52 protein-coding genes (2 of these 52 running past the window's edge) are annotated in these 56337 nt (G+C 69.9%); 16 read left to right on the plus strand and 36 right to left on the minus strand.

Going from position 1 to position 56337, the window contains the following annotated elements; all coding sequences use genetic code 11:
• From QHF83_RS03865 to QHF83_RS03920, 12 genes are all read right to left on the minus strand, one after another.
• Positions 1 to 156, minus strand: partial view of a non-ribosomal peptide synthetase/type I polyketide synthase gene (locus QHF83_RS03865; protein ID WP_282416392.1) — the 5' portion only. Its footprint begins 8403 nt before the window's first position; the window shows 156 of its 8559 coding nt (coding positions 1–156); it begins with the start codon at positions 154 to 156; the stop codon falls past the left edge of the window.
• 591 nt (positions 157 to 747) lie between these two features.
• Complete coding sequence (locus tag QHF83_RS03870; RefSeq protein ID WP_282416393.1) at positions 748 to 3612, minus strand: response regulator; 2865 nt, start codon at positions 3610 to 3612, stop codon at positions 748 to 750.
• Complete coding sequence (locus tag QHF83_RS03875; protein WP_282416394.1) at positions 3612 to 4418, minus strand: alpha/beta hydrolase; 807 nt, start codon at positions 4416 to 4418, stop codon at positions 3612 to 3614. The genes QHF83_RS03870 and QHF83_RS03875 overlap by 1 nt, the downstream gene beginning before the upstream one ends.
• Positions 4419 to 4518: 100 nt before the next feature.
• Positions 4519 to 5157 carry a hypothetical protein gene (locus QHF83_RS03880; protein ID WP_282416395.1) on the minus strand — a complete coding sequence of 213 codons (639 nt, stop codon included), beginning with the start codon at positions 5155 to 5157 and terminating at the stop codon, positions 4519 to 4521.
• Between the two features lie 74 nt (positions 5158 to 5231).
• Complete coding sequence (locus tag QHF83_RS03885; RefSeq protein WP_282416396.1) at positions 5232 to 6485, minus strand: metallophosphoesterase; 1254 nt, start codon at positions 6483 to 6485, stop codon at positions 5232 to 5234.
• Positions 6486 to 6506: 21 nt separating this feature from the next.
• Positions 6507 to 7220 carry a hypothetical protein gene (locus QHF83_RS03890; protein WP_282416397.1) on the minus strand — a complete coding sequence of 238 codons (714 nt, stop codon included), beginning with the start codon at positions 7218 to 7220 and terminating at the stop codon, positions 6507 to 6509.
• Between the two features lie 65 nt (positions 7221 to 7285).
• On the minus strand, positions 7286 to 8761 hold the full coding sequence (locus QHF83_RS03895) for an NADH:flavin oxidoreductase (RefSeq protein WP_282416398.1): 1476 nt from the start codon (positions 8759 to 8761) through the stop codon (positions 7286 to 7288).
• 362 nt (positions 8762 to 9123) lie between these two features.
• Entirely contained in the window at positions 9124 to 10293 is a 1170-nt protein-coding gene (locus QHF83_RS03900) for an acyl-CoA dehydrogenase family protein (protein ID WP_282416399.1), read from the minus strand.
• Positions 10290 to 11144: an enoyl-CoA hydratase family protein gene (locus tag QHF83_RS03905; RefSeq protein WP_282416400.1), complete on the minus strand. Its 855-nt coding sequence runs from the start codon at positions 11142 to 11144 to the stop codon at positions 10290 to 10292. Before QHF83_RS03905 ends, QHF83_RS03900 begins: the two co-directional genes overlap by 4 nt.
• A complete protein-coding gene (locus QHF83_RS03910) occupies positions 11141 to 11692 on the minus strand; it encodes a MarR family transcriptional regulator (RefSeq protein ID WP_282416401.1) in 552 nt (183 codons plus the stop codon). The genes QHF83_RS03905 and QHF83_RS03910 overlap by 4 nt, the downstream gene beginning before the upstream one ends.
• Positions 11693 to 11718: 26 nt before the next feature.
• Positions 11719 to 12138 (minus strand): RidA family protein, encoded by a 420-nt coding sequence (locus QHF83_RS03915; RefSeq protein ID WP_282416402.1) that lies wholly within the window; start codon positions 12136 to 12138, stop codon positions 11719 to 11721.
• 45 nt (positions 12139 to 12183) lie between these two features.
• Positions 12184 to 12942, minus strand: coding sequence for an SDR family NAD(P)-dependent oxidoreductase (locus QHF83_RS03920; protein ID WP_282416403.1), 759 nt, complete (start codon positions 12940 to 12942; stop codon positions 12184 to 12186).
• Between the two features lie 241 nt (positions 12943 to 13183).
• Between QHF83_RS03920 and QHF83_RS03925 the strand changes: the two genes are divergently transcribed.
• Both QHF83_RS03925 and QHF83_RS03930 read left to right on the plus strand, forming a co-directional pair.
• A complete protein-coding gene (locus tag QHF83_RS03925; protein ID WP_282416404.1) occupies positions 13184 to 15220 on the plus strand; it encodes a hypothetical protein in 2037 nt (678 codons plus the stop codon).
• Positions 15217 to 15969, plus strand: coding sequence for a hypothetical protein (locus tag QHF83_RS03930; RefSeq protein WP_282416405.1), 753 nt, complete (start codon positions 15217 to 15219; stop codon positions 15967 to 15969). The genes QHF83_RS03925 and QHF83_RS03930 overlap by 4 nt, the downstream gene beginning before the upstream one ends.
• Before the next feature lie 134 nt (positions 15970 to 16103).
• Here the strand turns inward: QHF83_RS03930 and QHF83_RS03935 are convergent, their stop codons facing one another.
• Entirely contained in the window at positions 16104 to 16625 is a 522-nt protein-coding gene (locus tag QHF83_RS03935; protein ID WP_282416406.1) for a tetratricopeptide repeat protein, read from the minus strand.
• A 90-nt stretch (positions 16626 to 16715) separates the two neighbouring features.
• Here QHF83_RS03935 and QHF83_RS03940 point away from each other — a divergent pair, with 90 nt between their 5' ends.
• From QHF83_RS03940 to QHF83_RS03950, 3 genes are read left to right on the plus strand one after another with little or no spacing between them, the layout of a single operon-like run.
• A complete protein-coding gene (locus QHF83_RS03940) occupies positions 16716 to 18734 on the plus strand; it encodes a hypothetical protein (protein ID WP_282416407.1) in 2019 nt (672 codons plus the stop codon).
• A gap of 34 nt (positions 18735 to 18768) precedes the next feature.
• Positions 18769 to 19482: a hypothetical protein gene (locus QHF83_RS03945; RefSeq protein WP_282416408.1), complete on the plus strand. Its 714-nt coding sequence runs from the start codon at positions 18769 to 18771 to the stop codon at positions 19480 to 19482.
• Positions 19483 to 19492: 10 nt separating this feature from the next.
• Positions 19493 to 20083 (plus strand): hypothetical protein, encoded by a 591-nt coding sequence (locus tag QHF83_RS03950; protein ID WP_282416409.1) that lies wholly within the window; start codon positions 19493 to 19495, stop codon positions 20081 to 20083.
• A gap of 143 nt (positions 20084 to 20226) precedes the next feature.
• Here the strand turns inward: QHF83_RS03950 and gcvPA are convergent, their stop codons facing one another.
• The 9 genes from gcvPA to QHF83_RS03995 form a co-directional block, all read right to left on the minus strand.
• Positions 20227 to 21585: an aminomethyl-transferring glycine dehydrogenase subunit GcvPA gene (gene gcvPA / locus QHF83_RS03955; protein WP_282416410.1), complete on the minus strand. Its 1359-nt coding sequence runs from the start codon at positions 21583 to 21585 to the stop codon at positions 20227 to 20229.
• A 35-nt stretch (positions 21586 to 21620) separates the two neighbouring features.
• Positions 21621 to 22025, minus strand: a complete 405-nt coding sequence (gcvH, locus tag QHF83_RS03960) for a glycine cleavage system protein GcvH (RefSeq protein WP_282416411.1) — start codon at positions 22023 to 22025, stop codon at positions 21621 to 21623.
• Positions 22026 to 22069: 44 nt separating this feature from the next.
• Complete coding sequence (gene gcvT, locus QHF83_RS03965; RefSeq protein WP_282416412.1) at positions 22070 to 23185, minus strand: glycine cleavage system aminomethyltransferase GcvT; 1116 nt, start codon at positions 23183 to 23185, stop codon at positions 22070 to 22072.
• Between the two features lie 126 nt (positions 23186 to 23311).
• Positions 23312 to 23830: a hypothetical protein gene (locus QHF83_RS03970; protein ID WP_282416413.1), complete on the minus strand. Its 519-nt coding sequence runs from the start codon at positions 23828 to 23830 to the stop codon at positions 23312 to 23314.
• Positions 23827 to 27471, minus strand: a complete 3645-nt coding sequence (locus QHF83_RS03975; RefSeq protein WP_282416414.1) for a PilC/PilY family type IV pilus protein — start codon at positions 27469 to 27471, stop codon at positions 23827 to 23829. The genes QHF83_RS03970 and QHF83_RS03975 overlap by 4 nt, the downstream gene beginning before the upstream one ends.
• 10 nt (positions 27472 to 27481) lie before the next feature.
• Positions 27482 to 28138, minus strand: a complete 657-nt coding sequence (locus QHF83_RS03980; protein ID WP_282416415.1) for a hypothetical protein — start codon at positions 28136 to 28138, stop codon at positions 27482 to 27484.
• Positions 28135 to 29400: a prepilin-type N-terminal cleavage/methylation domain-containing protein gene (locus tag QHF83_RS03985; protein ID WP_282416416.1), complete on the minus strand. Its 1266-nt coding sequence runs from the start codon at positions 29398 to 29400 to the stop codon at positions 28135 to 28137. The genes QHF83_RS03980 and QHF83_RS03985 overlap by 4 nt, the downstream gene beginning before the upstream one ends.
• Positions 29400 to 30011, minus strand: coding sequence for a prepilin-type N-terminal cleavage/methylation domain-containing protein (locus QHF83_RS03990; protein ID WP_282416417.1), 612 nt, complete (start codon positions 30009 to 30011; stop codon positions 29400 to 29402). Before QHF83_RS03990 ends, QHF83_RS03985 begins: the two co-directional genes overlap by 1 nt.
• Complete coding sequence (locus tag QHF83_RS03995; protein ID WP_282416418.1) at positions 30008 to 30634, minus strand: type II secretion system protein; 627 nt, start codon at positions 30632 to 30634, stop codon at positions 30008 to 30010. Before QHF83_RS03995 ends, QHF83_RS03990 begins: the two co-directional genes overlap by 4 nt.
• A gap of 196 nt (positions 30635 to 30830) precedes the next feature.
• Here QHF83_RS03995 and QHF83_RS04000 point away from each other — a divergent pair, with 196 nt between their 5' ends.
• The gene (locus QHF83_RS04000; RefSeq protein ID WP_282416419.1) at positions 30831 to 31919 is read left to right on the plus strand and encodes a DUF6599 family protein; all 1089 of its coding nucleotides are present in this window, start codon (positions 30831 to 30833) and stop codon (positions 31917 to 31919) included.
• Positions 31920 to 32020: 101 nt separating this feature from the next.
• Here the strand turns inward: QHF83_RS04000 and QHF83_RS04005 are convergent, their stop codons facing one another.
• The 4 genes from QHF83_RS04005 to QHF83_RS04020 form a co-directional block, all read right to left on the minus strand.
• The gene (locus QHF83_RS04005; protein ID WP_282416420.1) at positions 32021 to 32788 is read right to left on the minus strand and encodes a peptidylprolyl isomerase; all 768 of its coding nucleotides are present in this window, start codon (positions 32786 to 32788) and stop codon (positions 32021 to 32023) included.
• Positions 32789 to 32892: 104 nt separating this feature from the next.
• On the minus strand, positions 32893 to 33744 hold the full coding sequence (locus QHF83_RS04010; protein ID WP_282416421.1) for a MaoC/PaaZ C-terminal domain-containing protein: 852 nt from the start codon (positions 33742 to 33744) through the stop codon (positions 32893 to 32895).
• A gap of 81 nt (positions 33745 to 33825) precedes the next feature.
• Positions 33826 to 34590, minus strand: coding sequence for a hypothetical protein (locus QHF83_RS04015; RefSeq protein ID WP_282416422.1), 765 nt, complete (start codon positions 34588 to 34590; stop codon positions 33826 to 33828).
• Entirely contained in the window at positions 34581 to 36755 is a 2175-nt protein-coding gene (locus QHF83_RS04020) for a serine/threonine-protein kinase (protein ID WP_282416423.1), read from the minus strand. Before QHF83_RS04020 ends, QHF83_RS04015 begins: the two co-directional genes overlap by 10 nt.
• Positions 36756 to 36821: 66 nt before the next feature.
• On the opposite strand from QHF83_RS04020, the gene QHF83_RS04025 reads away from it, so the two are divergent.
• Entirely contained in the window at positions 36822 to 38168 is a 1347-nt protein-coding gene (locus QHF83_RS04025) for a segregation/condensation protein A (RefSeq protein ID WP_282416424.1), read from the plus strand.
• A complete protein-coding gene (gene scpB, locus QHF83_RS04030) occupies positions 38158 to 39846 on the plus strand; it encodes an SMC-Scp complex subunit ScpB (protein WP_282416425.1) in 1689 nt (562 codons plus the stop codon). Before QHF83_RS04025 ends, scpB begins: the two co-directional genes overlap by 11 nt.
• A 22-nt stretch (positions 39847 to 39868) precedes the next feature.
• Here the strand turns inward: scpB and QHF83_RS04035 are convergent, their stop codons facing one another.
• Positions 39869 to 40219: a helix-turn-helix transcriptional regulator gene (locus tag QHF83_RS04035; protein ID WP_282416426.1), complete on the minus strand. Its 351-nt coding sequence runs from the start codon at positions 40217 to 40219 to the stop codon at positions 39869 to 39871.
• Between the two features lie 58 nt (positions 40220 to 40277).
• Between QHF83_RS04035 and QHF83_RS04040 the strand changes: the two genes are divergently transcribed.
• The gene (locus QHF83_RS04040) at positions 40278 to 41792 is read left to right on the plus strand and encodes a lamin tail domain-containing protein (RefSeq protein WP_282416427.1); all 1515 of its coding nucleotides are present in this window, start codon (positions 40278 to 40280) and stop codon (positions 41790 to 41792) included.
• 357 nt (positions 41793 to 42149) lie between these two features.
• Entirely contained in the window at positions 42150 to 42806 is a 657-nt protein-coding gene (locus QHF83_RS04045; RefSeq protein WP_282416428.1) for a helix-turn-helix domain-containing protein, read from the plus strand.
• 116 nt (positions 42807 to 42922) lie between these two features.
• On the opposite strand, the gene QHF83_RS04050 is transcribed toward QHF83_RS04045, so the two are convergent.
• From QHF83_RS04050 to QHF83_RS04065, 4 genes are all read right to left on the minus strand, one after another.
• Positions 42923 to 43255: a hypothetical protein gene (locus QHF83_RS04050; protein ID WP_282416429.1), complete on the minus strand. Its 333-nt coding sequence runs from the start codon at positions 43253 to 43255 to the stop codon at positions 42923 to 42925.
• Positions 43256 to 43268: 13 nt separating this feature from the next.
• Positions 43269 to 43586 (minus strand): hypothetical protein, encoded by a 318-nt coding sequence (locus QHF83_RS04055; RefSeq protein WP_282416430.1) that lies wholly within the window; start codon positions 43584 to 43586, stop codon positions 43269 to 43271.
• Between the two features lie 103 nt (positions 43587 to 43689).
• Positions 43690 to 45075 carry a metallopeptidase TldD-related protein gene (locus tag QHF83_RS04060; protein WP_282416431.1) on the minus strand — a complete coding sequence of 462 codons (1386 nt, stop codon included), beginning with the start codon at positions 45073 to 45075 and terminating at the stop codon, positions 43690 to 43692.
• 40 nt (positions 45076 to 45115) lie between these two features.
• A complete protein-coding gene (locus QHF83_RS04065; RefSeq protein WP_282416432.1) occupies positions 45116 to 45775 on the minus strand; it encodes a hypothetical protein in 660 nt (219 codons plus the stop codon).
• Between the two features lie 74 nt (positions 45776 to 45849).
• Here QHF83_RS04065 and QHF83_RS04070 point away from each other — a divergent pair, with 74 nt between their 5' ends.
• The 4 genes from QHF83_RS04070 to larC all read left to right on the plus strand — a co-directional run bounded on the left by QHF83_RS04070 (position 45850) and on the right by larC (position 48695).
• Positions 45850 to 46353, plus strand: coding sequence for a DUF1579 family protein (locus QHF83_RS04070; protein WP_282416433.1), 504 nt, complete (start codon positions 45850 to 45852; stop codon positions 46351 to 46353).
• A gap of 82 nt (positions 46354 to 46435) precedes the next feature.
• The gene (gene larB / locus QHF83_RS04075) at positions 46436 to 47221 is read left to right on the plus strand and encodes a nickel pincer cofactor biosynthesis protein LarB (protein WP_282416434.1); all 786 of its coding nucleotides are present in this window, start codon (positions 46436 to 46438) and stop codon (positions 47219 to 47221) included.
• A gap of 44 nt (positions 47222 to 47265) precedes the next feature.
• Positions 47266 to 47475: a hypothetical protein gene (locus QHF83_RS04080; RefSeq protein WP_282416435.1), complete on the plus strand. Its 210-nt coding sequence runs from the start codon at positions 47266 to 47268 to the stop codon at positions 47473 to 47475.
• Positions 47472 to 48695, plus strand: coding sequence for a nickel pincer cofactor biosynthesis protein LarC (larC, locus tag QHF83_RS04085; RefSeq protein WP_282416436.1), 1224 nt, complete (start codon positions 47472 to 47474; stop codon positions 48693 to 48695). Before QHF83_RS04080 ends, larC begins: the two co-directional genes overlap by 4 nt.
• Positions 48696 to 48782: 87 nt before the next feature.
• Here larC and trxA read toward each other — a convergent pair whose 3' ends face one another.
• Positions 48783 to 49424, minus strand: a complete 642-nt coding sequence (gene trxA, locus QHF83_RS04090; protein ID WP_282416437.1) for a thioredoxin — start codon at positions 49422 to 49424, stop codon at positions 48783 to 48785.
• 104 nt (positions 49425 to 49528) lie between these two features.
• Here trxA and corA point away from each other — a divergent pair, with 104 nt between their 5' ends.
• Together corA and QHF83_RS04100 are read left to right on the plus strand one after the other, a co-directional pair.
• Entirely contained in the window at positions 49529 to 50695 is a 1167-nt protein-coding gene (gene corA / locus QHF83_RS04095; protein ID WP_282416438.1) for a magnesium/cobalt transporter CorA, read from the plus strand.
• Between the two features lie 97 nt (positions 50696 to 50792).
• Positions 50793 to 51875: an ADYC domain-containing protein gene (locus QHF83_RS04100; RefSeq protein ID WP_282416439.1), complete on the plus strand. Its 1083-nt coding sequence runs from the start codon at positions 50793 to 50795 to the stop codon at positions 51873 to 51875.
• A 4-nt stretch (positions 51876 to 51879) separates the two neighbouring features.
• On the opposite strand, the gene QHF83_RS04105 is transcribed toward QHF83_RS04100, so the two are convergent.
• The 4 genes from QHF83_RS04105 to QHF83_RS04120 form a co-directional block, all read right to left on the minus strand.
• A complete protein-coding gene (locus tag QHF83_RS04105) occupies positions 51880 to 53091 on the minus strand; it encodes a DUF790 family protein (protein WP_282416440.1) in 1212 nt (403 codons plus the stop codon).
• Positions 53078 to 54451, minus strand: coding sequence for a DEAD/DEAH box helicase family protein (locus QHF83_RS04110; protein WP_282416441.1), 1374 nt, complete (start codon positions 54449 to 54451; stop codon positions 53078 to 53080). Before QHF83_RS04110 ends, QHF83_RS04105 begins: the two co-directional genes overlap by 14 nt.
• A gap of 19 nt (positions 54452 to 54470) precedes the next feature.
• Positions 54471 to 56066 carry an ATP-binding protein gene (locus tag QHF83_RS04115; RefSeq protein ID WP_282416442.1) on the minus strand — a complete coding sequence of 532 codons (1596 nt, stop codon included), beginning with the start codon at positions 56064 to 56066 and terminating at the stop codon, positions 54471 to 54473.
• 103 nt (positions 56067 to 56169) lie between these two features.
• Positions 56170 to 56337, minus strand: partial view of a glycosyltransferase family 4 protein gene (locus QHF83_RS04120; RefSeq protein WP_282416443.1) — the end only. 963 nt of this gene lie beyond the right edge of the window; the window shows 168 of its 1131 coding nt (coding positions 964–1131); the start codon falls outside the window, past its right edge; the stop codon is at positions 56170 to 56172.

Here is a 56337-nt window from a genome sequence, read left to right on the forward strand (position 1 = left end):
GCGTTGCTGTGCGAAGGACGCCGGCAAAAGGCCGCCGCGCGGGACGTTCGTGGGCGGCGGCCCTGGGAGCTCGGTCGTGGAGCGAGCGCGATTTTCCTTCGAATCGACGCGCGTCGGCGCCTGGATCGGCCGGGCCGATTCACGAGGCTCGCGCATGCTCGGGAGGGCTCCGCCCGCCATTTCATGGGGAGCGGCGCCGACCCCACCCGCGGGGCCATCGCACGCGATCGTCTCGGAAAACGAGCCGGGCTCGCTTTCGCCGGATGGAATGGGAATACGGCTCCCGGGAACGGGATCGAAGGACTTGCTACTCATCGGCCCTCCCGCCCCCGCGGCAACGTCTAAAATTGTTTTGTGGGGACCTGTTTGTTCAGAGTGTACAAAATTTGCAAGTCCGACGGCACGATTTCCACGCCGATTTCATGGTATCGCGAGGTACCGCATCTTCAGGTGGCGACGCGCCAAACCATACACTTAGATGTGATGTGAAAAATATCACACGGTTCGTCGCGGCAATGTCACAATCCCCGGGGGGCGGCGCAACGAGGGCTGTTCCGGTTGTGCTGTGAAATTGTGCCTTCGAAGGATCCCTCAATGGATCCAAAGGACCGATCCGCGCTCGCCCGGCAGCCACGCTGCGGGCAGCGCCGGAGCGCATTCAGCCCCTGCCGATGGAGGGCGCTCGGCCCCACGGGCGTCGTGAGGCCGACGAAGAGGAAGCCGTGACGAGCCGCCCGTGGACCGGACCTAGCACCTCGAAAGGAGGGCCGCGGCCGTGTGCACGTGCTCCTCGAGGGCCGCCTCGATGAGCCGGGCGATTCCCTCGCGCCGGCCTTCCCGGGCCGCCCGCTCGACGTCGGCGGAGCGGCGCGAGAGGCGCGTGGCGCCCATCATGCCGGCGCTGCCCTTGAGGTTGTGCGCGAGGCGCTCGAGCGCGCGGAAATCCCCCGCCGAAAGCGCGGCGGCCATGTCCTCCACGTTGCGCCGCGAATCCCGGACGAAATCGGCGATCAGCGTCGCGAGCGGGTTCTCCTCGTCGAACGACGCGACGAGCCGGATCCGTTCGAAGGCCTCCTCGTCGAGGACGGGCTCGTCCGGGTCCCGCGGGGCCGGGATCTGCGAGGGCGCGGGCCTCTTCGTCGGTTCGACGGCCGAGCGCAGGAGCGCGGCGACGAGCTCCTCGATACGAATGGGCTTGGCGACGAAATCGTCCATGCCCGCCGCGAGGCACGCCTTCTGGTCCTCGTGCATCGCGTTCGCCGTCATCGCGACGATGCGGGGCCTGCCCCGGAAGGGGCCCGCGGCGCGGAGGCGGCGGGTGGCTTCGAGGCCATCCATTTCCGGCATCTGGACGTCCATGAAGACGACGTCGTATTCCTTGCGCGTGACGGCCTCGAGGACCTCCAGGCCGTTCGCCGCGATGTCCACGCGATAGCCGAGCCGCTGGAGCAGCAGGGTCGCGACCTTCTGGTTCACCACGTTGTCCTCGGCGAGGAGGATCCGCAGCGGGTGGCGCTCGCCGAGCGAAGGATCCATCGCCGGGGCCCGCGGGGCGCGCGAGGGGCGCATGACCGATTGCGAGAGCGCGCGCATGATCGCGTCGAAGAGGCTCGATTGCTTGATGGGCTTCGAGAGGCAGGTGGCGCCGAGCCGCGCCGCCTCCCGATGCGTGGCGAGGTCGCTCGACGTGAGCAGGAGGAAGGGCAGCTCCGCGAGGCGGGGATCCCGGCGAATGGCGGCGCCGAGCTCGAAGCCGTCCATCCCCGGCATGGAGACGTCGAGGAGCGCCAGGGCGACCGGCAAGGGCTCGTCGGGCGGCTCGGCCTCCGCGCGGCGCCGGAGCAGGTCGAGGGCCTCGGCGCCGGACGCGGCGAGCATGGGCGTGAGGCCGAAGGCGCGCGTCTGCTCGGCGAGGATGCGCCGGTTCGTGGCGCTGTCGTCGACGATGAGGACGTGCTTGCCCGAGAGATCCTGGCCCGCGACGGCGAGGGCCTCCGAGAGATCCCGCCCGACGTCGTGCGCGGGGGTGGTCTCGATCGTGAAATGGAACGTCGTGCCGACGCCCTCCTCGCTCTCGACCCGGATCTGCCCGTGCATGAGCTCGACGAGGCGCTTGCAGATCGCGAGGCCGAGGCCGGTGCCGCCGTACCTGCGGGAGATCGAGGCGTCGACCTGGGAGAACGATTGAAAGAGCCGCCCGAGGCGGTCTTTCGGGATGCCGATGCCGGTGTCGCGTACCGAGACCTGGAGGGCGAGTTTTCCGTGTGCGCGAGGCTCGCTCGCGGGCGCGATTTCCACGAGGACCTCGCCCGCGCCGGTGAATTTCACCGCGTTGCCGAGGAGGTTCACCAGGATCTGCCGCAGCCGGGTCACGTCGCCGAAGATGCCGGGCGGCGTGGCCGGGTCGATGAAGGCGCCGAGCTCGAGGCCCTTCTTGCGCGCCGCGACGGCCACGAGGTCGAGGGCCTCCTCCACGCAGGGGCGGAGCGCGAAGGGCTGCTCTTCGAGGTCCATCAGGCCCGCCTCGATCTTCGAGAAATCGAGGATGTCGTTGATGATGGTGAGCAGCGCCTCGCCGCTCTGACGGATGGTCTCGACGACGTCGCGCTGCTCCTCGCCGAGCGGGGTGTCGAGCAAGAGCCCCGTCATGCCGAGGACCGCGTTCATGGGCGTCCGGATCTCGTGGCTCATCGTGGCGAGGAACCGCGACTTCGCCGCGTTGGCGAGGTCCGCCTCCCGGCGCGCTCCTTCGAGCGCGGCGTTTTTCGCTTCGAGCTCCTCGCTCGCGACGTGCTGCGCGGTGACGTCGATGAAGAGCCAGAGCCTGCCGCGGTGCTCGCGCTCGCCCGTGGCCGTGCTGGAGATGCTGAGGACGCGGCGCGGCGGGCCTGCGAAGACCCACCGCGCGTCGCGCAGCTCACCGTCCCTCTGGTTCATCACGGCGAGCGCGCTCCGCCGGAGGCCGGCGCGGTCCTCGGCGCGGCTCCAGAGGCCGGCCATCGCGCGGGCCACGCGGGCCGGCTCGTGCGCGCCCTCGGGCAGGCCGAGGAGCGCGGCCGCGGCCTCGTTCACCCACGCCTCGGACCCGCGGTCGTCCACGAAGACGAGGCCATGCGGGAGGGTCTGGAAGACGGCGTCGAAGCGGGCCGAGGCCGCCGCGGCAAGCTCGGCCTTCTGCAGGTGCCGCACGAGCAGGTGAACGAGGGGCAGGACGGAGACGAGGGCGCGCCGATCCTCCTCCGAGAAGGGCGTGATCTCGCGGCGGACGAGCGCGAGGCCCCCCGCGTCCTCGGCGGTGGACCAGGGCAGGATGGCGAGGCTGCCGCGGAAGCTACGCGGCAGGCCCATCTCGGACGTCACGCCCGCGTCGAAGACCGGCCGCGCCGATTCGAGCGCGCCGACGAAGATCGCGGCGTGCGTCATGCCGTCGGGGAGCAGGCCCGCCGGGGCGCTCGCGAGCGCGAGGGCCGTCACGGGGTCGATCCGGCGGAGCGCGAGGACCGCGTCGACGTGGAACCGCTCGTGGAGCACGGCGAGGACGCGGGGGAGAGCCGTTTCCGGATCCCCGGCGCCGAGCGCGGCGAGCAGGGCTTCGGGCGTGCTCGTACCCATCAGGCGGAGGCGGCGAACGAGAGGATCGCGCGCGTCACCTGCTCCGGAGCGCTCCAATGCGGCATGTGGCCCGTCGCGTCGAGCACCTGGAGCTCCGCGCGGGGGATGTGGCTCGCGAGGTACGTGCCGACCGAGATGGGGACGGCGACGTCCGCCTGCGATTGGAGCACGAGCGTCGGGTGCGCGAGCTTCGGGAGGTCTCCGCGGTGGTCGGACTCGAAGATGACGCGGGCGACGGTGAGCGCGATGTCCGGCCGCAGCGCCCCCAGGCTGGCGGCGAAGTCCCGGGCCAGATCGGGTCTGTCGGGGTTGCCCGTCACGATCGGGGCGAACCCGCTGGCCCAGGCGTGGAAGTTCGTCTGCATCGCGCGGTAGAGCCCGTCGAGATCGGCGCGCTTGAAGCCGCCTTCGTAGCCCACGTCGTCGAGGTAGCGTGGCGAGGCGCCGAGCAGGACGAGCTTGCGGAAGCGGCTCGGCTCCTCCACGGCGGCGAGCAGGCCGATCATCCCGCTCATGGAGTGGCCGACGTAGACCACGTCCTCCAGGGCGAGCTCCTCCAGCAGGAGGAGCAGGTCGATCGCGTAGCTGCGCAGGCTCTGGTAGCGGCGCGGGCTGTAGGCGGAGAGGTCCGAGCGCCCCGCGCCCATGTGATCGAAGAGCAGGACGCGGTGCCGCTCGGCGAGCGTGGGCGCTTGATGACGCCACGCCGTTTGATCCGTCCCGAAGCCGTGGGCGAGGACGATCGTGGTTTCACCTGCGCCGAGGACGCGCGCCTTGTTCTGCCGGGAGAAAGGAGTCGGTTCCATGCGGGGCTCCTAACGTCGAGGGTACGAGCCCTGCGCGCGGAAGGGAATGGTCCCGTGGAAAGGAGCGGGCCGTGCCCTCGCCCCCTCGGGCGCCGCACCGTCAAAAAACGAGCGCGATCGCCAGGGCTTCCTCGATGTTGTGGATCGGCTGCTTGTTCACGAAGACCGGCGCGTACGTGGCGCTGACCTTGGCGACGAAGAGCGGCGCGATCCACCATTCGAGCTTGGCCGTCGCCTCGGGCGCGAGGGGAAAGCCGAGCGCCTCCTCGGTGCCGGCGTCCGGGGTCGTCTGGAAGTCCGCGTCGACGAGCTTTTGGCTCGCGGAGAAGCGGCCGATGCGCACGGCGGCGCCGAACACGAGGGCGATGGGCCAATCGAGCTCGCGCAGGCGGAAGTTGATGCCCGGCGCGACCGAGAGCTGCGCGAAGTCGGGCGCGCCGGCGTTCGGGTCGATGGCGGTCTGGAAGCGCGCGACGACCGGGATCGAGAAATGCGGGCCGAGGTGCAGCTCGAGCGCGGCGCGGGGGTAGATGCCCGGAACGAACCCGCCTTGCCCGACGACCTGGTAGACGCCGGCGCCGGCCTCGATGTGGAAGCCGATGCCGGCCAGGCCGTACTTCGGCTTGAGCCGCCTCGGATCTTCATCGTCGTCGGCGCGGGCCGCGCTCGAAACGAGCAGCAGGGCGGCGCAAGAGAGCGAGAGGAGGCCGGCTTTTCCCAGGCAAACGCCGCGTCGCATGGAGATTTTGTATCGAGGAGGGCTTCTCGGCGTCAAGGAGCGTTTGCCGAGACGAGCACGTTTGGGGCGATGCGTCAGGGCCCTTCGAGGGTGAAGGTATCCCAGACGGCGCCCTTGTCGTCAATCACCTGGCCGGAGAGCGTCGTGCCCGTTGCGTCGAGGACGACGGCGTGGCGGACGGTGCCCGAGGCGGCGCGCATCGCGCAGATGGGGCGGTCGACGTTCTCGTCCACGTCCGCGAGCGAGGCGCCGCCGCCGCCCGTCGTGATCCACGTGATGTCGGGGAAAGCGAATCGCTCGTAGCCGTGCATGTGCGCCTGGATCACGAGCTTCACCCCGTGCTGCACGAAGAGCGGCTCGAGCTCGGCGCGCGTCGCGGGATCGTCGGATTTGTCCCCGCACGTGACGATCGGCTTGTGGAGAAAGACCACGGAGAATCGATACCCGGGCTTCGACGCCGCGTCGGCGAGGGATTGCGCGAGCCATGCTCCCTGCTCGGAGGCGAGGCCGAGGGGTTGTTCCGTGTCGAGGGAGAAGAACCACACGCCGCCCGATTCGAATCGGTAATGGTCCCCCGCGCCGTCGAACCCGGCGCCGCCGAAGAAGCGTCGATAATAGGCCTCGTATTCCTCGGGGACCTCGAGCTCGTGATTGCCGAGGGCCGGGAAAAACGCGCCCTGCGCGAGCAAGGGGCGCATGGCGGGGAACCAGGACGCGTAGGTCTCGAGGCCGGACTCGTAATATTGAATGTCGCCGCCGTGCAGCGTGAAATCGGGGTTCATCGGCAGGACCTTGTCGAGCACCTTCAAGGTGAGACGATTGAGGCCCGGGTTCGTGTCGCCGATGGCGAGGAAGCGCAGATCCGCGCCGTCGGGTTTGGCGGCGCAGACGCGGCCTTTCGCCGCGGGATCGGCGGCGAGGTGGTATTCGACGCAGGCGCCGGGCGTGAGGTTGGAGAGGACGGCCTCGTGCGTCCAGTAGGTGCCGGCCTCGTCGTGCGGCGCGCTCGGATCGAGGGGCGCCGTGCGTGTCGTGGGGACCTCGTACGTCGTGACGGTCGAGGTCGCTTCGCGCGCCTCGCCGCCCTCGGGCGTGAAGACGACCCCGCCCGCGACGCCCTGCCGGCACGCTTCCCAGCGGACGACGGCGGAGGTGCGATCGACGCGGAGCGACCACGGCCCCTTGCTGACGCCGGTGCCCGGACAGCGGTCGTCCGTGGGCGGGGGCGGAGGGGGCTCGGCGGGGGAGGGATCGCTGCAACCTGCCGCGAGAGAAGCGGCGATTCCGAGGGCGGCGAGGAGGCGAGGGGAAAGGGCGGGCGTCGGCATGCGCCCGCAGTGTACTCCCGCTCAGGGCGTCGAGGTGAACTTGCCGGTGCGAACTTGTTGGAGGACGAACGAGCTTTCGCTGTCGAAGGCGGAGTCGGGGGTGCCGCGGCGCGAGCGGGTCATCGTGACGGTGACGTCGCACGTGGGCGGGGGCTGGTCCGCCGAACCCGTGGCCTGGAGGGTATTGGCCTGGATCGTGTGCGTGCCGCTGTCGCCCGGGACGTCGATGGTCTCGAGGAACGTGCAGGGGCTGTTCAGCTCCAGGCGCACGTCGTCGTTCGAGCCCGAGGGGGTCCAGGTGATGTTGAGAGCGGCCGCGCGCGAGACGGCGGAAGCGCCGATCGTGAGGGCGAAGGGCGCGGGCAGGGTGCCGCGGCTCGAGGACGCGTTGTCGCCGTCCGCGCGCTGGAGGTCGACGAGGAACTCGGTGCCTTCGACGGCGGTGTTGAACTCGGCCTCGTAGACGCCGGTCTCCTGGGTCTGCATCTCGACGCGCTTGTCACCCGCCGAGGCGAAGATGCGGTCGCCGCCCGAGAGATCGACGTAGGTGTTGCTCTCGTCGCCGCCCACCTTGAGCGTGGCGATGAGCCGGGTCTCCTGGTCGGATTCGGCGGTGGCGGAGAGGATGGCCGCGATGCCGGCGGTCTTGACGTTCTGCGAGTCGACCGTCTCCTTGCAGCCCGAGAGGACGCCGAGGCCGACGAGGGCGAATGCGGTGAGATAGCGTGTATGCATGGAAAGCCACTCTTTCTTCAAGGGCGCCCGCGCGGCGGGGCGCTGTTCCGGTAAGAATACACGAATCACCGATCCCAGCGGAGGGCGACGAGCCTGCGGTTTCCCTCGACGCTGCGCGGCGCGCCTGGATCGTCGAGATCCTGACGATCCCAGAGCTGGCAGGTGACCTGGCGGTGGCGCTGATCGAGCGCCTCGCAGTAATTCGAGTAGATGCAGCGCCGCACTTCGGCGCCGCGGCCTTCGCGGTGCTTCCGGAACCAGTCGGGATCGGCGAGGGACTGGCGCGCCGCGGCAATGAGATCGGCCTCGCCGCGGGCGAGGATCGATTCGGCCTGGACGAACGTGCCAATGCCGCCGGCGGCGACGGTGGGCGTTTCGAGGCCCTCGGCGCGGAGGGCGGCGCGAATGCGGGCCTGCTTTTCGACGTGTCGCGCGAAGGGGCCGCGCGCGTCGGAGAGGGCGGTGGGCATGCACTCGTAGCCGCTCGGCCCGGTGTAGGGATAGGCGGCCTCGCCGACCTTGGGTTGCTTCGAATCCTCGAATTTGCCGCCCGTGGAGAGGGAAAGAAAGTCCATGCCGGCCCGAGCGAAGAGCAGAGCGTAATGGATGGCGTCGTCGATGCGGCTGCCGCCTTCGATGATCTCGTCGCAGAGGAAGCGGCATCCGACGGTATACGAGCGGCCGACGGCCTCGCGCACGGCGGCATGGACCTCGAGCGGCAGGCGGGCGCGCGCGTCACGCGAGCCGCCATAACCGTCCTTTCGATCGTTCCGGGCGGAGAGGAACGAGGCCATCGTGTAGGCGTGCGCGTAATGCAGCTCGACGCCGTCGAACCCGGCGTCCTTCGCGCGTTTCGCGGCGTCGGCGAAGAGCGAAGGCAGGACGCGGGGGAGGTCGCGAATGTGGGGATCGTGGACGTCGGTGACGCGCTCGCGCGCCCCGAAGCGGAGCGCCTCGAGCTCGCGGGGTTCGAGGATCCGATCGAGCACCTCGTCGCTCGCGGTCCGCAAAAACTCGCGGATGCTCGCGTCGGGGGCCTCGGCCCACCAGGCGTCGCCGGTCTCGCGCTCCAGGTTCTTGCGGTGCCCCGGGGTGAGGGCGAGGTGCGTCTCGAGGAATTTTTCGTGCGGCGGGCGCCTGCGAATGCGCAGGAAATCGATGATCTGGAGGAAGAGGCGCGTGCGGCCGCCGCTCGTCTCGCGGACGCGGCGCGTGAGCTCGGCGAGCCCGGGGACGAACCGATCGTGCCCGATGCGCAGGAGCGGCCCGCTCGGGACGTCGCGGATCCCGGTCGCCTCGACGACGAGCACGCCCGGCTGTCCTTCGGCGAAGCGGCCGTACCAATCGAGCACGTCCTTCGTGACGAAGCCCTCCTCCGTCGCGCGCCACGGGACCATGGCGGGCACCCAGGTGCGATCGGCGAGCGTGAGGCCGGAGGCGAGGGTGAGCGGCGAGAAGAGGCGCGAGCGAGCGGCCTCCTCGGCCGTGGGAGGCCGGTCCTCGGGGAGGGGATGGCGGATGCGCTCCTTTGGCTTCCACATGGCGGGACGGGGGAGGGAGACACGGAGCAAGGGGCGCGGCAAGACGCAAGGCAAGCCGGTCGGCGGCGCCGGGCATGTCGACGAAGTCATCGAGGCAGGTCGACGATCTCGTCGGGTAGGTCACTGACCTCGTCGTCCGGGTCGACGAAGTCGTTGGGCGGACCGGCGATCTCGTCGTCCGGGTCGATGAAGTCGTCGTCGGGGTCGACGAAGTCGTCGAGGCAGGTCGACGAAGTCGTCGAGGCAGGTCGACGATCACGTCGTCCGGGTCGATGACTTCGTCGGGCAGGTCACTGACCTCGTCGTCCGGGTCGACGAAGTCGTCGAGGCAGGTCGACGATCACGTCGGTCGGGACGACGACTCAGCCGAGGAGCGCCTTCGCGATCACGAGCTTCTGGATCTCCGTCGTCCCCTCGTAGATGCGCAGCGGCCGGATTTCCCGATAGAGCTTCTCCACCTCGCTCCCTTCGAGCACGCCGATCCCGCCGTGGAGCTGCACCGCCTTGTCGATGATGCGCTGCGCCGCCTCCGTCGCGTACATCTTGCCCATCGCGGCCAGGCTCGTGACGCGCTCGCCCGTGGTGTCGCGTCGATGCGCGGCGCGCGCCACGAGGAGGCGCGCCGCGTCGAGCTCCGTCGCCATCTCCGCGAGGTACGCCTGCACGAGCTGCCGATCCGCGAGCGGCGCGCCGAACTGGCGCCTCCGCTTCACGTGATCGAGCGTCGCCGTGAGCGCCCGCGCGGCCATCCCGTTCGCCGCCGCGCCGACCGAGATGCGGAACGCGTCGAGCGTCTCCATCGCGATGCGGAAGCCCGCGCCCACGTGCCCGAGCACGTGCTCGTTCGGCACACGGCAGCCTTCGAGGCGCAGGCGGCCGATCGGATGCGGCACGCTCATCGGCAGCGGCTCGAGCGTCAGGCCCGGCGTGTCCTTGGGCACGTAGAACGCCGTGATCCCCTTGCGGCCGAGCGAGGGATCGGCGTTCGCGAAGACCACGTGATGGGAGGCGATCGGCACGTTCGAGATGAGCGTCTTTTCCCCGTCGAGCACCCAGCTCTCACCGTCCTTGCGCGCGACCGTGCGCAAGGACGCGACGTCGCTGCCCGCCTCGGGCTCGGTGAGCGCGAAGGCCCCGAGGCGACGGCCCCGGACGACGTCGGGCACGACCTCGGCGATGAGGTCCTGCGAGCCGCCGAGGAGGATCGGGTAGGTGCCGAGGCCCTGCACCGCGAAGATCGAGTCGGCCTGCGCGGAGACCTGGCCGAGCGCCTCGCGCACGAGGACGAGCGCGCGCACGTCGATGTACGCGAGGTCGACGGGGCGGCCCGTCGTGGCGCCGCCGTAGGCCTCGGGGACGAGGTGCGCGTAAAGGCCGAGGGGATCGCCGAGGAGGCGCGCGATCTCGACCGGATCCTCGGTCGTCGCGAGCACGTCGAGGTGCTCGCCCTGGAGGCGCGTCGCGAGCTCGTGGTGGCGCTGCTCGAAGAAGGGCGCGAGGTCCGGGACCGAGAGCGTGAAGCGCGGGCTCATGTCTCGCTCCCTGCGTCGGCCTTCGGCGCGGCCGGCGGCGGATCGCAGATCTCGGCGCCGAGGAAGCGGGCCGGGCGCTTCGTCTTGTTCGCCTCGTAGGCCTCGCGGAAATCGGGGTGCGCCATGCAGAGCGCCTGCGCCTGCGCCTCGGCCTCGATCGCGGCGGCGAGGGTCAAGCCGTGCTCGCTCTCGAGCATCTGCTTCGTCATGCGATGCGCGAAGGTCGGGCCCTTCGCGAGGCGCTCGGCCCAGCCGCGGGACGTCGCGAGGACGTCGGCGTCGGGCACGACGCGGTTCGCGAGTCCGATGCGGTGGGCTTCCTCGGCGCCGATCAGGTCCCCGAAGAACAGGAGCTCCGCGGCCCTGCCGCGGCCGACGATGCGGGGCAGGAGGAACGAGGCGCCCATGTCCGCGCCCGAGAGCCCGACGCGCGGGAAGATGAAGCCGATGCGCGCGCTCTCCGCGAAGATGCGCAGATCGCAGGCCGCGGCGATGACCGCGCCCGCGCCCACGGCGACGCCGTTCACCGCCGCGATCACGGGGCGGCGCAGCTCCGCGATGCTCTGGATGAGGGCGCCCGTGACGCGCGTGAACTCGACGAGGCCCGTGATGTCGCGGGCGAAGAGCTCGGCGATGATGCCTTCGACGTCGCCGCCCGAGCAGAAGCCGCGGCCCTTGCCGGTGATCACGACGGCGCGCGCGTCGTCGGCCTTCTCCAGCGAGCGGAAGGTCTGGGCGAGCTCGCCGTACACCTCGAAGGTGAGCGCGTTCAGGCGCTCGGGCCGGTTCAGGGTGATCTGGGCGATGCCGCGGGATATTTCGAGGTCAAAGGTCTTCGGCGAGAGGGTCACGTATCTTCCTCGGATTTTGCGCGGGCGCGGCGCCTGCCCGTGCCGCGCTCGGGGGTGCGGCGTGCCTCGCCGCGCGGGCCGCGGACGGCCGAGAGCTCGGGTCCACGGATGGTTTGTCGTACCTTGTCGAGCATCCGCACGAGGCTCGACATCTCGTTACCGCTGAGCGAGGAGAAGAGCTTGGAGACGCGCGCGGCGTGGCGGCGCTCGGCGCGCTGGAAAGCGAGCTGGCCCTTCGGGGTGAGGTGCACGCGCCAGGCGCGCCGATCGTTCGGATCGGCCCGGCGCTCGACGAGCCCGTCACGCGCGGCGCGATCGACGAGGCCGGTGATGTTGCCCGCCGTGACCAGCATCGAGCGCGAGAGCGACGCCAGGGTCTGCCCGTCCTCGCGCACCAGGTTCGAGAGCAGATCGAAGCGCGGCAAGGTCATCTCGTGCTCGAGGTCGTCGCGGATCGCGGCGAGCGCGGCCTTCTGCACGGCGAGGATGCGCACCCACGCGCGCACGGCGGGGTTCTGCTCGCCCTTGCCCGCAGGCTGCGCGCTCACGGGCCTGCGGGTCGGCGCGCCTCGCCTCACGCTTTCGCCTGAGCTCCAGGAAGCACGGCCACGGCCTCGATCTCGACCTTGGCGCGTGGCTCGACGAGGCCCGCGACCCCGAGCAACGCCATCGCGGGGAAGTGCTTGCCGAGCCGCGTGCGCCACGCCTGCCCGATCGCCTTGAGCGACCCGCGGTAGGCGTCGAGATCCGTCACGTACACGGTCATCTTGGCGAGATCCGTGGGGCTCCCGCCGGCGGCGCGCACGACGGCGATCACGTTGTCGAGCGCCTGCGCGAACTGCTCGGCGAGGTCGTCGGTCTCGAACTCGCATCGCGCGTTCCAGCCGACCTGGCCGGCCACGAAGAGCGTGGGTCCCGAGACCAGGGCGCCGTTCGAGTATCCCTTCGGGGGCAAGTAGCCCTCCGGGTTCACGAAGGTGAGCTTGTCGTTCATGGCCTTCTCCATTCACCGCTTGGGGCTTCGGGTCGCCTTCGGCTCCTATTTCATGACCTGGCCGCCGTCGATGGGGATGGCCTGGCCGTGCACGCTGCGGGCCTCGGGCGCGCAGAGCATGGCGACGACGTGGGCGATCTCCTCGGGCTCGGCGAAGCGCTGCTGCGGCGACATGTTCGCGAGGACCTTGTGCGCGGCCTCGGCGCTGCGACCGGTCTTCTGCGCGATCCGCGAGGTCGCCTCTTCGCCCATGCGTGTCCGCGTCCATCCCGGGCACACCGCGTTGACCGTGACGGGTGACTTCGCGATCTCCACGGCGAGCGCGCGCGTCATGCCGACCATCGCGTGCTTCGAGGCGCAGTAGGCCACGCTGTATCCATATCCCACGAGGCCCGCGTTCGAGGCGACGTTGATCACGCGGCCGAAGCCACGCTCGATCATGCCGGGGACGAACGCGCGGCAGAGCGCGAAGGCGCTCGTGACATTCACCTCGAGAAGATCGTCCCAGATCTCGTCCGTCGTGCGGTCGAAGGGCACGGACTCCGCGAAGCCTGCGTTGTTCACGAGCACGTCGACGGGGCCCACGGCGTGGACGGCCTCGATCGCGGCCTTCACGCTCGCGCGATCGTTCGCGTCCATGCGCACGGCGACGCCGCCGATCTCGCTCGCGACCTCGTCGATCTCGGGCTGGGTGCGGCCCGTGACGAGGACGCGCGCGCCCTCGCGGGCGAGCCGCTCGGCGATGGCCCGGCCGATCCCGCGACCACCTCCCGTGACCAGGGCATTTTTTCCGGCGAGGTACATGACGCACGTATAAAAGATTCACATCTAAAGAACAACGCAGCCGAGCGAGCATGGGCGGAGGAGGACCGGAAAGGACGAAAAGGAGGGTCCTCGGGTCGTCGTCTCCGCGCGGAGCGGACGGCGCGTGTGGGAATCGAACGACCGGGGCGCCGCGGCGTCGGAGATTGCGTGGTCGGGCGACAAGAAAAGCAGGCGCACCCGGCCTATCGCGGGGGGCTACGGTCATGCATACTTTTCCGTCATGCGCGACCTTCGGAGCTTCTCTTTTGCGCTCGTATCGTCGTCGATCCTGCTCGGCGTCGCCGGATGTGGTCCCCTGCCGGCCGCGTCGCCCGAGGCCGCCTCGATCTGGGTGGCCCCGTCGTCGCCCACCGCGCTCGCGGAAGCGGCCTTTTTCGATCATCCGTGGCCGAGTGATCTGCGCCTCGAAGACGGCATCGTGTCCCTCGAAGGGTTCCCGAACCCGCGCGGGGTACCGATCCTCGCCCAGTACATCTCGCTCATGGATCGCAAGCTCGACGGCTTCTCGCCGGCGGCCACGGGCTACCTGCGCTTCGATGGTCCGCTCGATCCGAGCTCGCTCCCGCAGAACCCGGCCCTCGCGCTCGACGCGGGCGCGTCGGTGCAGCTGCTCGACATCGATCCCGCGTCGCCCGAGCGCGGCACGCGCAGGCTCGTCTCGCTGAAGTTCCGCGCGGAGGGGGGCGTGTATTACCCGACGAACACGCTCGCGTTCATGCCGACGCTGGGGTTTCCCCTGCAGCCGCACACGCGGTATGCGCTCGTCGTGACCGACGCCGTGCGCGGGGTCGAGGGGGGCACGATCGCGAAGAGCGACGAGCTCGCGCAGGCGCTCGGCGAGCAGGACCCCGCGAGCGAGGCGGCTCGGGTCGCGAAGGAGGAGCTCGCGCCGGCCGTGGCGGAGATCGAGAAGGCCGGGATCGAGCGCGCGCGCATCGTGCACCTCGCGGTCTTCCGGACGAACGATCCGACGGAGGAGCTCTTCGCGGCGCGGGATCACCTGCGCGCGAACGTGCCCGCGCCCGTCGCGAACCCGACCGCGTGGATCATCGGCGGTACGTGGGACACGCGCACCGAATATCTCGGCGTCTACGGGCCTTCGCCGAACTATCAGGAGGGCGAGCTCCCCTTCGAGACGCCGAGCGACGGTGGCGCCTTCAAGTACGAGAACGGCGCGCCCGCGGTCGTCGATACCTTCGATCTGCGCTTCTCGCTCACCGTGCCGAACTCGCCCGCGTGCCCGATGCCGCCGAACGGCTTCCCGATCGTGCTTTATGCGCACGGCACGGGCGGCGATTTCCGTAGCTACGTGTACGACGGCACGGCGCGTAGCCTGGCCGAGCAATGCATCGCCTCGATGGGGGTCGATCAGATCTTCCACGGTCGCAGGCCGGGCGCGCCCAAGGACGGCGATCCGTCGCGGATCTCGCTGCTCTTCTTCAACGTGAACAACGTCCTGTCGGCCCGGACGAACAGCCGGCAGTCGGCGCTCGACGAGGTGCAGCGCGCGCGGCTCTTCACGGAGTCGAAGATGGAGGTGCCCGCGAAGTTCTCCGTGACGGGTCAGCCGATCCGCTTCGACGGCACGCGCCTCACGTACTTCGGCCACTCGCAGGGCGGGCTGAACGGGCCGCTCTTCCTCGCCTCGGACGATCAGGCGCGCGGCGGCGTGCTCTCGGGCTCGTCGGCGGTCATGGCCATCACGCTGCTGGAGAAGACGAGCCCGTCGCCGAGCATCGCGCACCTCGTGAAGACGGTGTTCTTGAACCTGAACAGCGAGGAGGAGGCGGAGCTCGATCTCTTCCACCCAGCGCTCTCGCTCGCGCAGATGCTCGTGGACACGACGGACCCGCTGCATTACGCGCAGCGTGTGGTCCTCTCGCCGCGTGACGGGATGGCGCCGAAGAGCATCTACATGACCGAAGGCGTGAACTCCGACGGCTCGGGTGACAGCTACTCGCCGACGCGTGGGATCGAGATGCACGCGATCGCGATGGGCCTGCCGCTCGTCCAGCCGTCGCAATGGCCGATCCCGGAGCTCGCGTGGGGCGGGCCGGGCACGGTGGAGATCCCGGCGTCGGGCCTCGCGGGCAACCTCGCCGGCGGCAAGGCGACGGGCGTGCTCGCGCAATGGGCGGTGCCAGAGGACTCGGATGGTCACTTCGTGGTCTTCCGCGTGGCCGAGGCCCGATCGCAGGCTTCGATGTTCCTCCGCAGCCTGAGCGACGATCCGAAGGGGCAGGTCTCGAATCCGTGATCCACGACGAAACGAGCGAGCGCGCGGCGCGGATCTGCGCCGCAGAGGCGGTCACGAAGCGACGCCCGCCGGCGCGAGGGGCGTGGGATCTCGAGGGCGATCCGCCCGAGGATCTCGCGGCAATCTGGGCGCAAGCAGGCGGGCTCGAGCTCGGCGACGGCACGCGCCTGCTCGGCCCCGAGGAAGTTGGTCCCGCAACGAAATGGCTGACGGAGGAGAAGTCGCTCGGCTGGGACGGCGATCTCTTCGTGGTCGGCGAGCGCGACGATCTCGTGATCGTGCGGGATCTCGATCGCGCGGGCCTACGCGCGGGCGGCGGCGTGCTGGAGGCGCCTTCGGACGGGCTCGAGGCGTTCCAGCGGGTCGCGTGGGACGTGCTCGGGTATCTGGAGGCGCGTCTCGGGTTCGAGCCCGCGCCGCGGCAGACGCCGGAGATCGAGGCGCAGAAGGCGGCTTCGCAGAAGGACGCCGCGGTGCTCACGAGGGTGCTGGCCGAGCCGTTTTACCCAGGCAGCGAGGCCATGGCCGCGCACGCAGCGCTCGTGCTCGGCGAGATCCTGGCGGCCGCAGGGGACGACGTCGCGGCGATGCGCGCATTCGTGCGGAGCGTGTCGTTCCGCGTGCAAGGCGCGCGTCGCGGGGCCGAGGCCCTGGAGCGCGCCGCGGGCTTCCGCGCAGCCGCGCGCGTGGCGGAGTCGGTGGGCGCGAAGGCCCTCGCCGAAGCGTGCCTCACGCGCGTCGACGTTTGAGAGGGTGCTCGATAGCGTAGCGCCGGGGTTTCACCCCGGACCCGACGAGGGGCTGTCCGCCCCTCGACCCGGACCAGGGCCAGCCCTGGACCTTTGGTGCATCGACCGCGGTGCGGTCGATGCAATCGATTTTCTCAGTCGAACTCGACCGGCTCGTTCTCGCCGACGATCCCCAGCATGCCGAGGATCTGCTCGACCTCGAGACGCGCTTCGAGCTCGGGGTTCGACTTGAGGAACCCTTCGAGCTGCTTCTTCGCGGCCTTGCGGTTGCCCTTCGCGGCGTAGGCGAGGCCAGCGGCCTGCATCGCCTCGCCATCGCCGGGGAACCTGCGCAGGGCTTCGTTCGCCTGCGACAGGGCGCCGTCGAGGTCGCCGAGCTGGCGCAAGAGGTGCGAGAGCGCGACGCGCGCGCCGAGGTAGTTCGGGGCGAGGCGGAGCGCCGCGCGGTAAGCTTCACGCGCGGTCTCGCGCTCCCCCGTCTCGAAGAGGGCGGCGCCGAGGAAATGGAACGCGTAGGGGTTCCTCGGATCGGCCTTGATGACGTTTCGCAGGGCGACGAGCGCCTCGACGAAGCGCCCGTCGTTCATGAGCTCGGTCGCCTCTTCGACCGCGTCCCATCGGGCGGCGTCTTCTGCATCCACGGTCTGCGTTGCCATGCGCGAAGCATACGCGCGGAAAGCGCGGCGCGCCGTAGGGCGAGCGATCAGCGCTTCCGGCACCTCGTTTTTCGTGGTTAGTCCCGCTCGATGCTCGAAAGGCCCCGCGAGCCCGCGCTGTTCTCGGTCTTCGCGGCGATCGTCGTGATCGCGGTGGGCCTCGCGTTCTGGCTGCCCGGGTTCGCGCGGACGGACGGGGTGTTCCCGGTCCCGCTCGACGACGTCTACATCCACTACGGATTCGCGCGGTCGGCGGCGCTCGGCCACCCGTTCGCGTGGCTGCCGGAGAACGGCTACTCCTCGGGCGGGACGAGCCTCACGTATCCGCTCGTGCTCGCGCCTGCGTGGGCGCTCGGCTTGCGAGGCGCGCAGCTCTCGTACTTCGCGGCCGCGATCACGTGCGTCTGCTTGTGGGATCTGTGCCGCTCGGTGCGAGCGTTGCTCGAAGGGACGCCGCGATTCGCGGCCTACATCGCGGCGCCCCTGCTCCTCGCCGTGCCGCTCGTCGACTGGAGCCTGTACTCGGGCATGGAGACCGCGCTCTTCGCGGGGATCCTCGGCCGTCTGCTCGTCGCGGCGCGGCGCGCGACGACGGCGTCGCCGCACGAGCGTCCCTCCGCGCAGCTCCGCGCCGGGCTCTGGGGCGCGCTCCTCGTGGCCACGCGGCCCGAGTCCGCGGCGCTCGTCGGGCCGCTCGGCGTGGCCGTGGTGTACGGCGCGCGTTCGCTCGGAACGGTGCCCTCGCTCCTCCGCGCGCTCGGACCGATGGGGGTTTTCCTGGCCGCGCAGGCCGCGGCGAACCTCGTGTTCACCGGGGAAATGAGCCAGGCGGGCGCGGTCCGCAAGCTCGTCGGGACGAACCCGTACCTCACGCCGATCGAGGCGGCCGTGGAGGTGATCAAGAACCTCGCCGTGCTGCAGGCGCAGGCATTCGACGTGGCGCTCGGGGGCCCGTCGGTCTCGTTCGTGGTGCCGCTCCTCGCGCTCGTCGCGGTCTTCGCGCGGCGCACGCGTCTCCTCGCGGCGCCGCTTCTCGCGGGCGCGATCGGCATGCTCCTGCTCGTGTCGTTGAACACGACGGCGCGGTACCAGAACTTCCGGTACGCCGTGCCTTCGCTCCTGTTCCTGCTCGTCGTGGCGGCGCTCGGAGCCGCGGAGCTGATGCGACGGGGGCGCGTGCTTCGCGCGCTCGGGATCGGGCTCGCGCTCGTCGCCGCGCTCGCGCCCGCGCGGCTCTTCCCGCGGCAGATCGATCATTTCGCCCGCGCTTCCGGCAACATCGAGCATCAGCAAGCCGAGGTCGCTCGTCGTCTCGCCGCGCTCTCGCCGCGTCCTCGGCGGGTCCTCGTCGGGGACGCGGGGGCGATCCCGTACCTCTCGGGTATTTCGGCGCTCGATGGCCTCGGCCTCGGCGGTTATCACGACCTGCCGTTCGCCCGCGCCTCGGTGCACGGGATCCCCGCGATCGTCGAGCTCATCGAGCGGATGCCGGCGAGCGAGCGGCCCGACGTGATGGCGATCTACCCGGGCTGGTTCCCCGATCTCGCGCGATCGTTTGGACAGCAAATGTTCTCCGTGCGGATCGAGGACAACGTGATCTGCGCCGCGCCGGAGAAGGTCGTGTACGCGGCCGACTGGTCCACGCTCGCGGCGAGCGGCGAGACGCGGGCGGGTTCGGTCTTCGAGGTCGATGTCGCGGATCTCGTGGACGAACGGGCACACGGATACACGTTCCCGCGGCCGCAGGCCGGGTGGGTGATCGGCGCGACGTTGCAAGATGCGGCCGGGCGCGCGCGGTTCGACGCGGGCCGCATCGTTCCGCAGGGGCAAAGCGAGTCGTTTCGCGTCGCGCCGCACGTCGAGCGAGGTCCCGCGACGCTCGTGCTCCGGACCGATGGCGGCGGACCGATCACGCTCGTGATCGAGCACGTCGTGCGCGGGGAGCCCCTCGGGGGAGGCTCGCAAACCGTGGAGATCCCGGCGCGGGACGAGGCGACGTGGTTCGAGGCGCGTGTCCCGCTTTCCTCCGTCGGCGGTCGTGATTCCGTGACGATCACGGCGAAGCAAAACGCATGGCGGAGCTTCCACGCGTGGCTCGTACGACCTTGAAGATCACGGGCGCCGTCCGTGGCATCCTCGCGGCATGGCGGATCGTCCCTTCTGGGCCCGCGCGCTCGTGAACGCGGGCCGAGAGGCCCTCGCGTTCGGGCGGCAGGCATGGCTCCTGCGGCACGATCTCGAGGGAGCCGCGCCGCCTGCCGAGGTGCAGGACGGCGACGACGTCGTGGTGCTCCTCCACGGCCTCTTCGCGACGGCCGGCGGGCTCCGTCCCATGCGCCGCGCGATCACGCGTCACAAGGGCGTGCACGCCGCGGCGATGACGTATCCGCCGGGCCCGGGCGTCGAGGAGCTCGCCGAACGGCTCGCGGCGCTCACCGCGGAGCTGCCCGGCGCGGCGCGCCTGCATCTCGTGGGGCACAGCCTCGGCGGCGTCGTTTCGCGGTTTTACGCGCAGGAGGCGGGGGACGCGCGGGTCGTGCAGACGATCTCGATGGCGAGCCCGTTCGCGGGCGTCGTCGGGGCGAGCGCGCTCGGGTTCGGCGCGGCGCGTGATCTCGCGCCGGACAGCGCGGTCCTGCGCAGGATCCGCCTCGCCGCATCGGCCACGGCGAACGTCCCGCATCTCTCGATCATCGCAAGGGCGGACGCCGTCCTGCGTTCGCCCGTGTCACACGCCCTGCCCGGCGGCGAGGTGATCGTGATGGAAGGCCAAGGGCACAACACGGTGCTCTTCGACGAGGAGGTCGCGCGGATCGTCGAGCGGCGGATCCTCACCCGCCGCAGAAAAACGTGCTAGGTGCGGGTTCGTGCGTCGCAACGTGAAAGCTTCGTGGATCGGAGTCGCGCTCGCCCTCGGGGCCATGCTCGCGCCGGACGTCGCGCGGGCCGACGCGTCGGCGTGGGCGTTCGCGGGGGCAGGGGCGCTCGCGTGGAAAGAGGGGACGGCGGCGCTCGCGCCGCGCGCGGCCTTCAACATCGATTACGGCGTGGGCACGACGCCGGACGGATCCTTCATCGTCGGCGGTCTCGCGCGGCTCACGCCCGTGGTCGACGAGGGCCTCGACCTGTCCTTGCTCGCGCGCTTCGCCACGCACGGCTTTCAGGCGGGCAAAGTGGGCGTCGCGGTCGACGTGGGCGGCTACCAGAGGCTCTGGGGGACGTACTCGCGCGGCGTGGCCGGGGGCCTCACGCTCGGCTTGCCGCTCGGCTTCTCGATCGGCGTGCAGGGGCTCTACGGGACGGGCGACGCGCTCGCGTTCGGCGCGTTCGCCGGCATCGATTTCCTGCGCCTGACGATCTACCGGCAGTCGATGCTCGACGCGTGGCCGAACCCGTACCCGGCGCATCAAACGCCGGCGGCGACGGCCTCGTTCGGGCCGTCGCCACGGTTCTTCTAGGTCGGAGAAAGCAGAGCTCCGGATCGCTTGCATCGACCGCATCGCGGTCGATGCACCAGTGGTCCAGGGCTGGCCCTGGTCCGGGTCGAGGGGCGGACAGCCCCTCGTCGGGTCCGGGGTGAAACCCCGGCGCGGCGCCTCCGTTAGATCGCCGCGAGAGCCTCGACCAGCCGGTCGAGGTCCGCGCGCGTGTGGCGCTCGGTCACGGCGATGAGCAGCTCGCCCTTCCGATCGGCGCTGACGCGGCCGAGGTCGAAGCCGGGGATGATGTCCCGCGCGGCGAGCGCGTCGCAGACCTTCTTCGCGTCGCCGCCGCGCACGCGCACGACGAACTCGTTGAAGGTCGGAGCGCGGTACGGCAGCGCGTAGCCTTCGAGGCCCGCGATCGCCTGCTTCAGGTACTCGGCCTTGGCGAGGCACTGACGCGCGGCCTCCACGAAACCCTTCTTGCCGAGCATGCACATCTTGATGGTCATCGCGGTCGCGCAGAGGCCGCTGTTCGTGCAGATGTTGCTCGTGGCCCGCTCGCGGCGGATGTGCTGCTCGCGCGTGGCCAGCGTGAGCACGTAGCCGCGGTTGCCCGCTTTATCGACGGTCTCGCCGACGATGCGGCCGGGGATCTGCTGGAGGTATTTGCGGTCGTCGCGGCACGCGAAGAGCCCGACGCCGGGGCCGCCGAACTGCGGCGGGAGGCCGAGCGGCTGGCCCTCGCCCACGGCGATGTCTGCGCCGAGCGCGCCGGGCGACTCGAGGAGCGCGAGCGCATACGGATCTTGCGTCGCCGTGATCACGAGCGCGCCCTTGTCGTGCGCGGCCTGGGCCACCTTCCGGAGATCGCAGACCGAGCCGTAGAAGTTCGGATACCCGACGACGACACACGCGGTCTCGGGCGTGATCGCGGCCGCGAGCGCGTCCACGTCCGCGGCGCCGTTCGCGGCGAGAGGCACCGTCGTGAGCGAGGCCTTGCCCGTTCCGAGGCTACGCACGTGCGTCTCGATCGTCTCCAGGTACTCGGGGTGGATGCCCGCGGAGATGACCGTGTGCTCGCGCCCGACGAGCCTGCGCGCCATGAGCACGGCCTCGGCGGTCGCGCTCGCGCCGTCGTACATCGACGCGTTCGCGAGCGGCAGGCCGAAGATCTCGCTGACGATCGTCTGGAACTCGAAGATGACCTGCAGCGTGCCCTGCGCGACCTCGGGCTGGTACGGCGTGTACGCCGTGTAGAACTCGCTGCGCAGGATGAGCTGATCGGCGGCGGGCGGGAAATGATGCTCGTACGCGCCGGCGCCGAGGAACGAGAGCATGCCGGCCGCGCGGTTCTTGCGGGCGAGCTCTTCGAGGTGGCGCATGAGCGACGGCTCGTCGACCGGCGCGGGCAGGTCGAGCGGGCGATCGTAGCGGGCGCGTGCGGGGATCGATTCGTAGAGCGCCTCGAGCGACGGCAGGCCGACGGCCTCCAGCATCGAAGCGATCTCCTCGGGCGTATGAGGGAGGTATCGCATGGGTGTGGAGAGAGATGAGGAGGCCGCGGCCCGTCTCAGTGGCCGGCGGTCTTCTTCAGCAGCTCAGTATAGGCAGTGACGTCGAGCAGGCCATCAAGCTCGCTCCGATCGGAAGGCTCCACGGCGATCATCCAGGCGCGGTCGTAACAGTCATCGTTTACCAGCTCCGGCCTGGTCTCCAGGGCTGTGTTGACCTCGACGACCTTCCCGCTCAACGGTGCGAAGAGGTCGCTCAGCGTCTTGACGCTCTCGATCGTCCCGAAGGCCTTGCCCCGGGTGATCGTCTCGCCGGGCTTCACGTCGAGGTTCACGAGCGTGATGTCACCGAGCTGATCTATGGCGTAGGCCGTGATGCCCACGCGCACGACGTTGCCATCCTCCTTCGCCCACTCGTGATCATTGGTGTACCGACGATCTGAACGAACATCATCGCTGCTCATACGAAGCCCTCTCTCCTGTCCCCTGCTACGACGACACGCTTTCGTTACGACGAACGCTTGTAAAACGGAGTCTTCGCCACGACGGCGCTCACCGAGCGGCCGCGGCAGTCGACCTCGAACGACGTGCCCACCTCGGCGAGCGACGTGGGTAGGTAGCCGAGGCCGATGTTCTTGCCGACCGTGGGGCCGGGGCTGCCGCTCGTGCACACGCCGACCTTGATCCCCACCTTGTCGAGGAGCGGGTAGCCGTGTCGCGCGATGCCGCGACCGGTCATCTCGAAGCCGACGAGCTTGCGCGTCAGGCCCGCCGCCTTGATGCGCTCGAGCGCCGTGCGACCCACGAAGTCGCCCTTGCCGAGCTTGACGACCCAGCCGAGGCCGGCTTCGAGCGGGTTCGTCGTCTCGTCGATCTCGTTGCCGTACAGCGAGAGGCGCGCTTCGAGGCGGAGCGTGTCGCGCGCGCCGAGGCCGGCCGGCTCGAGGCCGAGCGGCCCGCCGAGCTTCACGAGGGCGCGCCAGAGCTGCGCCGCGCCGTCCGTGGGACAGAAGATCTCGACGCCGTCCTCGCCCGTGTAACCCGTGCGCGCCACCGTGCACGGGACGTTCGCCAGCGCGGCGTCGCGGAAGTGGAAGGCCGGCAGCTCCGCGAGCGCAGGGCCGTCGCCGCCCGCCCGCGCGAGCAGCTCGAGGGCCTTCGGGCCCTGCAGCGCGATGAGCGCCGTGCGATCGGAGGCGTCGTCGAAGTCGCAGTGGTTCGCCGCGGCGGCCCGGAAATGCGCAGCCATCTTGTCGCGGTTCGAGGCGTTGCAGACGATGAGCCATTTGGTCTGCGACACGCGGTAGACGATGAGGTCGTCGAGGATCGTGCCCGCGTCGTTGCACGCGACGGTATAGAGCGCCTGCCCGTCCATGAGGCGCTTCGCGTCGTTCGTGATGAGGTAGTTGACCACGTCCGCCGCGTAGTCGCCCCAAAGGACGAGCTCGCCCATGTGGCAGACGTCGAAGATCCCCACGGCCGTGCGCACCGCGCGGTGCTCCTCCGTGACGCCCTTGTACTGCACGGGCATTTCCCAGCCCGCGAACGGCACGAGGCGGCCGCCGAGCGCGACGTGCTCGTCGTAAAGAGGGGTCCTGCGAAGCGGTACCTGGGGCTGATCCATGGTCGACACCCCGCGCGATGTAGTCCGATTCGGGGTCAAAGTCGATGGTCGTCCGGTACGGTCCAGCACGGACGCACGATCGCAGCTTGCACGCTCGATGACGCGCCGCGCATCGGGCCGGAGAGCCTATTCGAGCTTGGTGGGATCGAGGGGTTGTCCCTGCGGCGTGAGGCCGAGCTCGCGCCACCGCTGCTCCTCGGTCAGGCCGTCCTTCGCGGGGGGGCGGGTCACGTCGCGCACGACGAGCTCGGTGTGATCGTCCCGCGTGAGGACCTCGATGCCGAGGACACGCGCGGGCGCGGGCGCGGACTTCGCGGTCGCGCCGTGGAAGATCGTCTTCGGCGGGACCGACTCGACGCGCTCGACGACGACGCGCTCTTTCACGTAGGTCGCGACGTCCTCGGCGCGCAGGCTGCCCCGCGCGAAGAAGGCGTCGGGGAATTGCGCGGTGACCGTCATGGCGCGAGGTAGTTTGAGCCCAAACGCATCGACCGTACCCTCGGCGAGCTCGCCGGGGGCGAGCTGATCGGGGCGCGGGGCCGGGGCCGCCGAGGGAGCGCCGGTGGGCGCGCGGCGTTCGTCCGTCCCGCGGCAAGCCGCGAGCAGCACGAGCGCCGCGGCGGCGCAGAGGAGCGCGCGTTTCACTCGAGGACGAGGCCCCACGAGTCGATCCTCACCGAGGTGCGCGGCGGCGGCAGGCGCTTGGTCACGGTGTTCGTCTTCGAGTTCTCGCTCGACGTGCCGCCCTGGCCGGTCTGGAAGACGAGCTGGAACTCGCCCGCGGTCGAGTTGCTCACGGTCGACATCGTTCCGAACGCCGGGTCGCTGAAGTTCTCCTGCGCGTAACAGCTCGGCGTCTGCGTGACGGCCACGCCGAACACGACCGTGCCGGGCGGCTGGTTCTCGAAGAAGCTCAACGTCTGCGGCGCGTTCACCGGATCCTGCACGTACCGCGGGCAAGGCCAGTCCGTCGGCGGCGTGGGACCGTTGGCACTGCAAGCATTCTTCCGGTAGTAGTCGACGCCCCACACGGCGCCGTAGCCGTCGGCGCACGCGTTGCCTTGCGGGCCGGTCGGCGTGAACGTCGAGAAGTAGGCGATGCCGTTGAAGAGCGAGATCGGGCCGGTCACGCGGACGCCGTTCTCGAAGGGGATCACCCAGTTGCTCTTCGTGACGAACGCGCCCGAGCCGGTGAGCTCCTCGCGGATCGACCAGGCGCGCGTCTGCACGCCTGCGCTCGACGTGAACGTCTCCTGATCACCGGTCGAGAGGAGCACGACGGGGTTGCCGATCGGATCGACCGTGACGATCGGCGGCGTCTCGATGGGCTGGCGCGTCGCGGCCGTGTCGTTGCCGAACGAGTACGCGTCCCACGCGAGATCGACGGTCCACTTGTCGGGCTTCGGCGACGTGAGGTCGATGCGGTAGAGCGTGCCGTCCGCGTCGCCGACGTAGATGCGATCGGAGACCTGGCCAGGCTGCGCGGGATAGGGGACGGGGATGCCGGTGACGGGCGAGTCGAAGGAGTCTTCCTTCACCTTCGTCGAGGGCAACGCAGGGCCGTCGTCGGCCTTGCCGCGGAAGTTCATGAGGAGCTCGCCCGTGTCGAGGCGGACGATCGAGAGCGAGCGCGCCGCGCCCACCCTGCCGTTCGCGTCGTGCCAGCACCGCACCACGTCGCCGCTGACCTTGGGCTGGTACGCGTCGGACGACGAGACCTTCGTCGCCGACTTGAGGCGCGGGCAGCTCCCGTTCGTGAGCGTCGTCGTGCCGCCCGAGAGGATCGCGACGGCGACCTCCTTCACGTCGTTGTTGCCGTCGTCGACGGCGATCGTGGCGATCGCAGGCTTGATCGTGGTGGCCCCGAAGAGCGGCTCGCCGTTCGTGTTCGTCGAGAGCTGCCAGAGGAACTTCGGCTCCGTCGGCTTCGTCACGTCGAGCGCGTAATAAAAACTGCCGCCAGGGCCGCCGGCCGCGACGAGCACGCTCCGCCACTGCGAGCCGGCCGCGCCGGCCTGCGCCTGCGCGCGCGTGCGCTGGAAGATCACGTCCTTCACGACGGGGCTTCCATCGAGCAGGAACGCCTGCCGACCGTATGTGGGCAAAAGACCGGGGAGCACGTGCGGCGGGAGGAACGACCAGAGCTCGTTGTTCTCCAGCGTGTCGACGCGCTGCGTGTCGGCCGGGTCGTTCGACGCGACCTTGAAGGCGTGGAGCTGGCCGTCGGTCGTGGCCGCGAAGAGCACGAGCGGGCGCTTCTTGATCACGGGATCGGCGGCGAACGCGGCGTACGACTCGTCGCGGAGGTACTCGTTCGGCGCGCCCATCGTGATGGGTGAGGCGTGGTAGATGCTGCCGAAGCTGTTGCCGTACCGCGACTGCGGCACGCCGGGCATGCCGACCTCCCAGCGGATCACCGTGTCGGCGCAGCTGCCCGCGCTCGCGCCCGAGCCGGCGATCACCTTGCACGCGTCGGGCACGGGGCTCGACGGGATGTCGAGCGCGGGCGGCGTCGCCGCGAGCGTCGACGCGAACGAAGCGCCGTCGAGCAGCCCCGTGCTCGCGCCGCCGTAGAGGCCGAGGCCGTCGTCCGTGGTGACGTCCGGGCGCAGCGAGCGTCGCGAGTGGATCTGCCCGTTCGCCTGCGGGCCGACGTGCGTGAAGAACTTGCGGCCGGGCGTGTTCGTGTTGAGGTTCGCCTCGAAGTCGTCGCCCTTGGCGGGCTCGATCGACGCGAGCACGGGCTTGAGGACGCCGGCCTGGTTCTCGCAGACGTACCGCTTGCGCTCGAGGTTGCCGGTCCAGAGCGAGCCGACGGGCGCGTCGAAGGACGTGACGAACTGGTAGCCGGCGGCCTGGGCGTTGCCCTGGCTCGTCGTGGCGCCGGCCGTGGAGAAGACGGGGATCGTGCGGCTCGTCGAGCCGGCCGAGACGACGGCGAGGACCTGATCGAGCGCGGTCTTGAGCGAAGGCAGGTCGTTCGCGAAGAACGCGCTCTTCGTGCCGCCCTCGTACGCGATGCGCGAGAGCGTGCAGCACGCCTTGAGCGTGCCCGTCGCGTTCGAGCAGAGGCCGCCGGGGCTCACGATGTCGTTCTGCGTGAGCGCGCTGCAGTCGGTGCCGCCCGCCTGCGACAAACCGAAGCCGATGGCGAAGGTCTTGATCGGGTTCGACAGCGTCGCGAGCTGGTGCGCGATCTCGTGCGGCCGCGCGTAGGGGCACTTGCCGTTGCCGGTCGCGCACGACTCGCGCAGGTCGAGGTTCGGCTCGCCGTCCGAGAGCAGGATGATGAACTGGTTGCGGCACTGGCCTGCGAAGTACGGATCGTTCTTCGGGCCGAAGGGTTTGCCCGTGGCCGGATCGTCCGAGCCGTCGTTGATCAGGTAGTCGCGCGCGTCGGCGAGGATGCCCGCGATCGGGGTCGCGCCGTAGGGCCGCATCGCGAGGAGCGAGGCCTGGATGCGATCGTTCGTCTGTTGCACCTCGGCGATGGGCGCGTCGTGCACGCCGAAGCCGATGAGGCGGCCTTCCCACGGCGGCGCGGCGGGGTTTCGCGCGCCGACCTCGAACGGCTGGTTCGCGCAGTTCGGGGGGTTGCCGTCCGCGGGCGAACCGCCGGAGCTCCAGTTCGGGTAGTAGCTCCACATGCCCTTCGTGCCGTCGTTCGGCGTGGGCACGGAGCCGCTCGCGCCGGTGCCGGGATCGGGCAGCGTGTCGAACGTCATCAGGCCGAAACGGACGCGATCGCGGTACGTGTCGAGCAAGCCGTCGTTCGCCTGCTGGAAGCCCGGCGACGCGCAGGCCTGACTCGTGTTGTTCCACGCGTGCGTCTTCAGCGCGTTCGCGGGCCAGTCCCACCAGGCCGGGCCCATCGAGCCCGGGCCGTAGGCGCAGCCGTTCGACAGGATGCGGTGGAAGGGCAGGTAGTACTTGGCGTCGTAGGGCTCGGGGCCGTTTGGCAGGGTGAACTCGTTGAGGAACGAGGTCGACGATCGATCCTGCGCGAAGCACGAGAAGTTCTGGATCGTCCCCGTCAGCACCGTGACCAGCGTGGCCCAGCGGTTCAGCGGCGTGGCCGTGCCGGGGATACACGTCGCGCCGGCCTCCTCGGGGCGCTTGCCGTTCGCCATGTTCTCCATCGACCCCGAGGTGTCGATGACGAGCAGCACGTTCGGCAGCGGCGGGTTGATGTCGAGCTGCGCCTCGGCGATCGGCGCGAAGGACGCGATCGAGAGCAACGTTGCGGCGGCGATGGGAGAGGAGAGGACGCGGGTCAGGGTTCGCATAAGTCCTCCGTCAAGGTCCGGAGATCGGTCCGACGACGAGCTCGGCGCGGAAGGTGGTGCTCGAGAGGGTGCTCGCGACTCCGCCGGGCGGCTCGAGCCGGATGCGGCCCGTTCCATGGAGCATGACGCTCATGAAGTGGACGTTCGCCGCGCCCGCGGAGGTGTAGTCGAAGCCCGCGATGGGGCGATCGATGCGGTAGAGATCGTTCATCTCGACGAGCAGATCGGCCGTCGCGTTGTCGATGCGGCCGAGCGTGCCGTGCTGCCCGGTCTGCGCGTCGTACGGCTGGAAGAGCGCGAAGCCGAGCTCCTTCTCGAGGTACGTCCGGCCGAACCGCGTGCAGTTCTGGTAGTACGGGTCGCCCGACATGCCGAGGCACTCGGTGGAGTTTTGCCGCGCGAGAAAGTCGATCTGCGCGCCGAGGTCGCGCGAGAGCTTCGCGGTGACGGCGTTCATCGCGCTCTCGCCGAAGTAACGGCTCTGCGTGGTGACGCGCGAGATGCCGCTCGTGCTCGTGGCGATGGTGCTCGCCTGCGCGGCGAAGAGCCCGATGCCCGTGAGCATCCCGATGACGAGCACGACCACGAAGACCGTGGCCCCGCGCTCGCCACGGCGCGCGCGACGGCGCGCGATCGCGCTCGGGCTCTTGCGGACGAGCTCGCTCACGACCCACCTCCCCGCGTGTTCACGAGCGCGAACTCGCGCTCGAGCGTGCGGACGCGCGCGAAACGATCCGCGCCCTTCGCGCTCCCCACGAGGAAGCGGAACGGGCGACCCGCGGGCGCCGGGATCTGCGTGGGGCGATCGGGCGCGCGGGAACGCGTGGAGAGACGAACCTGCACCGAGCGCACGGCCTCGGGCCGGCTGCCTTGCACGTCGGGCGGGCCCGCGATCGCGTAGACCTGCGCGTTCGGCACGGGATCGGTGATCGGGAAGCGCTCGAGGACCGGAGCATCCGGCTGCGAGGTGACGGTGAGCGCGGTGATGCCGAAGCGCAGCGCGACCGCGTACTCGGTGACGAGCTCCAGCGTGCCGGGGATCTCGCTGTCGTCGGGCGCGAGCTCGACGCGCACGAGCTCGGTGCGATCGACGTCGCCAGTGACGGGGTTCAGCGGCTGCACGTAATCGGCGAAGCTCGCGTCGGCCACGACGGACCGGAGCTCGTAACGGACGCGCGAGATCACGTGCACGGGAAAACCGCTTCCGAAGCCCTTGATCCCGCACGAGGGGCCCACGCCCTGCGAGGTCTGGATCGGCACGAGGGGCGTGTTCTCGATCGTGACCTGAATCGAGGTGATCGGCGTGCCCGTCGCGGCGAACCCCTGGATGCGGCCGTAGTAGTCGTGCGTCGGGCCCTCGATGTGCAGGATGCGGCCGACGCGGAAGAGCTCGGCGAGCCTCGATGCGACGTTGCCGTTCTGCGTGAGCGCCGTGAGGCGGCGGATCGCGCGGCTCTGCGGCTGGAGCACGATCGTCGTGGTGCTCGCGCCGGGCAGCGTCGTGCTCATGACGAAGTTCTCGCCGGAGTCGAGGTCGCCCGCGATCGTGATGCGCTCGTTGCGCAGGTCGTTGCCCGCGTTCTGCGGCAGATCGGGGCGGGTCTCGATGACCACGGGCGCGAGCCTGCGCATGCCGGCCGGCCAGTCGACGAGGTTCGGCTGGGCGCAGAGGCGACGATCCGTGAAGGGGTTTCGCGTGGTGTTGCGGCCGGCGTGCTCGAGGTCCGTGCCCAGGCGGCCGAGGCCCGTCGCCACGGCGACCTGCGCGTACGAGATGCGCGCTTCCTCCTGGAAGATGCGCACCGCGTTCTTCGAGAGGAGCACGGCCGCGGCGGCGACGAGCGCGCCCGCGGTGATCGCGACGAGCAGCTCGACGAGCGTGAAGCCGCGCCGATCACCATCGCGGAGGATGCGGTTCTTCGCGCGCATCAGTTCGAGGCCTCCTCCTGGCCGACCACGGTGGAGAGGTAATAGAAGCCGTACCGCGCGTCGTTTTCCTCGATGCTCGCCGGCGCGGTCGTGCGGCACTCCGTGATCGGCGCGAGGTCGCGGCGCCAGATCACGCGCACGAGCGCGCGGACCGCGATCGGGTGCGTCGCGCCGACCAGCGAGAGAGGCTTCTGCACGGCGCGCGCCATCTGCAGGTGCGTGCAGAAGACGCCGTTCGTCGTGGTGTCGGCGACGGTCACGTCGGCGCCGTGGATGTCGGCCACGGGCGAGCTCCAGCCGGGGACCTCGGGCGCGAGGATCCATTGCGCCGGGCCGGGCGGATTCACGGGATCGTACGTACCCGAACCGACGAGCCAGCGCGTCTCGCCGATGTCCGAGATGCCGAGCGGATCGTTCCACTGGAGCGCGTCGGCCTTGAGGCGCTCGGCCCACGTGGACGCCACCTGCCGCGCGCCGTCGCCGATCCGCGCGTTCGAGTTGCCGATCAGCGCGACCTTCTGCAGCGCGAGCACGCCCGTCGCGCCGACCGCGAGGATCGCGAGGGCCATCATCACCTCGATGACCGTGTAGCCACGCCGAGCCCGCTTCATTGGATCACCCTCGGCAGGCCGAACGACGGCACGAGCACGCGGCGAACCCGGCCGTTCGCGAGGTTCGTCACGGACAGCTTCGCCGCGCCGACCATCGGCACGAATGCGCCGTCGTTGTACCGGACGAACGCAGTGCGGCGCGCGAAGCAGACGTCGGCGATGTCCTGGGTCGAGTTGTCGGGGGCGAGGAAGCCGACGTTGACGAGGGTCTTCTTGTCGGTCGAGGCGAACCGATAGGTTTGTCGCTCGAGGGCGGGGTCGGCCCAGTTGATCGTGTTGCAGCCGCGCGGCGAAATCAGCGTCGGCGTGGGCGTGTCGAGCGCGGCGCGCACGGTCTCGACCTGCACGGCGCCGCTCGGCTTGCGGAAGCTCACGAGGAACGTGGCGCGCTCGGACGACTCGACGTAGCCGCGGCGGTAGAGCTCCGCGAGCTGCATCGTGAGCCGACTCAGGCCGATGTCGCGCATGATCCGGATGAACGCAGGCGACGCGACCGCGGCGAGCAGCGCGATCATGAAGATGACCACGAGGATCTCGGTCAGCGTGAAGCCACGCGCCCGATCCGCCGCACCTGCGGTCCGCGTCCTGGGAAGCCGGCGAGAAAGGAAACGAGCCACCAACATGATTGGTAGCAAGCCTCGTGCCTCGAAGAAAAAGTTTTCGGGGAAGCGGAACGGGCCGAGAGCAAGGCCGAATGCGAGGTGCGGCGCGGGACGAGCCGCTAAGGATTGCGACGCTCTGCAAAAGTTGCGGGATCCGGGGGGCCGGAGGCCTCGCGCCCTTGCACCGGTCTTCTGATCGTTGCATGTGCGGTCGACCATGATGCAACGGCACGCGGCAATCGGTTCCCTCCTCGCCCTCGCCCTCGTCAGCGCTTGCAAGAACGAGGAGCCTCGTGGCGCGGCGCCTCCTCCGCCTCCCGCGGCGAAACCCGCGGCCTGCGCGGGCGGCGGCGGGACCCTGTCCGACGCGCAGTCCGCGGCGTTTTTCCCGCGCACCACCGCGGGCTTTTGCCTCGACCCGAACGGCGGCGACAAGACGTACGGCGAAGGCGGCAGCCTCCCGCTCGATCAGATCTGCGACATGTTCGACGGCGAATGCGAGATCTACAAAGGCTTCGGCGTTCGCCGCGTGGTCGAGCTCAGGTACGTCGACGGCAGCGGCAGCGCGGCGACGATCGACGTGCACCTCTCGAAGTTCGGCACGACCGAGGGCGCGTACGCGATGTTCACGAAGCGCGTCGTCGGCGATGGAGATCCCGCGGGCGAGGACACGCCGCGGCCCATCGAGGGCGGAGGCGCGGCGGCGCTCGGGCTCGGGACGGCGTACCTCTGGCGCGGCGCGCACCTCGCGGAGATCACGTACAACGACGAGGCCGCGGCGGAGCCCGCGATCAAGGCGCTCGGAGACAAACTGCTCGCGCCGCTCGTGAAGGAGATCGGCGCGAAGCTGCCGGGCGAGACGGCGCTCCCGCCGGCCGCGGCGGCGCTGCCCGAGGCAAACCGGATCCCGCTCGGCGTGCGCGTGGTGACCAAGGATCTTCTGGGCATCCCGAGCACCGGCGGCGGCGCGTTCGGCTACTACAAGGACGCGGACAAACGGTATCGGTTCGCCGTGATGGTGCGCGCGGACGACGAGCAGGCGAAGGACGTGCTCGCGACGCTCGGCAAGGGGCCCGGGGCGCAGAAAGAGAAGGGGATCGGCGACGGCGCCGTGCGCTTCATGAGCAAGGAAGGCGAGGCGCCCGCGGTCGAGTGGATCGTCGCGCGCACGGGCGGCCGGCTCGTGGGCATCGGCGACGAGGTGCGCGTGCTGCGCAGCGGGATGACGGCCGACGAGGTCGCGAAGGTCTCGCTCGGCAAGGACGAGAAGATCGCGCGGCTGAAGGACGCGATCGCCAAGAAGTGAGGGAGGTGTGGGGACGCGGCGTGAAACCGCGTCCCCCTTCACCATTCGATGCTCGGGGGCTACGCTCGGCAAGCCGAGCTACGCCCCCGAACCCCCTCGAGTTACTTCGTCCTCAAAATGACGTGGTAGCCGAAGGGCGTCTCGACGAGGCCGCTGACCTCGTTGACCTTCAGCTTCTCGACCGCTTCCTGGAAGGGACCGACCATCGCGCCCTTCGGGAAGAGGCCGAGGTCGCCGCCGCGGGCACCCGCGTTCGGCTCGTCGCTGTACTCCCCGACGACGGTCTCGAACTTCGCGCCGTCCTTGACCTTCTTCAGGCCCTCCTCGGCGCGCGCCTTCGCCTCTTCCTTCGTGCGCGTGATGTTCGCGGGCGCGCGCATGCTGCCCTTGTACATCACGAGGAAGTGCTTCGCGCCGAACATCTCGCGCGGCGGCTGCTGCTGCGCAGGCGCCGTGGGGCGAGGCGGCGTGGCGGGCGTCGCCGGCGTGGCAGGCTGCGTCGCGGCCGTCTCCGTGTGCGCGGCGCCGCCCTGGGGCTTCGCGGCGAGGAAGCCGAGCGGCTTGTTGAACATGCCGAAGAAGCCGAGGATGCCGACGAGCACGAGCACGGCCAGGACGACGTGCGGCGTCCACCAGTAGGGATCCTCGTCGTCGCCGTGCGCGGCGGCGTCGTGGCCCTGGTGCTGCGCGTGCTCGTCTTCCTCTTCGTCCTCTTCTTCGTCTTCCTCTTCGTCCTCTTCCTCGTCGTCGGACTCGCCTTCCGCGCCCTCTTCCTCCTCGTCCTCTTCCTCTTCCTCCGCCTCTGCCTGCTCCTTGTCGAGCTCGGGATCCTGTTCGGCCTTGGGCTGCTTCTTGGTCTCTTTGCTCATGATGACTTCTTCAGAGAGAGGGCTTTGCCCCACCGTTCTTGCCGCGCGGGCGGCGATGATCCTGTGATCGGTCCGGTCGAGTTAGCACGCGCTTCGGCGGCTCGTCAGGCGATCTCCGCGTATCCGCCCGTGAGCACCGGGTCCGGTCTTCCCTTCACGCTCGCCTGGAGCGCCACCTTTCCACCTTCGAGCACGTATCCCCGCGTGACGATCGTGTCCCCAGGCCAGACGGGCTTGCGGAATTGCGCGGACAAAACCCGCAGGCGCGAGGCATCCCCCCCGAGAAGACCCTTCACCACGGCTCGCGCCGCGTACCCGTACGTCGCGAGCCCGTGCAGGATCGGGCCCTCGGGGAAGCCCACCGAGGCAGCGAGCGCCGGGTCGGCGTGCAGCGGGTTGGTGTCGCCCGAGAGGCGATAGAGCAGGGCTTGCTCGGGGGACGTCGTCTCCTCGTGGATGAACGTCGGCTCGCGATCCTTGGGGATCGAAGGCTCGTCCGGATCCGAGGGCGGGCGCGGGCCGCTGAAGCCGCCTTCGCCGCGGTAGAGGATCGACCAGGTCGTCTCGTAGACGCGCTCGCCGCCTTCGAGCGTGGTCGTCGTGTCGATGACGACCTGCGCGAGCTTCTTCATGTCGTAGATGCCGCGGATCGTGGCGGTCGTGAGCAACGTGCCCGAGGGCGGGATCGGCGCGAGGGCGCGGATCTTCTGGCCGCCGTGCACGACCATGGCGAAGTTGCCGCCGGTGCGCGCGAGCGACTTGAACACGGGCTCCGTCGCCGGGATCACGGCGAAGGTCGGGTAGACCCTGAGGCCGCCTTCGGTGCCCTCGTAGAGGTAGGCGAGCTCTTCGCGCTTCGCGCCGATGCCGAGCGCGTAGAGCGCGAGCGTCTTCCAGTCGTAGGTGAACGAGCTCGGCTCCGTGGTGAAGCCCAGACTCGAGAGATCGAGGGCCATTGCGCCTTCCGTTAAGGATCGAGTCGGGGACACGTACCGATCTCGCGCGGACGCGTCAATTGTCTGTCGTGGGAGGCGCGGTCAAAGCGCTAGCCGGTACGCCACGAGCAAGCCGAACTCCAGCATGTCGACGCGGCCCGAGAGCGACGCGCTGTCGCCCGTGGGCGCTTGCACGGGCTCCGTCGGGAGGAACCAGCTCGCGTACCGCAGCGTCGTCCCGAGCGACCAGTTCGGGGCCACGGTCCACTCGCCGCCGATCGCGAGGCCCGCCGCGAGACCTTCGGTCGAGAGCGTCGCGGAGCGCGGGCCGACGAAGGCCGTGTCCGCCGCGGGCTCGCGATCCGTGGCCACGGTCCAGGCGTCGCGGATGATCACCGCGCCGAGCGTCGCGCCGCCCCACCACACCCATTTGTCGTTCTGGATGCCGTAGTAGCGAAGCTGCCCCTCGACGAGGAAGTAGCTGCGATCGTGCTCGCGGCTGAGCTCGGCCGCGCCCGGGGCCGTGCCGCTGAGGAGCGAGCGCGCCCAGGAGATGCTCGCGCCGAGGCCGAAGCGGCCGATGCGGTACTGGTTGTAGACGCCGAGCGAGACGCTCGTCTCGCCCTTCTCGCAGCTCGTGCGCGAGCGCGGACAGACGTTCGCCGCGGGCAGGCTGAGCAGACCCGCGTTCACCGAGACGAGCGTGTGCGTGTAGTCCTGCGTGAGGGCCGCGGAGGCGCGGCGCGCGGCGGCGGATTCCTGGCTCTGCGCGTGGGCGCTCGAAGGGCACGCCGCGAGCGCGACGAGCGCGGCGGACGTGGCCGCGAGGGCGACGTGCAGGCGGCGAGTCGCGCGCGTCAGAGCCATGGTCCACCGGTCGGTGTGGGCGGTGGATCGGTCGTCGGCAAGGGCGGCGGCGTGGGCGGAAGCACCGCGTCGGTTGGGCCCGTCGGTTTGCCCGTGGGGTCCTTCGTCGTGGACGTGGGCGTGGGGGTCGCCGTGGGGCCGGGCGGCGTCGCGGCCGAGGCGCTCGGGAGCGGTTTGCCGTCCTTGCCCGTGGCGCGCGGCGCCGGGAAGCGGCCGTTCGGGCGTTGATCCGTGGGGACGGCGCGAGGCGCGCTGCTCGTCGTGGGCGCGAGCTCCGTGGGCGCCTTCGATTCGAGCTCGGCGACGAGGTGTTGCGCGGTCGTGAGCGAGGGGTTCAGCGAGACGGCGATGCGGGCGAGGTGCAGGGCCTCGGCGGGATCGCCGGCGTACTTGCGCCCGAGCGCGCTCGTGACGAGACGCTCGGCGGCCTCGCGGCGCAGCTCCTTGACACGCGCGTCGCCGGGCCAGCGGGTGTTCGCGGCGTCGAGGATCTCCTTGACGTTGTCGCCGGGCGGCGCGTCCCAGGCCTGGCGCTTCATGGCTTCGCGTGCGGCTTCGAGGCGGCCGTCGAGCGAGTCGGCCGTGGTCGCGCCGACGAGGCCGAGGCGCTTGCCACCCATGACGATCACGAGCGGCGCGGCGGCGAGGCAGAGGACGAGCGCGACGATGCGCGTGAGGCGCGCGCGGCGCTTCGTGTCGGCCGGCGGAGGCAAGGAGAGCGGCGTCTCCGTGCCTTGCATGGTCGACTCGCGCGCGAGCGGGGCCACGGGCGAGGCGTGCGCGTCGGGGTCCTCGGGCTCGCTCTCGTCGTCGACGATGCGCGTATCGCTCCGGATCGAAGGAGGCGCGGCGGTCGTCTCGTCCTCGTCGTCCAAGATCGCGTGGGACGAGACCGCGCGGCCCATGGACGAGGTGGGCGGTGGCGGTACGAACGGCGCGGGGGAGCTCTCCGGATCGCTTTCGATGCGTGAGGAGATCGGCAGCGGGGTCGCCTCGGGGCGCGCGGGGACGCCGCCGATCTTCGAGGCGAGATCGGTCGAGAGCTCGAGCGATTTGGTGCGCTCCTTCGAGGGCAGCTTCACCGCGCCTTGCCGCGCGAAGAGCAAGCTCGATCGCGCGAGCTCGTCCGGATCGAGGCCGCTCTGCCGCGCGGCCGCGTAGAGATCCTTGCCGAGCGCGCGCGCGTCGGCGGCGCGCGCTTCCGGCTTCTTCGCGAGGTTCTGCATGATCACCGCGGCGAGCGGCGCGGGGACGTAACTCGCGCGCGGGATGCTCCGGAGATCGGGCGGCGAATCGTGCGTGTGCTGGATCAGGAGCTGCACCGGCGACTCGCCTTCGAAGGGCGTTCGGCCGGCGAGACACTGATAGAGGATCGTCGCGATCGAGTAGACGTCGGCCGCGGGGCTCACGGGTTTGCCCTCGGCGCCCTCGGGCGAGATGTACTTCGCCGTGCCGAAGATCAGGCCCGCCTGCGTGGCCATCGAGCCGCCGCGATCGGCCCAGTCGAGCCGCGCGATGCCGAAGTCGAGGACCTTCACGAAGTCCGGGTCGTCGCCGCGGCGCACGAGCATCACGTTCTCGGGCTTGAGATCACGGTGCACGATGCCCTGCGCGTGCGCCTCGCCGACCGCGTCGCAGATCTGCAGCGCGATGTGCATCGCGCGCGGCAAAGGGAGCGCCGAGGGCTCGCCGCCGGTGCCCGCCGCCGCGAGCGCGGAGAGCAGCGACATGCCGTCGAGGTACTCCATCACGAGGTACATCTCGCCGCCCGTGCGGGGATCGCCGCGCTGCGGGATCGTGCCGGTCATGAGGACCGAGACCACGCCGGGGTGCGCGAGCCGGCTCGCGATCTTGGCTTCGCGGTGGAAGCGCCCGACGAGCTCGGCGTTTCCGCTGAGCTCGCGGTGGAGGATTTTCACGGCGACGTCGCGATCGATGCCGGCCTGGAAGGCGCGGTAGACGCGGCCCATCGATCCGATGCCGATGAGGTGCTTGATGCGGATTTGCCCCGCGAGCTCGAGGCCCGCGTACGGGTCGACCTCGGGGCTCGAGAGCGAGGGCCCCTTCACGTTCGCGAGGGGCGTGCCGTCCTGTGGGCAGAAGAGGACATCCGCGTCGTAGCGCTCGCCGCACGACGGGCAACTCTTCGTGGGGGACGGGGTCATCGGCGGGACGAGTGTAGCAGGAACGCGTGGATCCCACGCGGCCTCCGGATTACCGTCCGGGCCCAGGTGAGCAAGGCGAGGGCGAGCGCAGCGGGGAAGACCCAGGAGAAGGCGAAGGCCGCCCCTGCGCCCTCGGCCGCGAAAGGACGCGAGCCGCGCGGCAAGCCGCCCGAGGCCCCGACGCCGATCCGCGAGGCGTTGCCCGCGGCGACCGAGACGCAAGACAACGACAACGCCTATCGCATCGCGCTGCCCCAGTTCGAGGGCCCGCTCGACCTCCTGCTGCACCTCATCCAGCAGCACGAGCTCGATATCCTCGACATCCCCGTGAGCTTCATCACGCAGAAGTACCTCGAGTACCTGTCGATCATGCGGGCTCTGACGATCGATCTGGCGAGCGAGTACCTCGTGATGGCGGCGACGCTGACGCACATCAAGTCGAAGATGCTCTTGCCGGTGGTGCCCAAGGATCAGGACGGCGATGGGCTGCCGGAGGAGGAGGTCGATCCGCGGGAGGAGCTCGTCCGGCGGCTGCTCGAGTACCAGAAGTACAAGGCCGCGGCGGCGGACCTCGCGGAGCGCGGGACGCTCGGCAAGGACATATTTCCGCGCGGCATCCCGGAGGCCGTGCCGGAGGGGCCGGCGCCGTTCGCGCCGGTCGGGGTGTTCTCGCTGTTCGACTCGCTGGAGAAGCTGCTCAAGCGCACGAACACGAAGATCGAGCACCAGGTCAACTTCGACCGGATCACGATCACGGACCGGATCGTGCAGCTCACGGAGCGGCTGTCGGGGCGTCGGCGCGCGACGTTCGAAGAGCTCGTGCTCGACGATCCTGCGCGGAAAGGCGCGCCGCTCACGAAGTTCGACATCGTGATCACGTTCCTCGCGATCCTGGAGATGGCGAGGATGAAGCTGCTCCGGATCTACCAGTCGGATCCGCTCGCGACGATCCACCTGGAGCTGTCGGTGCAGGCGGGGACGAGCGAGGAGGAAGAGGACGAGCCGATCGATTGGTCTGGCGACGGCAGGGCGGCTGATCGGGAGGCGACCGAGGCGCCAAGCGACGCTAGGGCGGTCGGTCGGGAGGCGACCGAGGCGCCAAGCGACGCTAGGGCGGTCGGTCGGGAGGCGACCGAGGCGACAAGCGACGACAGGGACGTCGGTCGGGAGGTGACCGAGGCGCCAAGCGACGCTAGGGCGGTCGGTCGGGAGGCGACCGAGGCGACAAGCGACGACAGGGCGGTCGAGCGCGAGGCGACGGAGGCGCCAAGCGACGACAGGGACGTCGATCACGAGGCGACCGAGGAGCCTGTCGCGGTAAGAGATGCCGAGGAGGAGCCGACCGAGGCGCCTGACGACGACGGAGAGGTCGAGCAGGAGCCAATCGAGCCGAAGGTGAACGATGGCGACTGAGGGCGGATCGAAGCGGCGCGGGAAGTTGCGGCTCGTGCCGCCGCCGCAGCCGCAAGAGGAGGCCCCGCCGGACAGCGATTCGCCCGAGCGGCTCCGCCGCGCGGCCTGGGCATGGTTCCACCCGAAGCAGGCGGAAGCGGCGCCGGTCGCGGAAGCAGAAGCCGTCGCGGAGACGGAGCCGGTCGCGGAGACCGTCGCGGAGCCGGCGCCGGTCAAGCAGGCGAAGGGGAAGGGGAAGGCGAAGGCTGCGCCGGTCGCGGAGGCGCAGGCGGAAGCAGTCGCGGCGCCGGAAGCGGAAGCGGTCGCGGCGCCGGAAGCGGAAGCGGTCGCGGCGCCGGAAGCGGAAGCAGAAGCAGAAGCGGCGCCGGAAGCGGAAGCCGACGCCACGCCGGCCGCGGAGGCATCGACCGAGACGGCCGAGCCCAAGCGCAAGCGCGCGCCTCGCAAGCCGAAGCCCGCGCCGCTCTCGCCCGTCGAGCGGTTTCGTTCCCTCGCGGCCGCGTTCTTCCATGCGCAGCGCCTCGTCGGCAAGGTGTCCGCGAGCGCGACGAGCAGCGCCCCGGACGGCGCTGCCGACGGGCACGAAGACAACACCGCACAGGCGAGCGGTGCGGTCGCCCGCGCGCATCTGAAGGGTGTGCTGGAGGCCCTGATCTTCGCGTCCGAGCACCCGATGACGTCGCGCGACCTCGCTCGCGTGGCGAAGGCGGAGCACCGCCTCGTCGTATCGCTGCTCGGTGAGCTCGGGGCCGAGTACCGCAACCGCGGGATCCGCCTCGACGAGGTCGCCGGCGGGTACGTGTTCCGGACGAGCCCTGCGTTCGCGCCGTTCGTGCGCGAGCAGGTCGCGAAGAAGCCGGTGAAGATGACGCGCGCGCAGGTCGAGACGCTGGCGATCGTCGCGTACCGGCAGCCGATCACGCGGCCCGAGATCGACGAGGTGCGCGGCGTGGACTCGGGCGCGGTGCTCAAGTCGCTGCTCGAGCGGGACCTCGTGCGCATCCTCGGCAAGAAGGAGGAGCCGGGGCGGCCGATGCTCTACGGCACGACCGCGCAGTTCCTCGAGTTCTTCGGCCTGCGCACGCTCTCGGACCTGCCGACGCTCCGCGAGTTCACCGAGCTCTCGGACGAGTCGCGGCGCACGTACGAGCGCGAGATGGGCGAGGAGCCGCCGGAGGCGGCGGTCGCCTTCACGGACACCACGGCCGCAGCGAATGGCGGTTTGATGGGGGGCGAAGGAAACTTTGGCGCCCGTGTCGTGCCTCCGGAGACGGCTGGCGATACGGAGAGCGCGCCACGTGACGAATTTGCATTCACGGACGAGGATCGGACGCAGATGGAGAGCGGCGCGGAGGAAGCGATGAACGACGTGCAGACAGCGAGCGACGAGCAGGACGAGAAGGACGAGGTCGAGGAGCGTTTGGCCGCGGAGGAGGACGAGGACGAAGACGAGGACGAAGACGAGGACGAAGACGAGGACGAGGACGAAGACGAAGACGAGGACGAGGACGAAGACGAGGACGAGGACGAAGACGAGGACGAGGACGAGGACGAGGACGAAGACGAGGACGAGGACGAAGACGAGGACGAAGACGAGGACGAGGACGAGGACGAAGACGAGGACGAGGACGAGGACGAGGACGAAGACGAGGACGAAGACGAGGACGAAGACGAGTAGCCTTCGACCTGGTCAGGTCACGTCACGTCGTGCCGGATTCCTCGGCGGGGTCCGGGTAGGCCTCGGCGAGCTTGCCGACTTCGCGGCGCAGCTCGGCGTGCGCCACGAGCTTCCGCACGAGCTTCCACGTCTCCGGATCCGCGAGCACGGCCATCGGCGACGCCGCCACGGCCCCGCGCCGCGGCTTGCGCACGATCGCCCCTTTCCCCTTGCTCCGAAGCTCCTCCATCTTCGTGACGAAGCGCTTCGTCGGGAAGAGGTCGCCCTTCTCCCACGCGAGCACCGTCTCCTGCTCGAGACCGAGCGCCGCCGCGAGCTCCTTCGCCGTGCAATCGAGCTCCTTGCGGAGCGCCTTGATGTCATCGGGCGTCATCGGCGCGTAAACCTATCAATTTCACGCAACCGGCGGGGGCCCCGGTCGATGTACCGGCATGCAAAAGGTCGCATGCCCCCTCTTCGCCCTCGTCGTCGTCGCCTGTCGGCCTGATCTCCCGACGCCCGAAGCGGGACCTCGGCCGGCGACGCAGGCGGCCGGAATCTCGGTCGCCTTCGAGCCGGAAGCGCCGGTCACCGCGGCGCCGCGCGTGCTTCGCGTGCACGTGGCCGCAGAGCCGTCGCTCGACGAGGCGCGGCTCTTCCTCGTGCGCGGCGAGCTGCGCGACAGCCACCTCCGGCAGATCGAGCGAGACGACGTCTCGAAGGCGCTCGCCGAGCGGTTCGTGCCGAGCATCCGGTGGCGCGCGGAGGACGGCTCGGTGGTGCTCGCGCCGACGGTGCCGCTCGACCCGGGCGAGACGTACGCGGTGGCGAGCGGCGAGCCGCGGGCGAGCCTCGCGTTCGTGGTGGAGCCGGCCAAGGCGGCGCCGCTGCTCGTCCGCGCATGGCCGCCGGCCGAGGCGAGCGGGGCGGGCCTGTTCGGCCTTTACTGCGGCGACGTGACGCTGCCCGAGGTGTCGTTCGAGGCCACGCTCGCGCCGGACGGTCCCCTCGGCGCGTTCGGGCGGGGCGTCGCGCCGGCGGGCGCGGGGGGCGCTTGCCTGCGCTTCGTGGGTCGAGGGCTCGCCGCGGAGGGAGGGCCCTGGGTGCCGCCGCCCGTCGTGTGGTTGCCGGGCCTGCCCTGGCCTCTGCGGGTGGATCCGCGGCCCTTCGGGGGCACGGGGAACGACGACCTCGGCGAGACGATCGAGGGGCCGCTCGACGAGGCCCGGCTCGAGTGCGAGGCGTTCGAGGTTCCGTTCGGGCCGGGCTGCGTCGAGGTCGAGGACGATCGGCTGCTCGGGCGTGCGCCCGCGGCGGCGATGCTCTGGGGGATCGCGGGCGAGGGGCTCGACGTGGTGATGACGACGCGGAAAAACGAGCGGTTCGTCCTCAAGGGATTGCCTGCGGGGAAGGACATCTCGCTCGACGTCACGACGATCGACGTGCACGGACGGCAAGAGCGCATGACCTTTTCCGCGACCACCCTGACGCCGATGCCACACGTCGTGCTGAACGAGGTGATGGCGAATCCGCTCGGGCCGGAGCCGGATCAGGAGTGGGTCGAGCTCTACAATGACGGGTCCGTGGAGGCGGCGCTCGGCGAGCTCGTGATCAGCGATATCGGGGGCGAAACCGTGCTGCCGGAAATAATGCTGCCGCCTGGGCGCTTTGCAGTGATCGTGAACGAGACGTTCGTCGTGGACGACGAGATCGATGTGCCGCCGGCCGAGGACGCACTCCTTTTGCGTGTGCCCGCGCTCGGGAAAAGCGGACTTGGCAATGGGGGCGAGATCGTGCGGCTGCTCGATATGCGTGGACGCACGATTTCCAGGTTTCCAGCCATTCCAAAGCCGAAGGCTGGTCAAAGTGTGGTACGGCGGTCACCCGACGCACCAGATGGAGTGAGCGATTCTTTCCAGCTGGCGGAACCCACGCCGGGGACTGCGAACACAGCGTCATTCCTTTGACTACGGAAAAACCGTGCTCGGAGGTGGCCGTGATGGAGAAGGCGTCTTACTTGCCTACAAGAGCGAACGTTCCTTGCCTGTACAGACGGGCGGGGATGTCCGCAGGAGCGAGCAAGCGGTGTCGTTCCTACATCGGAGCCAGCGGCCTCAACCTTGCTGAATCAGCGAGTCAGGAGGCCCGAGCGAAGTGGACTGGAGTCAGGGCCTCGGGTGGGCTAGTTAACAAAGCCCGCACCTTCGCAAAAAAGTGCTAGGTTTGGATACAAAGAGCAACAGGGTGGGGGGCCACCCGCTGGTGTGGTCTGCTGGTCCGGAGGGCTGGACGGGTTGGCACACCTTTCGCGTGGAGTTCGGACGATGGCCGGAGTACGGGGAGAGAAACTGCTGACCGCGTCCGACCTCGCAGCGCTGTGCGAGGTCGATCTGAAGACCATCCATAACTGGGTGGATCGTGGCCGGATCGCACATTTTCGCACGCCAGGCCGGCATTTGCGTTTCCGCGCGGCCGACGTGGCGGAGTTCCTGCGAGCTTGGGGCTACAGCGTGCCCCGTGAGCTCGCGCGGGCGAGCGCGAAAAGCGGGCTCGTGGTGGGCTCGAAGGACACGCTCGCTCATGTCACCCGCGCGCTCGGGGACATGATGCCGCTGAGGGACGTGAAGCATCCATACGATGCCCTCGTCCTCGCGGGATCGGACCCGCCGGACGTGTTCATCGTGGACGCGAAAGCGGCCGCGGCGGACGTGGACGTGGCGCACTGGATGGAAGCGCTCGAGCGGGCGTGTCGAGATGCGCGCTTCGTCGTGCTGAGCGACGAGGCGACGGGGCTGCCCCCGTTCGCGACGCGCGTGGGGCGGGCGGACGCGCAAGGCCTGCGGACCTTGCTCGTGCCCGAACCCGTGGTGCCCGCGGCCGCCGCGCCGGGCCAGGTGCCCGCCGCCGCGAATGCAAACGAGCCGGCAGCGGCGGCCCAGGAAGAGCTGCCGCCGCGCGCCGCAGGCGGTTCGTCACGGTAAAAGGACGAAAGCTCCGCTCGGCTGTCCGACGGAGGGCGAATTCGTGATTCGGGGGCCGTGCTCGTAGGAGCCGAGCATGGCCCCCGAATACCGTGGATTCGTCGAACGTGGATCGCTCAAAGACGCGAGCCGCGATCGCGACACTCGGCGAGGTCGTTCGCGTCGCTGACGCAGGCGAGGAGATCGCCCGGATCGGGGCCGAAAATGCCGGCCGTGCACCGATACTCCTCGATCACGCAGACGCTGAAATCCTCGTGTTCGACGTCGCAGCCGTAAATGGATGCCGTCTCCTCGGCCGCGTCGGCTTCGACGATGCACTCGTCATACTGGCGCTCGTTGCAATTGGTGCAATCGCAGGCGAGGTCGCAGAGGTCCGCGGAGAGGCTGCCGCAGCCCGTGGCGAGGGGCGCGAGCGCGAGGCAGGCAAGAAGAATCCAGGGCGTTCGCATGGTCATCGCGCTCCTAATCTCCGACGCAATCGTTGTAACGGTTTCGTTCGTCGTCGCAGTCGCCCCGGTGCGTCCAGTTATTGCCGCCGTCGCAGCGGAGCTCCAGCTCCAGGCACGTGAGGTAGTCGTCCCAGCGGTCCTCGCACCCGTAAATCGAGGCGACATCCTCCCGCGACTCGTATGAAACGACGCAGGCGTCGATGTCCGCGTCGTTGCCGTCGCGGCAAAGCATCTCGTCCTCGCAGAGCGCGCCATACGGAGCGCACCCGAGGCCAGTGCCGGCCAGCACGACGAGGGCGGCCAGACCCAAAGTTCGAGAAAGCGTTCTCATCGTTCGATTCTCCAACCTCCAAGGTCGGAGACTACGAGAAATTCCACGTCCGTGCGCGTCAAATTTACGCGCGCAAACGTGCTTTGTAGGGATTTCGGTCGGCTCAGGACGAGCCGGCGATCGTCATCGAAGAAATTCGCAGCGTGGGCGAAGCCGTGGAGCTCCGCAGGTCGAGGTCGTCGCCGACAGCGTCGATCCGCTGCCAGAGCTGATCGAGGTTCAGCGAGATGGTCACTTCACTGACCGGAAACGCGAGCTCGCCGTTTTCGATCCAGAATCCCGCGGCGCCGCGCGAGAAGTCGCCCGTGACGGGGTTGTAGCCGAAGCCCATCATCTCCGTGACGTAGAGGCCGCGCTGCGTGCCCTTCACGATGTCGGCGGCCTTCGTCTGCGTGGGCAGGAGCATGAAGTTCGAGGTGGAAGGCCCGACGCCGCCGCCGCCGCCGCGCGAGGCGCTGCCCGTGGGCGCGCGGCCGAGCTTGCGGCCGCTGTAGCTGTCGCAGAGGTAGGTCTTCAGGATGCCCTGCTCGACCACGAGGTTCTTGCGCGCTGCGAGGCCCTCGCCGTCGAACGGACGAGAGCCAGGGGCGCGGAGGACCAAGGGGTCGTCGACGATGGTGACGAGGTCACTCGCGACACGCGTGCCCTCACGGCCGACGAGGTAGCTCGACTTGCGCCAGACGGAGCTGCCCATGATGGCGCCGGCGAGCAGGCCCAGGATGGCGCGCGCAGCGTCGGGGTCGAAGACGACCGGGGCCTCGCAGGTGGGGACCTTGCGGGCGCCGAGCTTGCGCAGGGTGCGTCGCGTGGCCTCGCGGCCGACCACCTCGGGTGCGTCGAGGGCGTCGAGGTGGCGCTTGGCCGTCCAGTGGAAGCCGCGGCGCTTCTTGCCGCCCTCGTCGTCGGCGACGGGCGAGACGACGAGCGAGGCATACGAGCCGGCATAACCGCCCGTGAAGCCGCCCGAGAGGACGAGCGCGAAGACGCCGGCGGTGCGGCTGAAGGTGGCGCCGTCGCTGTTCGTGATGCGCGGGTCGGCGTCACGGGCCGCCTGCTCGCCGCGGCGCGCGAGGTCGATGGCCTCGGCCGCGGTGACGTCGCCCCCCTTGGGGTCGTAGAGCTCGAGGTCGGGGAAGGGGCCGGCGGAGATGAGCGAGGGATCCGCCGGGCCGGCGAACGGGTCTTCCTGGGAGATGTCGACGAGCTCGAGGGCGTCGCGGACGAAGCGATCGATGCCGCGCGCGGTGAGGTCCGAGGTGGAGGTGAGGGCGACGCGGCCCTGCTTGATGACGCGCATGCCGAGGCTCTTGTGCGAGGCCTCCTCGACGAGCTCGGGTTCACCGAGGCGGACCTTGGTGCTGAGCTCGGAGCCGGAGCGCGCGATGGCCTCGGCGACGTCAGCTCCGCCCGCACGAGCGCGGCGGACGACGTCCGCGGCGAGGTTTTTCAACTCTTCGATCTCGGTCTCGAGCCGGTTCGGCGCGGTCATCGTGGGGGCAGAGCGTGGTGGACAACCGGACGCTCGTCAATCAGCGTGGCCTCCGGGTTCGACCGAGGAAGCGCGGCGGCTCGTCCGAGGTGGGCTCGGACGGCAGCACCGGCGGCGCGGGCCGTCCAGGGCGGGCGGGGATCACGGCGGAGACGTCGAAGGTTGACAGCGTCCGCGCGGTGAAGACAGCCCCGGCGACGAGGATCGCGTCCATCCAGAGGATCGCGTACCCGAGCGGGCTGCCCGGGAGCGGGCGTGTGCCGAAGTCGCTCTGGACCTGGTCGTAGGTGGCGTCGATGCCGAAGCGCGCGTGGAGCGTGACGAGGGGGATCAGGCCGGCGACGAGGGGGAGCGCGGCGAGCCAGGCGAGGGCGGTGAGGGAGCGGCGGGCGAGGGCTCGGCGGCCCGCGAGGAAGCCGAGGACGGGCGCCGCGGCGTCGAGCAGGACGAGCAGGAGCTCGAGCGCGGAGGGGATGGCGCGGCCGTCGACGAGGTAAGCGAACGACCAGTCGGCGGCGAAGACGGTGAAGTAAGCCGAGACCGGAGCGTAGACGAGGAGGGCGTAGAGGGCGACGGCGACGGTCGGGCGATCCCAGGACGAGGCGCCGGGGCGTTCGTCGGGGCCGTCCTCGAGGCGCGCGAGCCACGCGAGCAGGACGCCGAGCGTGAAGCCGAAGAGCGGGGCGAGGGGAGCGGGCATGACGGACGCGGAGGGAGCCGGGCTAGCGCGGGGGAGCTGGGATGTCCACGGCGCGTTCGCTTATGCTGCGTCGCATGGAACAAGTGAACCTCGAAACCGAGCGGACGGGGCCCTACGAGCGCGACAGCGCGCACGAGCGTCTCGCGCGGCTCGCGGGCGTGTGGCGGGGGACGGCGCGGACCATCATGGGGCCGGGCGCGGAGCCTCTCGAAGCGGCCTGGGAAGGGCGGATCGCGGAGATCCTGGGCGGGAGGTTCGTCCGGTTCGCGTATCGATCGAGCGTCGAGGAGAAGCCGATCGCCGGGGAGATGCTGATCGCGTTCGAGTCGGGCGAGAAGCTCTGGCGGACCTCGTGGGTGGACAGCTTCCACACGGGCACGATGATCCTCGTGTCCGAGGGCAGCGGGGCGGACATCGACGTTCGGGGCACTTATTTCGCGGCGGAAGGGCACCCGCGCTGGGGGTGGCGCACCGTCGTCGACGACGCGCAGGCCGACAAGCTCACGATCCGCATGTACAACATCACGCCCGACGGACAGGAGTTCCTCGGCGTGGAGATCTCGCTCGCGCGCGGGTGAGCGGGCGGGGGCGAGCGCGCGCATCGGGGCGGGATCGGCCGTGCGTTGCGCGCGGGCGCCCACCGGGCTAAGGGCTCCCGCGATGGATCCCAGGCGCGTGGAGGAGCTGCTCGACCGTGTGCGGCGTGGGGACGTGACGGTCGAGCAGGCGGTCGAGGCGCTCAAGAGTTTGCCGTTCCGCGACCTCGGGTACGCGACGGTCGATCATCACCGCGCGCTCCGGCAAGGTGTGCCCGAGGTGATCTTCGGCGAGGGGAAGAGCGGCGAGCAGATCGCGGGGATCGCCGAGGAGATGGTGCGCGCCGGGACGAACGTGCTCGTGACGCGGATCGACGCGCAGAAGGCGGCGATCGTGGGACAACGCGTGCCGAGCTTCCGGTTTGCGCCGCTCGCGCGGACGGGGAGCGTGGAGATCGCCCCGCCCCCGAAGCGTCCGTGCGCGCCGGTCGCGGTGGTGACGGCCGGGACGAGCGACAACGAGGTGGCCGAGGAGGCGGCGGAGACGCTGTCCGCGCTGGGGCTCGAGCCGCTCCGGATCTACGACATCGGCGTCGCGGGCATCCATCGGCTCCTGCATCGCGTGGAGGAGCTGCGGCGCGCGTCGGCGGCGATCGTGTGTGCGGGGATGGAAGGGGCGCTGCCGAGCGTGGTGGGCGGGATGATCTCGACGCCGGTCGTGGCCGTTCCGACGGCGGTGGGGTACGGGACGGCGCTCGGGGGATTCACGGCGCTGTTCGCGATGCTGACCTCGTGCGCGTCGGGGGTGTCGGTCGTGAACATCGGCAACGGGTTCGGCGCGGCGATGGCCGTGCACCGCATGATGCCGAAAGCCTCGCAAGCGACCGAGCAGCCGAAGACCGCAGGCTGAGCAAGGAGCACAGCACGTGCACGGACACGGACACGATCACGGGCATGGGCATGGGCACGACCATGACCACGGGCACGATCACGACCATCACCATCACCACGATCACGCGCACGGCCACGTGCATCACGCGCACGTGCACGGGCACGCGCATACGCACGATCGCCCGCATACGCACGCGCATGCGCCCGGGCCTTCGCACGATCACGGGCACGTGCACGGGCATGATCAGGGCCGCGGGCACGAGCATCCGGTGAGGACGCCGCTCCTCGAGCAGGGAGCAGGCGTCGGAAAGATCCTCTTCTTCGACGCGTTCAGCGGCGTCGCGGGGGACATGACGATCGCGGCGCTGCTCGATCTCGGCGTGCCGCTGCTCGTGATCGAGCACGCGGTGGCGGCGCTGCCGCTCGAAGGCGTGTTCCTCGAGCGCGGGCACGTGCATCGGAGCGGCATCGTGTCGACCTCGTTCGAGGTGCACGTGGAGACGCCGCAGCCGGAGCGGACGTACGCGTCGATCGACGCGATGCTCACGTCGAGTCCGCTGGAGCCGGAGGTGCGAACGCTGGCGCGCCGGATCTTCCGGCGGCTCGGCGAGGCGGAGAGCGCGGTGCATCGGATGCCGCTCGACGAGGTGCATTTCCACGAGGTCGGCGCCGTCGACGCGATCGTGGACATCGTGGGCGCCGCCGCGGCGCTCGTGTACCTCGGGGCCGAGGTGCGCGGCGCGCCGCTGCCGATGGGGCGTGGGTTCGTCAAGGCACGTCACGGGATCCTGCCGCTGCCGCCGCCGGCGACGGTGGAGTGTCTGCGCGGGGTGCCGACGTACGGCGTGGATCTCGACGCGGAGCTCGTGACGCCGACGGGCGCGGCGATCGTCGCGACGGCGGCGGGGCGCTTCGAGCGGTGGCCCTCGTTCGCGCCGGAGCGCGTGGGCTGGGGCGCGGGGTCGCGGGAGCTGCCGGATCGGCCGAACCTCCTCAGGGTCGTGCTCGGGACGAGAGGGGGCGCCTCGGAGGAGCCCGAGGTCGGCGCGTCACACGTGGTGCTCGAGGCGAACGTGGACGACATGACGGGCGAGATGGCGGCGCACGCGATCGAGGCGCTCTTCGCGGCCGGCGCGCTCGACGCGTGGGCCGTGCCGATCACGATGAAGAAGGGGCGGCCAGCGCTCACGATCGCGGCGCTCGCGCCGGCTCCGCAAGCGGACGCGGTGGGCGCGACGCTTCTGCGCGAGACGACGTCGATCGGGCTCCGGAAGATCCCTGTGACGCGGACCGAGCGGCCGCGGCGCACGGTGGCGGTGGAGACGGCCTACGGGCGGGTGCGCGTGAAGATCAGCGAGGGGCCGTTCGGTCCGCCGCAGATCAAGCCGGAGTTCGAGGACTGTGCGGCCGCAGCGAAGACGCACGGCGTGGCGCTGCGTGAGGTGATCCAGGCGGCGCTCGCCGCGCTGGAGAACGTTCCCGGAAAAACCTGAGGAGATCGCGAAGCGAGCGCCCTCGAGGGGGTGAATCGGCCGGGCTTTGCCCGGACGAGAGGGGGACGCGAGGCGTCCCCCTTGGGACTAGGCCGGTCGTTCGATCGGAAGGCCCTCGGCTTCCCAGCCGAGAAAACCGTTCTCCAGGAACGCGATCGGCACGTCGCTCTTCGCGAGCGTCTCGGCGAGGCCCTTCGTCTTGTCGCCGGCGCGGCAGTAGAGGACGGGCTCGCCCGGCAGCATGTGGAGCTCCGCGAGGCGCGTCTCGACCTCTTCGAGCGGGATGTGCACGGCGCCCGGGATATGCGCGCGGCTGTACGCTGCGGCCTCGCGCGTATCGACGGCGACGACCTGGCCTTGCTTGAGGAGCTGCGCGAGCTCCATCGCACGGATCGCACCTTCGGCCCGCGGGAGGAAGGGATCGAGCAGCTCGCGCAGGCGCGCCTTGCGCACGGCGCCTTGGTCGCCGGCGACGGGGCGGCCGCGGAAGAACACCATGAACGTCGGCACCGCCTGCACGCGCAACGCCGCTGCGAGGCGCTTGCTCTGGTCGATGTTCACCTTGACGAACTTGGCCTTGCCTTCGAGCTCGCGCGAGAGCGCCTCGACCTCGGGCGCCACCGTTTTGCAGGGGCCGCACCAGTCGGCGTAGAAGTCGATCAGGACGGGGAGCTCGCTGCGCAGGACCTCGCGTTCGAAATCTTGCTCGGAGATGACGGGGACCGGCATGGGAGGAAGTCCATAGCGAGAGTCCCGGCCGATGGCGAGGGGTCTCGCCGCGTCCGCGCAAGCGAGCGGCGAATCGAGGCAGGGCCTTCGGTAGGATGTGCTCCGTGCAGGACACCCACGACGCCCAGCCGCCTCCTTCCTCGAAGAACCTGGCCTCGGCTCGAAGGCGGCCCCGGCCGAGCCTGATCCTCTCGAACGAGCCCACGCCCGGCGCGCCGCCCGGCACGCTGCTCGTCGAGGATCCCAACAAGCCGAAGATCTACCTCATCGACTACTGCCTCGAGCACATCGTCGAGAAGTGGATCGACTCGGTGGACGAGGCCGTGCCTTACCTGACCGACGATCGCCCGAGCGTCACGTGGATCGACGTGCAGGGGATCGGGCACAAGCCGACGTTCGAGCGGCTCGGAGAGATCTTCGGCATCCACCCGCTCGCGCTGGAGGACGTGGTGAACGTACCGCAGCGGCCGAAGAGCGACGTGTACCCGGGGCAGCAGGTGATCATCTGCCGGATGGCGCAGTCCGACAAGAAGGGCGCGCTCGTGACCGAGCAGATCGCGATCGTGTTCGGCAAGGGCTTCGTGCTGACGGTGCAGGAGGAGCCGAGCGCGGACGTGCTCGAGCCGGTGCGCGAGCGCATCCGCAAAGGACGGCAGCTCATGCGCACGGGCGGCGCCGACTACCTCGCGTACGCGCTCTTCGACGCGATCATCGACGGCTTCTATCCGGTGCTCGAGAAGATCGGCGACAAGCTCGACGAGATCGAGCTCGACGCGCTCGCCGGCAAGGACGGGACGGCGCGCCAGATCCACGACGTGAAGCGCGATCTGCTCGCGCTGCGCCGGACGATCTGGCCGCAGCGCGAGGTCGCGAACTCGCTCCTGCGGGACGGATCGCCGCACATCCAGGAGCACACGCGGGTCTACCTGCGCGACACGTACGACCACGCGGTGCAGGTGATGGATATGGTCGAGACGTTCCGCGAGATCGCCTCGGGCCTCATGGATCTGCACCTCTCCGGCGTGTCGAACCGGATGAACGAGATCATGAAGGTGCTCACGATCATCTCGACGATCTTCCTGCCGCTCACGTTCATCGCGGGCGTCTACGGCATGAACTTCGACACGGACGTGTCGTCCTACAACATGCCGGAGCTCAAGTGGCGGTACGGCTATCCGGCCTCGATCGCGTTCATGCTGTTCAGCGTGGCGGCCCTCTTCGTCTTCTATTGGCGAAAGGGCTGGATCGGGAACCGCCGCCGCGAACCGTGAGTCGCGAATCGAAAGGCGACGGTTTGTTGCTCCCCTCCGGCCCCGGCGAAACGCGCCCGTGCGCCTGGGCATCTTCCGTTCGAGAGAGGGAAGAAACATGCATTCGTGGATGTCCTGCACGTCCGAGATTGGATGGAGACGCGCCGCGGTATGGGCCCCGATCCTCCTGGGGATGCTGTTCGGCCCGGGTTGCACCGAACCGACCGGCGATCCCGACGAAGAGGAGGGGGAGGTCATCACGTCGGTCCAGGCGCTGAGCACGACGAACGGTCTCGCGCTGAACGGAATCTCGTTGAACGGACTCGCGCTGAACGGGATCTCGCTGAACGGAATCTCGTTGAACGGCCTCGCGCTGAACGGGGTGTCGATCGAGGGAACGTCGTTCGTCGGGAAGAAGGCGTCGGGCAAGCCGATGAAGCCCGAGGAGTTCGTCGGCGCGACCTTCACGGGCACGCTCAGCAATGGGCAGACGATCACGTTGCGGATCGAGGATCGCGTGTCGTCGACGCGTCCCGATGTCTCCTTGTACGAGGTCGCGTACCTGTCGAGCCCGAGCCAGGGCAAGTGGAAGAGCCTCTGCGGCGAGGGGTCGAGTGGCACGTTGCGCCGCGCGATCCCACTCGCGGGCACCTGGGATTACTCGCAGAAGAGGCCGACGAGCGGCATGCACCTGCCGTCCGAGACGAGCTTCACGTTCGCGTGCAGGCCGTACGCGATCGCGAAGTGCGTGGAGCTCGGATACATGCCGTGGGGCGGCGTGAAGGAGTGCGCCGCGCCGGGCACGTGCAAGGAGATCCCGGGCGTGCTCTTGCACCAGGCGTGCACGCGCATGCTGCGCGCCGATTACTGCGGCGACGGCGTGCCGCATACGCAGGACGGGACGGTCGTCGACGTGTGGGACGACTTCGGGATCCAGAAGTCCGTCGTGACGGACTTCGCGTTCGAAGCCGAGTGGACGCCGACGGGCGCGCGCTGCATCGAGCACACGCGGTGGCACGGCGATACGAGCGGCGCGACCGCTTCGTACGTGGACAAACATTGTTCGTCGCGATGGTCGAGCGCGCAGCCGAGCTACGACTGCGGTGGGCCGAGCTCGACGCTGCATACGGCGAAGGGGTTCGGCGTTCCGCCGCTCGTCCGCTCGCTCATCGGCAACGAGTCGGCGTTGCCCAGCGATTGACGTGTCAGCCCTTGCGACGGAGACGTTCGAGCACGGCGCGCGGCGACATCGTGGCGCGGTAGACGTAGATCTCGCCGGCCTCGTCCTCGCCGAGGACCTCCTCGCTCACGCGGAGCTGCTTGCCCACGGCGAGGAGGAACCGCGCGGGGAAACCCTTGCGCACGAGCTCGACGCGTTGCCAGACGGCCTGCCGGCTCCAGAAGCCGAAGGCCTCGAGGAACACTTCCTCGCCGGTCGTCTCGCTGCGGAAGACGAGGTCGGGGACGCAGGCGATCTCGCCGGGGAGGGCGAAGATGTGATCGTTGTCGGCGACCGACCACTCGGAGCCGAGGCGTTCGAAGGCCTGCTTGAACGCGTCGAGATCGGGGCCCGTGGAGGGGGCCTCGGCGACGTGCGAGACGAGGCCGTCTTCGGGGGTGATTTCGAGGACGGCGCGTGCCCTGGCTTTGCCCCACGCGAGCTCGGCGCGGACGTGAAAGGAGCGGAACGCGAGGACCTGCGGGAGGAACATGGCGAGGCGCAGGCCGTACTTCTGGACCGCGTCGAAGAGGCTCCACGGGCCGTCGAGCGTGATCGTGTAGCCCTCCGCGGCCGAGCCTTCGACGACATGAATCAGGCCGTGGAAGCGCGCGGCGCGGAAGAGCCGGCGGTATCGATCGGGGCTCTCGCCGGCGACGCGGACCGTGACACGCGTGGCCTTGAGCAAGACGGCCTGGGCGAGGCCGAGGTCGTAACGTTCGAGCAGGGCCTCGGGGCCGATCGAGCGGAAGGCTTCGAGCCGCTCGTTTTCGCGCAGATCGGCGTAGAGCGCGGCGTCGATCTCCGCGGGTGTTTTTCCGAGGCGCGGGGCGAGCTCGGCGAGGACCGTGTCGCGATCGAACTCGCTGCGGACGTCGAGCGCGCGGTGGGCACTGGCTGCGGCGAGGAAGACCTCGCGGCGGATCTCTTCGGGATCGACGCCTGCAGGCACGGTCCAGGCGCACTGGCCGTCGAGGACCTTGCGTAGGCCGTCGCCGACGAGGCGCGCGTCGGCAGGGACGGGGACCGCATCGAGCGCGGCCTCGATCTCGTCGCGGCTCCGGCCGACGGAGCTCGCGAGGATGCGGACGAAGTCTTTCGCGAGCGTCTTGGCGAGCTCGGCGTCGTCGCCGCGGAGGTAACGAGGGAGGACGCGGCCGCCTTTGCGGCGCACGCGGAGGAGATCACTTGTAAGCAACGTGCTCCCTCCGCTTGTCGCTCGTGTACTGCTCGGCCGTGTTCTCGGCGACGAGCTCGTAGAGCAGCGCGCGTTTGTCCTGTCCCTTGCGCAGGATGCGGCCGAGGCGCTGGACGTGCTCGCGGACCGAACCGTTGCCACTCAAAACGATGGCGACGTTCGCCTCGGGGACGTTGACGCCCTCGTTCAGGACCTTCGAGGTGACGACGGCCGTGAGATCGCCGGCGTTGAAGGCCGCGAGGATCGCGCTGCGCTCCTTGACGCGGGTCTGGTGGGTGATCGCGGGCAGGAGGAAGCGGCGCGAGATCTGGTAGACGGTCGCGTTGTCCTCGGTGAAGACGATCGTGCGGTCGTGCCGGTGGTTGTGGAGCAAGCGGGCGAGGACGTTGATCTTGCCCGGCGCGGCGAGCGCGAGCGCGCGTTGTCTGCGGTAGGCGAGGAAGGCGCGGCGGCCTGCCTCGCTGCGCGAGGAGAGGTAGAGGAAGCGGCTCCAGCCGTCGGGGGCCGACATACGGATGCCCTCTTCGCGGAGGAAGGCGACGTACTCGCCGCGGGCGGCGTCGTAGGCATCGCGCTCCTCGGCCGAGAGTGGGACGCTGATTCGTTCGGTCTCGTAAGAAGCGAGATACTCGCCGGAGAGCTCGGTGATGTCCTTGCGATAGACGATCGGGCCGATGAGCTCGTCGTACGCGCGGCCGTCGGTGCGCTCGGGCGTGGCCGTGAGGCCGAGGCGGAAGGGCGCGATGCTCATGCGCGCGGCGAGCTGGTACGAGGGGCTCGGGAGGTGATGGCATTCGTCGAAGACGACGAGGCCGAAGCGTCCGCCGAGCCGATCCATGTGGAGGTGCGCGGAGTCGTAGGTGGTGACGGTGATCGGCTCGACTTCGTGGTAGCCGCCGCCGATGACGCCGATGGAGCGGCCGAACGCGGCGGCGAGGATGTCGTACCACTGGTTCAAGAGGTCGAGCGTGGGCACGACGACGAGCGTGGAGCGCTTGCGGCCGGCGATGGCCATGGTCGCGACGTAGGTTTTTCCCGCGCCCGTCGGCAGGACGACGACGCCGCGAAAGCGATACGCGGCCCACGCGTCGAGCGCCTCGCGCTGATACGGGAAGGGCTCGTGGCGCGCGGCGGGCTCGATGTCGAGCGTGTCGTACGCGCGCGCTTCGTCGTTGAACGTGAGCTTCTTCGCGCGGAGCCAGAGGACGATGTCCGCGTAGGAAGACGCGGGGAGGCGGAAGGTGTTCTCGCGCGCGTCCCAGGCGCAGGCGGGCGGCAAGCTCGTCGCGTGGTCTTGCGCGAGGCCGTCGAGGCGCACCGTGCCGCCCTGGAACGCGAGGCGGAGGCCGTCGCTCATCATCTCGGGGGCGGAGGTTAGCTCAGGCGCGCGGGCGTGGGGCGATCGCGCGGAGGATCTCTTCGAGGTCCGCGGGCGAGAAGGGTTTTTCCAGGCACCTGTTCGGGGCCTGGGCCAGGAAACTCCGGGCATCCTGGGTGAAGGCGCCGCCCGTCATGTACACGATGCGCTCGGAGGACTCGGGCATCCGCTCGCAGAGCGCGCTGTGGATGTCGAACCCGGAGACGCCGGGCATCATCACGTCGCAGAGCACGGCGTCGTAGGGTTTGTCGGCGAGCGCTTCGAGCGCGCCCTTCCAGCTCGTCCGCCCGTCGACGTCGTGGCTGCGCTCGAGCTGGCGCACGATGGCCGAGAGGAGCGCGGGCTCGTCATCGACGACGAGGACCGAGAGGCGCGGCACGGGCGCGAGCTTCGGGATCTCGGAGCGAGGCTCCTGGCCGAGATCCACGCTCTCGGCGGGCAGGAGCGTGACGCGGACGACCGTGCCTTTGCCGACCTCGCTCTCGATCTCGATGCGGCCGCCGTGCGCGCTCACGATGCTGCGGCAGATCGAGAGGCCGAGGCCGCTGCCGACGCCGACGGGCTTGGTCGTGAAGAAGGGCTCGAAGACGCGGTTCAGGATCTCGGGCGGGATGCCGGGGCCGTTGTCGCGGATCTCGATGAGCGCGCTGCCGGAGACCTTGTGCGTGGCCGTGACGACGAGGATCTCGTTCGTCTGCGACGAGCCCTGCGGCAGGGCCTGGAGGGCGTTGACGAGCAGGTTCAAGAAGACCTGCCCGAGGCGAGCCTCGTTCGCGTGGACGAGCGGGACGTTACCGTAGCTGCGGACGAGGTGGCCGCGGTGGCGGATCTCGTTGTCGGCGACCTTGATGGAGGCGTCGAGGACGCGGCGCACGTCGATGGGGCGGCGCTCTTCCTGGTTCGCGCTGGAGAAGACGCGGAAGTCGCGCACGATCTGGGCGACACGGTCGGTGCCGTCGAGGGCCTCGCCGCAGAAGCCGAGGAGCTCGCGCGCGAGCGACTGCGTTTCGGCGTCGCCGCGCGCGCCCGAGGCGCTCGCGAGGTCTTCGAGCTTCTTCGTGACGAGCGCGATGTTGAGCGTGACGTAGGCGAGGGGGTTGTTGATCTCGTGGGCGACGCCGGCGGCGAGCGTGCCCATGGAGTTCATGAGGTTCGCCTGGTAGACGCGCGCCTCGGTCTCGATGCGCGTGGTGATGTCGCGGCAGAGGCTGATGACGGCGATGCCGCCCTCGAAGGGCGCGGGCGCGGATGCGACCTCGACGGTGATCACGCTGCCGTCGCGGCGCACGAGACGATAGGTGTAGAGCGGCGCGACCTCGTTCGTGGCGAGCATGATGCGCACGCGGCGGTTCTCGCGCGGGACGTCCTCGGCATGGAGGATGTCGCCGAGGGGGCGGCTGTAGAGCGCCTCGGTGCTCTCGTGGCCGAGGCACGCGACGAGCGTGGGGTTCACGTAGAGGATCTTGCCGCCGCGATGCACGACGACGAGCTCACTCGTCTTCTCCACGATGAGGCGGAAGAGGCCCCGGACCCCCGCGAGAGCATCCTCCACGGCGCCTTCGAAGCGGGAGGTCTGTGCGGCGTGATCGTCGTGCATGGCGTGGCCTATCCGAACGAGCCCTGAGCCATTCTAGAACGGAAGGCGGGCGCGTTTCGGGGATTCGTCGGGGCCACGAAAAGCACGCGCGGCGCGGGGGGAGTCAACGCGATGTCGGGAATACCGCCCGGCAGAAGGCGTCCTGGGTGTCGGCCCACGTGGGCAGCGTCGCCGCGCGGCGGAGGGCGGCGCGCTGCATGGCGTCGAGGCGGTGATCGTCGTGCACGACGTGGACGAGCGCGCCTTCGAGGGCGCGAGGGTCGCCGGGTGG

Source organism: Polyangium sp. 15x6, from assembly GCF_029960785.1.
Taxonomy (GTDB): domain Bacteria; phylum Myxococcota_A; class Polyangia; order Polyangiales; family Polyangiaceae; genus Polyangium.

Bases quoted from the DNA above. Each gene is read 5' to 3' on its own strand.
- QHF83_RS03935 (WP_282416406.1), bottom strand. From the start codon at position 16,625: ATGGCAACGCAGACCGTGGATGCAGAAGACGCCGCCCGATGGGACGCG.
- QHF83_RS04070 (WP_282416433.1), top strand. From the start codon at position 45,850: ATGGAACAAGTGAACCTCGAAACCGAGCGGACGGGGCCCTACGAGCGC.
- QHF83_RS04055 (WP_282416430.1), bottom strand. From the start codon at position 43,586: ATGAGAACGCTTTCTCGAACTTTGGGTCTGGCCGCCCTCGTCGTGCTG.
- QHF83_RS04035 (WP_282416426.1), bottom strand. From the start codon at position 40,219: ATGACGCCCGATGACATCAAGGCGCTCCGCAAGGAGCTCGATTGCACG.
- QHF83_RS03900 (WP_282416399.1), bottom strand. From the start codon at position 10,293: ATGAGCCCGCGCTTCACGCTCTCGGTCCCGGACCTCGCGCCCTTCTTC.
- QHF83_RS04065 (WP_282416432.1), bottom strand. From the start codon at position 45,775: ATGCCCGCTCCCCTCGCCCCGCTCTTCGGCTTCACGCTCGGCGTCCTG.
- QHF83_RS04010 (WP_282416421.1), bottom strand. From the start codon at position 33,744: ATGGCCCTCGATCTCTCGAGTCTGGGCTTCACCACGGAGCCGAGCTCG.
- QHF83_RS04100 (WP_282416439.1), top strand. From the start codon at position 50,793: ATGCATTCGTGGATGTCCTGCACGTCCGAGATTGGATGGAGACGCGCC.
- QHF83_RS03915 (WP_282416402.1), bottom strand. From the start codon at position 12,138: ATGAACGACAAGCTCACCTTCGTGAACCCGGAGGGCTACTTGCCCCCG.
- QHF83_RS03995 (WP_282416418.1), bottom strand. From the start codon at position 30,634: ATGTTGGTGGCTCGTTTCCTTTCTCGCCGGCTTCCCAGGACGCGGACC.
- QHF83_RS03945 (WP_282416408.1), top strand. From the start codon at position 18,769: ATGGCGGATCGTCCCTTCTGGGCCCGCGCGCTCGTGAACGCGGGCCGA.
- QHF83_RS03985 (WP_282416416.1), bottom strand. From the start codon at position 29,400: ATGCGCGCGAAGAACCGCATCCTCCGCGATGGTGATCGGCGCGGCTTC.
- QHF83_RS03940 (WP_282416407.1), top strand. From the start codon at position 16,716: ATGCTCGAAAGGCCCCGCGAGCCCGCGCTGTTCTCGGTCTTCGCGGCG.
- QHF83_RS03885 (WP_282416396.1), bottom strand. From the start codon at position 6,485: ATGCCGACGCCCGCCCTTTCCCCTCGCCTCCTCGCCGCCCTCGGAATC.
- QHF83_RS03880 (WP_282416395.1), bottom strand. From the start codon at position 5,157: ATGCGACGCGGCGTTTGCCTGGGAAAAGCCGGCCTCCTCTCGCTCTCT.
- QHF83_RS03890 (WP_282416397.1), bottom strand. From the start codon at position 7,220: ATGCATACACGCTATCTCACCGCATTCGCCCTCGTCGGCCTCGGCGTC.
- trxA (WP_282416437.1), bottom strand. From the start codon at position 49,424: ATGCCGGTCCCCGTCATCTCCGAGCAAGATTTCGAACGCGAGGTCCTG.
- gcvT (WP_282416412.1), bottom strand. From the start codon at position 23,185: ATGGATCAGCCCCAGGTACCGCTTCGCAGGACCCCTCTTTACGACGAG.
- QHF83_RS04020 (WP_282416423.1), bottom strand. From the start codon at position 36,755: ATGACCCCGTCCCCCACGAAGAGTTGCCCGTCGTGCGGCGAGCGCTAC.
- QHF83_RS04060 (WP_282416431.1), bottom strand. From the start codon at position 45,075: ATGACCGCGCCGAACCGGCTCGAGACCGAGATCGAAGAGTTGAAAAAC.
- QHF83_RS04015 (WP_282416422.1), bottom strand. From the start codon at position 34,590: ATGGCTCTGACGCGCGCGACTCGCCGCCTGCACGTCGCCCTCGCGGCC.
- QHF83_RS03920 (WP_282416403.1), bottom strand. From the start codon at position 12,942: ATGTACCTCGCCGGAAAAAATGCCCTGGTCACGGGAGGTGGTCGCGGG.
- QHF83_RS04045 (WP_282416428.1), top strand. From the start codon at position 42,150: ATGGCCGGAGTACGGGGAGAGAAACTGCTGACCGCGTCCGACCTCGCA.
- QHF83_RS04115 (WP_282416442.1), bottom strand. From the start codon at position 56,066: ATGCACGACGATCACGCCGCACAGACCTCCCGCTTCGAAGGCGCCGTG.
- QHF83_RS03990 (WP_282416417.1), bottom strand. From the start codon at position 30,011: ATGAAGCGGGCTCGGCGTGGCTACACGGTCATCGAGGTGATGATGGCC.
- QHF83_RS04040 (WP_282416427.1), top strand. From the start codon at position 40,278: ATGCAAAAGGTCGCATGCCCCCTCTTCGCCCTCGTCGTCGTCGCCTGT.
- QHF83_RS03895 (WP_282416398.1), bottom strand. From the start codon at position 8,761: ATGTGGAAGCCAAAGGAGCGCATCCGCCATCCCCTCCCCGAGGACCGG.
- QHF83_RS04110 (WP_282416441.1), bottom strand. From the start codon at position 54,451: ATGATGAGCGACGGCCTCCGCCTCGCGTTCCAGGGCGGCACGGTGCGC.
- QHF83_RS04050 (WP_282416429.1), bottom strand. From the start codon at position 43,255: ATGCGAACGCCCTGGATTCTTCTTGCCTGCCTCGCGCTCGCGCCCCTC.
- QHF83_RS04080 (WP_282416435.1), top strand. From the start codon at position 47,266: ATGGGCATGGGCACGACCATGACCACGGGCACGATCACGACCATCACC.
- larB (WP_282416434.1), top strand. From the start codon at position 46,436: ATGGATCCCAGGCGCGTGGAGGAGCTGCTCGACCGTGTGCGGCGTGGG.
- gcvH (WP_282416411.1), bottom strand. From the start codon at position 22,025: ATGAGCAGCGATGATGTTCGTTCAGATCGTCGGTACACCAATGATCAC.
- QHF83_RS03975 (WP_282416414.1), bottom strand. From the start codon at position 27,471: ATGCGAACCCTGACCCGCGTCCTCTCCTCTCCCATCGCCGCCGCAACG.
- QHF83_RS04000 (WP_282416419.1), top strand. From the start codon at position 30,831: ATGATGCAACGGCACGCGGCAATCGGTTCCCTCCTCGCCCTCGCCCTC.
- scpB (WP_282416425.1), top strand. From the start codon at position 38,158: ATGGCGACTGAGGGCGGATCGAAGCGGCGCGGGAAGTTGCGGCTCGTG.
- QHF83_RS03875 (WP_282416394.1), bottom strand. From the start codon at position 4,418: ATGGAACCGACTCCTTTCTCCCGGCAGAACAAGGCGCGCGTCCTCGGC.
- QHF83_RS04005 (WP_282416420.1), bottom strand. From the start codon at position 32,788: ATGAGCAAAGAGACCAAGAAGCAGCCCAAGGCCGAACAGGATCCCGAG.
- gcvPA (WP_282416410.1), bottom strand. From the start codon at position 21,585: ATGCGATACCTCCCTCATACGCCCGAGGAGATCGCTTCGATGCTGGAG.
- QHF83_RS03925 (WP_282416404.1), top strand. From the start codon at position 13,184: ATGCGCGACCTTCGGAGCTTCTCTTTTGCGCTCGTATCGTCGTCGATC.
- QHF83_RS03870 (WP_282416393.1), bottom strand. From the start codon at position 3,612: ATGGGTACGAGCACGCCCGAAGCCCTGCTCGCCGCGCTCGGCGCCGGG.